This window comes from Pseudomonas sp. NPDC087697 (genome assembly GCF_044743155.1).
Taxonomy (GTDB): Bacteria; Pseudomonadota; Gammaproteobacteria; order Pseudomonadales; family Pseudomonadaceae; genus Aquipseudomonas.
In genome coordinates this window covers 83,343-127,311 of record NZ_JBIUVW010000013.1, presented here as the reverse complement: position 1 = coordinate 127,311, position 43,969 = coordinate 83,343, and the positions used below count along the sequence as shown (strand labels likewise).

The 43,969-nt window shown below is 59.1% G+C and carries 50 protein-coding genes; 47 read left to right on the top strand and 3 right to left on the bottom strand.

Features of this window, described 5'->3' with window-relative positions; all coding sequences use genetic code 11:
- The 5 genes from ACIPIN_RS12550 to ispD all read left to right on the top strand — a co-directional run.
- A partial coding sequence (locus ACIPIN_RS12550; RefSeq protein ID WP_401118943.1) for a CTP synthase occupies positions 1-1,355 on the top strand: 1,355 nt, incomplete at its 5' end.
- Positions 1,356-1,360: 5 nt separating this feature from the next.
- A complete protein-coding gene (gene kdsA / locus ACIPIN_RS12545; protein WP_123428480.1) occupies positions 1,361-2,206 on the top strand; it encodes a 3-deoxy-8-phosphooctulonate synthase in 846 nt (281 codons plus the stop codon).
- A 156-nt stretch (positions 2,207-2,362) separates the two neighbouring features.
- Complete coding sequence (eno, locus tag ACIPIN_RS12540) at positions 2,363-3,652, top strand: phosphopyruvate hydratase (protein ID WP_123428478.1); 1,290 nt, start codon at positions 2,363-2,365, stop codon at positions 3,650-3,652.
- A gap of 171 nt (positions 3,653-3,823) precedes the next feature.
- Positions 3,824-4,102 (top strand): cell division protein FtsB, encoded by a 279-nt coding sequence (gene ftsB / locus ACIPIN_RS12535; protein ID WP_262114376.1) that lies wholly within the window; start codon positions 3,824-3,826, stop codon positions 4,100-4,102.
- Positions 4,099-4,806, top strand: coding sequence for a 2-C-methyl-D-erythritol 4-phosphate cytidylyltransferase (ispD, locus tag ACIPIN_RS12530; RefSeq protein ID WP_401118938.1), 708 nt, complete (start codon positions 4,099-4,101; stop codon positions 4,804-4,806). The genes ftsB and ispD overlap by 4 nt, the downstream gene beginning before the upstream one ends.
- Before the next feature lie 542 nt (positions 4,807-5,348).
- Here ispD and ACIPIN_RS12525 read toward each other — a convergent pair.
- Positions 5,349-6,245, bottom strand: coding sequence for a LysR substrate-binding domain-containing protein (locus ACIPIN_RS12525; RefSeq protein WP_401118935.1), 897 nt, complete (start codon positions 6,243-6,245; stop codon positions 5,349-5,351).
- Positions 6,246-6,351: 106 nt separating this feature from the next.
- On the opposite strand from ACIPIN_RS12525, the gene ACIPIN_RS12520 reads away from it, so the two are divergent.
- The 8 genes from ACIPIN_RS12520 (at position 6,352) to rpoS (ending at position 13,492) form a co-directional block, all read left to right on the top strand.
- Positions 6,352-7,464, top strand: coding sequence for an S-(hydroxymethyl)glutathione dehydrogenase/class III alcohol dehydrogenase (locus ACIPIN_RS12520; protein WP_401118932.1), 1,113 nt, complete (start codon positions 6,352-6,354; stop codon positions 7,462-7,464).
- Positions 7,465-7,472: 8 nt separating this feature from the next.
- Positions 7,473-8,318 (top strand): S-formylglutathione hydrolase, encoded by an 846-nt coding sequence (gene fghA, locus ACIPIN_RS12515; RefSeq protein ID WP_401118929.1) that lies wholly within the window; start codon positions 7,473-7,475, stop codon positions 8,316-8,318.
- Between the two features lie 52 nt (positions 8,319-8,370).
- Positions 8,371-8,844, top strand: a complete 474-nt coding sequence (gene ispF / locus ACIPIN_RS12510) for a 2-C-methyl-D-erythritol 2,4-cyclodiphosphate synthase (RefSeq protein WP_054595926.1) — start codon at positions 8,371-8,373, stop codon at positions 8,842-8,844.
- On the top strand, positions 8,841-9,899 hold the full coding sequence (gene truD / locus ACIPIN_RS12505; protein ID WP_401118926.1) for a tRNA pseudouridine(13) synthase TruD: 1,059 nt from the start codon (positions 8,841-8,843) through the stop codon (positions 9,897-9,899). The genes ispF and truD overlap by 4 nt, the downstream gene beginning before the upstream one ends.
- Entirely contained in the window at positions 9,887-10,636 is a 750-nt protein-coding gene (gene surE / locus ACIPIN_RS12500; protein ID WP_401118923.1) for a 5'/3'-nucleotidase SurE, read from the top strand. The genes truD and surE overlap by 13 nt, the downstream gene beginning before the upstream one ends.
- A gap of 41 nt (positions 10,637-10,677) precedes the next feature.
- Positions 10,678-11,313 carry a protein-L-isoaspartate(D-aspartate) O-methyltransferase gene (locus ACIPIN_RS12495; RefSeq protein WP_401118957.1) on the top strand — a complete coding sequence of 212 codons (636 nt, stop codon included), beginning with the start codon at positions 10,678-10,680 and terminating at the stop codon, positions 11,311-11,313.
- A 211-nt stretch (positions 11,314-11,524) separates the two neighbouring features.
- Positions 11,525-12,382: a peptidoglycan DD-metalloendopeptidase family protein gene (locus ACIPIN_RS12490; RefSeq protein WP_401118955.1), complete on the top strand. Its 858-nt coding sequence runs from the start codon at positions 11,525-11,527 to the stop codon at positions 12,380-12,382.
- A gap of 105 nt (positions 12,383-12,487) precedes the next feature.
- Positions 12,488-13,492 carry an RNA polymerase sigma factor RpoS gene (gene rpoS / locus ACIPIN_RS12485; protein WP_401118921.1) on the top strand — a complete coding sequence of 335 codons (1,005 nt, stop codon included), beginning with the start codon at positions 12,488-12,490 and terminating at the stop codon, positions 13,490-13,492.
- A 596-nt stretch (positions 13,493-14,088) separates the two neighbouring features.
- Here the strand turns inward: rpoS and fdxA are convergent.
- A complete protein-coding gene (fdxA, locus tag ACIPIN_RS12480) occupies positions 14,089-14,412 on the bottom strand; it encodes a ferredoxin FdxA (protein ID WP_123428456.1) in 324 nt (107 codons plus the stop codon).
- A gap of 140 nt (positions 14,413-14,552) precedes the next feature.
- On the bottom strand, positions 14,553-17,132 hold the full coding sequence (gene mutS / locus ACIPIN_RS12475) for a DNA mismatch repair protein MutS (RefSeq protein ID WP_401118917.1): 2,580 nt from the start codon (positions 17,130-17,132) through the stop codon (positions 14,553-14,555).
- A 200-nt stretch (positions 17,133-17,332) separates the two neighbouring features.
- On the opposite strand from mutS, the gene ACIPIN_RS12470 reads away from it, so the two are divergent.
- The 34 genes from ACIPIN_RS12470 to ACIPIN_RS12305 all read left to right on the top strand — a co-directional run bounded on the left by ACIPIN_RS12470 (position 17,333) and on the right by ACIPIN_RS12305 (position 43,844).
- Positions 17,333-18,067 carry an XRE family transcriptional regulator gene (locus tag ACIPIN_RS12470; protein WP_401118952.1) on the top strand — a complete coding sequence of 245 codons (735 nt, stop codon included), beginning with the start codon at positions 17,333-17,335 and terminating at the stop codon, positions 18,065-18,067.
- A 502-nt stretch (positions 18,068-18,569) separates the two neighbouring features.
- Positions 18,570-18,917: a phage holin family protein gene (locus ACIPIN_RS12465; RefSeq protein WP_401118916.1), complete on the top strand. Its 348-nt coding sequence runs from the start codon at positions 18,570-18,572 to the stop codon at positions 18,915-18,917.
- A 158-nt stretch (positions 18,918-19,075) separates the two neighbouring features.
- Positions 19,076-19,618: a hypothetical protein gene (locus ACIPIN_RS12460; RefSeq protein ID WP_401118913.1), complete on the top strand. Its 543-nt coding sequence runs from the start codon at positions 19,076-19,078 to the stop codon at positions 19,616-19,618.
- A gap of 3 nt (positions 19,619-19,621) precedes the next feature.
- Positions 19,622-20,233, top strand: a complete 612-nt coding sequence (locus ACIPIN_RS12455; protein ID WP_401118911.1) for a phage baseplate assembly protein V — start codon at positions 19,622-19,624, stop codon at positions 20,231-20,233.
- A gap of 10 nt (positions 20,234-20,243) precedes the next feature.
- Positions 20,244-20,576: a phage baseplate protein gene (locus ACIPIN_RS12450; protein ID WP_401118909.1), complete on the top strand. Its 333-nt coding sequence runs from the start codon at positions 20,244-20,246 to the stop codon at positions 20,574-20,576.
- Entirely contained in the window at positions 20,573-21,568 is a 996-nt protein-coding gene (locus ACIPIN_RS12445) for a baseplate J/gp47 family protein (RefSeq protein WP_401118907.1), read from the top strand. Before ACIPIN_RS12450 ends, ACIPIN_RS12445 begins: the two co-directional genes overlap by 4 nt.
- Positions 21,565-22,200, top strand: a complete 636-nt coding sequence (locus ACIPIN_RS12440; protein WP_401118904.1) for a phage tail protein I — start codon at positions 21,565-21,567, stop codon at positions 22,198-22,200. Before ACIPIN_RS12445 ends, ACIPIN_RS12440 begins: the two co-directional genes overlap by 4 nt.
- Positions 22,201-23,754 carry a phage tail protein gene (locus ACIPIN_RS12435; RefSeq protein WP_401118901.1) on the top strand — a complete coding sequence of 518 codons (1,554 nt, stop codon included), beginning with the start codon at positions 22,201-22,203 and terminating at the stop codon, positions 23,752-23,754. It begins immediately after the preceding gene.
- An 11-nt stretch (positions 23,755-23,765) separates the two neighbouring features.
- Complete coding sequence (locus ACIPIN_RS12430; RefSeq protein ID WP_401118899.1) at positions 23,766-24,191, top strand: phage tail protein; 426 nt, start codon at positions 23,766-23,768, stop codon at positions 24,189-24,191.
- A 102-nt stretch (positions 24,192-24,293) separates the two neighbouring features.
- Complete coding sequence (locus ACIPIN_RS12425; RefSeq protein WP_401118896.1) at positions 24,294-24,524, top strand: hypothetical protein; 231 nt, start codon at positions 24,294-24,296, stop codon at positions 24,522-24,524.
- A gap of 2 nt (positions 24,525-24,526) precedes the next feature.
- Positions 24,527-25,693: a phage tail protein gene (locus ACIPIN_RS12420; protein ID WP_401118893.1), complete on the top strand. Its 1,167-nt coding sequence runs from the start codon at positions 24,527-24,529 to the stop codon at positions 25,691-25,693.
- Positions 25,693-26,199: a phage major tail tube protein gene (locus tag ACIPIN_RS12415; RefSeq protein WP_401118890.1), complete on the top strand. Its 507-nt coding sequence runs from the start codon at positions 25,693-25,695 to the stop codon at positions 26,197-26,199. The genes ACIPIN_RS12420 and ACIPIN_RS12415 overlap by 1 nt, the downstream gene beginning before the upstream one ends.
- 93 nt (positions 26,200-26,292) lie before the next feature.
- The gene (locus ACIPIN_RS12410; RefSeq protein WP_401118888.1) at positions 26,293-26,877 is read left to right on the top strand and encodes a phage tail assembly protein; all 585 of its coding nucleotides are present in this window, start codon (positions 26,293-26,295) and stop codon (positions 26,875-26,877) included.
- A 128-nt stretch (positions 26,878-27,005) separates the two neighbouring features.
- Positions 27,006-29,180 carry a phage tail tape measure protein gene (locus ACIPIN_RS12405; protein ID WP_401118885.1) on the top strand — a complete coding sequence of 725 codons (2,175 nt, stop codon included), beginning with the start codon at positions 27,006-27,008 and terminating at the stop codon, positions 29,178-29,180.
- Entirely contained in the window at positions 29,180-29,563 is a 384-nt protein-coding gene (locus ACIPIN_RS12400) for a phage tail protein (protein WP_401118882.1), read from the top strand. Before ACIPIN_RS12405 ends, ACIPIN_RS12400 begins: the two co-directional genes overlap by 1 nt.
- Positions 29,556-29,768 (top strand): tail protein X, encoded by a 213-nt coding sequence (locus tag ACIPIN_RS12395; RefSeq protein ID WP_401118880.1) that lies wholly within the window; start codon positions 29,556-29,558, stop codon positions 29,766-29,768. The genes ACIPIN_RS12400 and ACIPIN_RS12395 overlap by 8 nt, the downstream gene beginning before the upstream one ends.
- Positions 29,769-29,777: 9 nt before the next feature.
- Complete coding sequence (locus ACIPIN_RS12390) at positions 29,778-30,794, top strand: phage late control D family protein (protein ID WP_401118878.1); 1,017 nt, start codon at positions 29,778-29,780, stop codon at positions 30,792-30,794.
- A 219-nt stretch (positions 30,795-31,013) separates the two neighbouring features.
- Complete coding sequence (locus ACIPIN_RS12385) at positions 31,014-31,598, top strand: hypothetical protein (RefSeq protein ID WP_401118875.1); 585 nt, start codon at positions 31,014-31,016, stop codon at positions 31,596-31,598.
- Positions 31,595-31,777, top strand: a complete 183-nt coding sequence (locus tag ACIPIN_RS12380) for a DUF2635 domain-containing protein (RefSeq protein WP_054595951.1) — start codon at positions 31,595-31,597, stop codon at positions 31,775-31,777. Before ACIPIN_RS12385 ends, ACIPIN_RS12380 begins: the two co-directional genes overlap by 4 nt.
- A complete protein-coding gene (locus ACIPIN_RS12375; RefSeq protein WP_401118873.1) occupies positions 31,777-33,273 on the top strand; it encodes a phage tail sheath subtilisin-like domain-containing protein in 1,497 nt (498 codons plus the stop codon). The genes ACIPIN_RS12380 and ACIPIN_RS12375 overlap by 1 nt, the downstream gene beginning before the upstream one ends.
- A 66-nt stretch (positions 33,274-33,339) precedes the next feature.
- Positions 33,340-33,687, top strand: coding sequence for a phage tail tube protein (locus ACIPIN_RS12370; protein ID WP_054595953.1), 348 nt, complete (start codon positions 33,340-33,342; stop codon positions 33,685-33,687).
- Positions 33,684-33,980, top strand: a complete 297-nt coding sequence (locus ACIPIN_RS12365) for a phage tail assembly protein (protein ID WP_054595954.1) — start codon at positions 33,684-33,686, stop codon at positions 33,978-33,980. Before ACIPIN_RS12370 ends, ACIPIN_RS12365 begins: the two co-directional genes overlap by 4 nt.
- A 130-nt stretch (positions 33,981-34,110) precedes the next feature.
- A complete protein-coding gene (locus ACIPIN_RS12360; protein WP_401118869.1) occupies positions 34,111-35,628 on the top strand; it encodes a phage tail protein in 1,518 nt (505 codons plus the stop codon).
- A complete protein-coding gene (locus tag ACIPIN_RS12355) occupies positions 35,615-36,853 on the top strand; it encodes a DNA circularization protein (protein ID WP_401118867.1) in 1,239 nt (412 codons plus the stop codon). Before ACIPIN_RS12360 ends, ACIPIN_RS12355 begins: the two co-directional genes overlap by 14 nt.
- Positions 36,854-36,856: 3 nt before the next feature.
- Entirely contained in the window at positions 36,857-37,897 is a 1,041-nt protein-coding gene (locus tag ACIPIN_RS12350) for a phage baseplate assembly protein (RefSeq protein ID WP_401118864.1), read from the top strand.
- Between the two features lie 190 nt (positions 37,898-38,087).
- On the top strand, positions 38,088-38,597 hold the full coding sequence (locus tag ACIPIN_RS12345) for a phage baseplate assembly protein V (protein WP_262114403.1): 510 nt from the start codon (positions 38,088-38,090) through the stop codon (positions 38,595-38,597).
- A complete protein-coding gene (locus ACIPIN_RS12340) occupies positions 38,597-38,995 on the top strand; it encodes a phage GP46 family protein (protein WP_401118861.1) in 399 nt (132 codons plus the stop codon). Before ACIPIN_RS12345 ends, ACIPIN_RS12340 begins: the two co-directional genes overlap by 1 nt.
- Positions 38,985-40,025: a baseplate J/gp47 family protein gene (locus ACIPIN_RS12335; protein WP_401118858.1), complete on the top strand. Its 1,041-nt coding sequence runs from the start codon at positions 38,985-38,987 to the stop codon at positions 40,023-40,025. The genes ACIPIN_RS12340 and ACIPIN_RS12335 overlap by 11 nt, the downstream gene beginning before the upstream one ends.
- Positions 40,013-40,612 (top strand): YmfQ family protein, encoded by a 600-nt coding sequence (locus tag ACIPIN_RS12330; protein WP_401118856.1) that lies wholly within the window; start codon positions 40,013-40,015, stop codon positions 40,610-40,612. Before ACIPIN_RS12335 ends, ACIPIN_RS12330 begins: the two co-directional genes overlap by 13 nt.
- An 11-nt stretch (positions 40,613-40,623) precedes the next feature.
- Complete coding sequence (locus tag ACIPIN_RS12325; protein WP_401118854.1) at positions 40,624-41,700, top strand: phage tail protein; 1,077 nt, start codon at positions 40,624-40,626, stop codon at positions 41,698-41,700.
- Between the two features lie 7 nt (positions 41,701-41,707).
- Complete coding sequence (locus ACIPIN_RS12320) at positions 41,708-42,259, top strand: tail fiber assembly protein (RefSeq protein WP_401118851.1); 552 nt, start codon at positions 41,708-41,710, stop codon at positions 42,257-42,259.
- A gap of 58 nt (positions 42,260-42,317) precedes the next feature.
- Positions 42,318-42,743, top strand: coding sequence for a cell wall hydrolase (locus tag ACIPIN_RS12315; RefSeq protein WP_401118848.1), 426 nt, complete (start codon positions 42,318-42,320; stop codon positions 42,741-42,743).
- Positions 42,740-43,261, top strand: a complete 522-nt coding sequence (locus ACIPIN_RS12310; RefSeq protein ID WP_401118846.1) for a lysis protein — start codon at positions 42,740-42,742, stop codon at positions 43,259-43,261. The genes ACIPIN_RS12315 and ACIPIN_RS12310 overlap by 4 nt, the downstream gene beginning before the upstream one ends.
- An 82-nt stretch (positions 43,262-43,343) precedes the next feature.
- Positions 43,344-43,844: a CinA family protein gene (locus tag ACIPIN_RS12305; RefSeq protein WP_401118844.1), complete on the top strand. Its 501-nt coding sequence runs from the start codon at positions 43,344-43,346 to the stop codon at positions 43,842-43,844.
- The last annotated feature ends 125 nt before the right edge of the window (positions 43,845-43,969 follow it).

The following is a 43,969-nucleotide window of genomic DNA, read 5'->3' as shown; positions in this document are numbered from 1 at the left end:
GTGTCTACGAGCACGTCCTGCGCAAAGAGCGCCGTGGTGATTACCTGGGCGCAACCATCCAGGTGATTCCGCACATCACCGACGAAATCAAGCGCCGCATCATCAAGGGCGCAGGCGATGCCGACGTGGCCATGGTCGAGATCGGTGGCACCGTAGGTGACATCGAGTCCCAACCGTTCCTCGAAGCCATCCGTCAATTGCGTTTCGAAGTCGGCGCCAAGCGCGCGATGCTGATGCACCTGACGCTGGTGCCATACATCGCCACTGCCGGCGAAACCAAAACCAAGCCTACTCAGCACTCGGTCAAGGAACTGCGTTCCATCGGCCTGCAGCCAGACGTGCTGGTGTGCCGTTCCGATCACCCGATCGATATTTCTTCGCGTCGCAAGATCGCGCAGTTCACCAACGTTGAAGAACGTGCGGTGATCGCGCTGGAAGACGCCGACACCATCTACAAGATCCCGGGCATTCTGCACTCCCAGGGCCTGGATGATTTTGTCGTCGAGCGTTTCGGCCTGCAATGTGGCGGTGCCGATCTGTCCGAGTGGGAAGCCGTGGTCGATGCCAAGCTCAACCCTGAGCACGAAGTCACCATCGCCATGGTCGGCAAGTACATGGAACTGCTGGACGCCTACAAGTCGCTGATCGAAGCGATGAGTCACGCCGGCATCAGCAACCGTACCAAGGTCAACCTGCGCTACATCGATTCCGAAGACATCGAGAACCAGGGCACCGCGCTGCTGGAAGGCGTTGATGCGATTCTGGTTCCAGGCGGCTTCGGTCTGCGTGGCGTGGAAGGCAAGATCACCGCCGTTCAATACGCTCGCGAAAACAAGGTTCCATACCTGGGTATCTGCCTGGGCATGCAAGTGGCCGTGATCGAGTTCGCTCGTAACGTGTTGGGCTGGAAAGACGCCAACTCCACCGAGTTCGATCGCGCCAGCGGTCACCCGGTCGTGGGTCTGATCACCGAGTGGGAAGATGCCACCGGCGCCGTTGAAACCCGTACCGAATCGTCCGATCTGGGCGGCACCATGCGTCTGGGTGCTCAGGATTGCCTGCTTGAAACCGGCTCCCTGGTCCACGATTGCTACGCCAAGGACGTGATCGTCGAGCGTCATCGTCATCGCTACGAAGTGAACAACAAGCTGCTGCCGCAACTGATCGAAGCCGGTCTGAGAATCTCCGGTCGTTCCGGTGACGGCGCGCTGGTTGAAGTGGTTGAGGCGCCGAACCACCCATGGTTCGTCGCTTGCCAGTTCCACCCGGAGTTCACCTCGACTCCGCGTGACGGTCATCCGTTGTTCACTGGCTTCGTCAAAGCAGCTTTGGCTCAACACCAGAAGAAGGCTTGAACCTGATGGCTCAAAAGATCATCCGTGTAGGCAACATCGAAATCGCCAACGACAAACCGATGGTGCTGTTCGGTGGCATGAACGTGCTGGAAAGCCGTGACATGGCGATGCAGGTCTGTGAAGAGTACGTAAAGGTCACCGAGAAACTCGGTATCCCTTACGTGTTCAAGGCCAGCTTCGACAAGGCCAACCGCTCGTCGGTAACTTCCTATCGCGGCCCCGGCCTCGAGGAAGGCATGCGGATTTTTCAGGACATCAAGCAAGCCTTTGGCGTGCCGATCATCACCGATGTCCATGAGCCTGAGCAGGCTGCGGTGGTCGCTGAAGTCTGCGACATCATCCAGTTGCCGGCCTTCCTGTCGCGCCAGACCGATCTGGTCGTCGCGATGGCCAAGACCGGCGCGGTGATCAACATCAAGAAAGCCCAGTTTCTCGCTCCTCAGGAAATGAAACACATCCTGAGCAAATGCGAAGAGGCCGGTAACGATCAGTTGATCCTCTGCGAGCGTGGTTCGAGCTTCGGCTACAACAACCTGGTGGTGGACATGCTCGGCTTTGGCATCATGAAACAGTTCGAATACCCGGTGTTCTTCGACGTGACCCACGCGCTGCAAATGCCTGGTGGTCGCTCGGATTCTGCCGGCGGACGCCGCGCCCAGGTCACTGATCTGGCCAAGGCAGGCATGAGCCAGTCGCTGGCCGGTCTGTTCCTGGAAGCCCATCCGGACCCGGACAACGCCAAATGCGATGGCCCTTGCGCCTTGCGTCTGGACAAGCTGGAACCATTCCTGGCTCAGCTCAAGGCTCTGGACGAACTGGTGAAGAGTTTTCCGACGGTAGAAACCGCGTAATCCTCAATTCTCCGGTAAAGTACCGCACGATTTAACGCTCGGGCCCTTGGGCCTGAGCCTTATCGTCCGCAAGTCTGCCCGCTGCTTATCACTTGCCGACGGTAAAAGATTTCCTACAGCTGCGTCGTTTTCGTCAACTTTGGAGTGTTTACAACAATGGCAAAAATCGTCGACATCAAAGGTCGTGAAGTTCTCGACTCCCGTGGCAATCCCACCGTCGAAGCGGACGTGCTTCTCGATAACGGCATCATCGGCAGCGCCTGCGCGCCGTCCGGTGCTTCCACCGGTTCGCGCGAAGCGCTCGAGCTGCGTGATGGCGACAAGAGCCGTTACCTGGGCAAGGGTGTACTGAAAGCTGTGGCCAACATCAATGGCCCGATTCGCACCGCGCTGCTGGGTAAAGACCCGGTTGACCAGAAAGCCCTCGACCGCATCATGATCGAGCTGGACGGTACCGAGAACAAAGGCAGCCTGGGTGCCAACGCAATCCTCGCCGTGTCGCTGGCTGCTGCCAAAGCTGCTGCCCACGACCAGGACCTGCCGCTGTACGCACACATCGCCAACCTGAACGGTACTCCGGGTGTTTACTCGATGCCGGTTCCGATGATGAACATCATCAACGGTGGCGAGCACGCCGATAACAACGTCGACATCCAGGAGTTCATGGTTCAGCCGGTTGGCGCCAAGACTTTCTCGGAAGGTCTGCGCATGGGCACCGAGATTTTCCATCACCTCAAAGCTGTGCTGAAGGCTCGTGGCCTGAGCACTGCGGTGGGTGACGAAGGTGGTTTCGCACCGAACCTGGCATCCAACGAAGATGCACTGAAAGTGATCTCCGAAGCCGTGGCCAATGCTGGCTACAAACTGGGCACCGACGTGACCCTGGCTCTGGACTGCGCGGCCAGCGAATTCTACGAAGATGGCAAGTACAACCTGTCCGGTGAAGGCCAGGTGTTCACCGCCGAAGGTTTTGCCGACTACCTCAAAGGTCTGACCGAACGTTACCCAATCATCTCCATTGAAGATGGCCTGGACGAGTCCGACTGGGCTGGCTGGAAAATCCTCACCGACAAGATCGGCGAAAAAACCCAGCTGGTGGGCGACGACCTGTTCGTGACCAACACCAAGATCCTGAAAGAAGGCATCGACAAGAAGATCGCCAACTCGATCCTGATCAAGTTCAACCAGATCGGCACCCTGACCGAAACCCTGGAAGCTATCCAGATGGCCAAGGCCGCTGGTTACACTGCCGTGATCTCGCACCGCTCCGGCGAAACCGAAGATTCGACCATTGCCGACCTGGCCGTGGGCACTTCGGCTGGCCAGATCAAAACCGGTTCGCTGTGCCGTTCCGACCGCGTTTCCAAGTACAACCAACTGCTGCGTATCGAAGAGCAATTGGGCGGTAAAGCCAAGTACAACGGTCGCAGCGAGTTCCGCGGCTGATCGGTAAATGGTAAAAAAGACACCGGATCGTGTCGGAAAAATCGCTACAGCGACGTTTTTGCCACTAATCTGATGCCTTATAAGTACGAGCCTGGTTCTTCCAGGCTTCGTGCTATTCAGAAGCTTCAAAGTTGGCATGGCTGTCTTTTTTCACTGGATACCTGATATTCGATGCGCAGTCCTTACTGGTTGTTTCTTGTCTTGCTCTTGCTGCTGGCTGGCCTGCAATACCGCCTGTGGGTGGGTAATGGCAGTCTGGCGCAAGTGGCCGAGCTGACTCAGCAGATTGCCGATCAGCACGCTGAGAACGAGGCGTTGCTGGAGCGTAATCGGGTCATGGACGCCGAAGTCAGTGAATTGAAGAAAGGCATGGAGACCGTTGAAGAGCGGGCTCGCCATGAGTTGGGCATGGTCAAGGACGGTGAAACCCTTTACCAGTTGGCTCAATGATGCACACGTTACCGGCCTTCTGGGCCGTGATTCCTGCCGCGGGCGTCGGTGCCCGTATGGCCGCGGACCGTCCCAAGCAATATCTGCAATTGGGCGGGCGCACTATTCTCGAACACAGCCTCGGCTGTTTCCTTGATCATCCTGCCTTGAAAGGTCTGGTGGTCAGTCTTGCGGTTGATGACCCTTATTGGCCGACCCTGGCTTGTGCTACCGATCCGCGTATTCAGCGGGTGGACGGTGGCGAAGAGCGCTCGGGTTCGGTGCTGAACGCGTTGTTGCATTTGCACGCTCAAGGCGCTGCCGATGACGACTGGGTGTTGGTCCATGACGCCGCGCGACCGAACCTGGCTCGCGATGATCTGGACAAGTTGCTGTCGGAGCTGGCTGACGATCCTGTCGGCGGGTTACTCGCGGTGCCTGCGCGTGACACTCTCAAGCGTGTGGACAAGCATGGTCGGGTGCTTGAAACCGTTGACCGCAGTTTGATCTGGCAGGCGTACACGCCACAGATGTTTCGTCTTGGTGCCTTGCATCGGGCGTTGGCGGACAGTCTGGTGGCTGATGTGACTGTTACCGATGAGGCCTCTGCGATGGAGTGGGCGGGTCAGGCGCCACGCTTGATCGAAGGTCGTGCGGATAACCTCAAGGTTACTCGGCCTGAAGATCTTGAGTGGTTACGCCTGCGTTGGGCTAATCGCCGCTGATACCTCTAACTGTGGGAGCGGGCTTGCTCGCGAAGGCGGCCTGACAGCCGACCAATCTCATGCAAATGTATACCAATCCACTGTGGGAGCGAGCCTGCTCGCGATGGCGGCCTGACAGCCGACCAATCTTTTGCAGATGTACATATCCATTTCTGCGGTAACGGCCACTTAGGGTTTCGCCCTTACGGCGCCTCACTTTTTTTACAAGCGCCTAAAAAAAGTAAGCAAAAAAACGCTCGCCCCGAGCGTACGGCACCTCGCTTAGGCTCGGCGTTCCCTCGCTCCGGCATTCATCAGGGGGCATCGCCTACGGTCTGCTGCGCGACGACCTCCTCTCGATGTGTCCGGCTGCGCCGTACGGCGCTGCGCGCCAACCCCCTGATGAACACCTCCACTCGGCCTCCCGAAGGGGCGGGTGGATCAAGATCAACAGCGGCAGGCGAGCTAACGCCCGGCCTGTTGAGTGGTGAAGGCGATTTCGATTTCTGTAGGAGCTGCCGCAGGCTGCGATCTTTTGATCTTTTGATCTTTTGATCTTTTGATCAGAGTTGGTATTCCGGCCTTTTTGCCAACCCTTCCTTCAGATAGTCCACCAATTTGCGCACCTTCGGCGACAGGTGCCGTTGCTGCGGATACAGCGCCCAGACGGCGGTGTTCGGTGGTTGATGAGCATCCAGCAACGACACCAGCGTGCCGTTGTTCAGGTGCTCCAGCACGTAATAGTCTGGCAGCTGACACAAACCTACGCCCTGTAGCGCCGCGTCCAGCACCGCTTGCCCACTGTTACAGCGCCAATTGCCTTGTACTCGCTGGGAAAATTCTCTGCCGTCCTGCTCCAGTTGCCAGATGTCCGAACTGCCGATCAGGCAGTTGTGTCGACTCAGCTCGGACAAGCTGTGCGGTCGGCCATAACGCTCCAGATAGGACGGCGAAGCGCACAAGTACATGCGCCGTGGCGCCAAGCGCGTAGCCACCAGCCGTGAGTCTTGCAAGCGGCCGAGCCGGATCGCCAGGTCCAGGCCTTCGTGCACCAGATCGAGCGGGCGGTTGCTCAACTCGATATCGACGCGCAATTGTGGATAAAGCCCCATGAAGCTCGTCACCAGCGGCACGATGAAGCGTTCGCCGTACGCCACTGCACAGGTCATGCGCAGCATGCCTTTGGGTTCGCTGGTCAGGTCGCCGACTGCGCGCAACGCCTCTTCACGTCCGTCCTGCAGGCGCTGGCAGTGCTGCAGGAAGGTTTGCCCGGCTTCGGTCAGTGTCACCCGACGGGTACTGCGGTAAAGCAGACGGGTTTGCAGGCGCTCTTCAAGACGTACGATTTGTCGACTGATGTGCGAAGACGAAACCCCAAGGCGTTCGGCGGCAGCCGTGAATTGGTTGCATTCGGCGACGGCGACGAACTCATCGATGCCTTCCCAGCGGTTCTCGGACATGAAGATTATCCCTGTGCGGCAATAATGTTTTGCTTTTGGCTGGATTATTAATCGTCTGGCGGTGTTTTACACTCCCGGTCTCGTTTTTATTCGCTGGAGAGTCAGGATGATCAAGTCGCGCGCCGCCGTTGCCTTCGAGGCCAAGAAACCCCTTGAGATCGTTGAAGTCGATGTCGCCATGCCCAAGGCGGGTGAAGTCCTGTTGCGAGTGGTCGCATCCGGCGTTTGCCATACTGACGCCTACACTCTGTCGGGCGCTGACCCGGAAGGCATCTTCCCGTCGATCCTCGGCCACGAAGGCGGCGCGATTGTCGAAGCCATCGGCGAAGGCGTGACCTCGGTAGCGGTCGGCGATCATGTGATTCCGCTGTACACCCCGGAATGCGGGCAGTGCAAATTATGCAAGTCGGGCAAGACCAATCTCTGCCAGGCCATCCGTGCGACCCAGGGCAAAGGCCTGATGCCAGACGGCACCACGCGTTTCTCCTACAAAGGTCAGCCGATTTTCCACTACATGGGCACGTCGACCTTCTCCGAATACACCGTCTTGCCGGAAATCTCCGTCGCGAAGATCCCTAAAGACGCGCCACTGGAAAAAGTCTGCCTGCTGGGCTGTGGTGTCACCACCGGTATCGGCGCGGTCATCAACACCGCCAAGGTCAAGCCGGGCGACACCGTGGCCATCTTCGGTCTGGGTGGCATTGGCCTGTCAGCCATCATCGGCGCGGTCAAAGCCAAAGCCGGGCGAATCATCGCCATCGATATCAATCCGGCCAAGTTCGAAATCGCCAGGCAGTTGGGCGCCACCGATTGTGTGAACCCGAAAGATTTCGACCGTCCGATCCAGGACGTGATCGTCGACATGACCGACGGCGGCGTCGACTTTTCCTTCGAGTGCATCGGCAATGTACAGCTGATGCGTGCGGCGCTGGAGTGCTGCCACAAAGGTTGGGGTGAGTCGGTGATCATCGGTGTTGCCGGTGCTGGCCAAGAGATTTCCACCCGTCCGTTCCAACTGGTGACCGGCCGCGTCTGGCGTGGTTCGGCGTTCGGCGGCGTGCGCGGTCGCACTGAGTTGCCAAGCTACGTGGAAATGGCCCGGACCGGCGAAATCCCGTTGGACACTTTCATCACCCACACCATGGGCCTGGAAGACATCAACAAGGCATTTGACCTGATGCATGAAGGCAAAAGCATTCGCTCCGTCATCCATTTCTGAGGTCGGCCATGAGTCTGGAAAACCTCTCATGCCAGAAGAGCTTCGGTGGCTGGCATAAACGCTACAAACATCATTCCGAAGTGCTGGGCTGCGACATGGTGTTTGCCGTGTACCTGCCGCCGCAGGCGGAGCAGGGCGGCAAGCTGCCAGTGTTGTACTGGTTGTCGGGACTGACCTGCACCGACGAGAACTTCATGCACAAGGCTGGCGCCATGCGCATGGCGGCCGAGCTTGGGTTGATCATTGTCGCGCCGGACACCAGTCCGCGCGGCGCTGATGTGCCGGGTGATCCAGACGGCGCATGGGATTTCGGTCTGGGTGCCGGGTTCTATCTGAATGCCACACAGGAGCCTTGGACCAAGCACTATCGGATGCACGACTACGTGGTGCAGGAATTGCCCGCGCTGGTCGAAGCGCATTTTCCGGCGTCGGACAAACGCGGCGTCAGCGGCCACTCCATGGGTGGTCACGGCGCGCTGGTCTGTGCTTTGCGCAACCCTGGGCGGTATCAGTCGGTTTCGGCTTTCGCTCCCATCAACAATCTAATGGATTGCCCGTGGGGCCAGAAGGCGTTTTCGCGCTACCTGGGCGAAGAACGTTCGAAATGGCGCGAATGGGATGCCAGCGTGCTGATCGCCGAGGCCAGTGAAAAACTTCCGTTGCTGGTGGATCAAGGTGATCGGGATGACTTCCTGGTCACTCAGCTCAAGCCCGAAGCCCTGCAACAAGCTGCAAAACTTTCCGGCCATCCGCTGACCTTGCGTCTGCAACCCGGTTACGACCACAGCTATTTCTTCATCGCCAGCTTCATTGATGATCACTTGCGACATCACGCACACGCTCTAGGCGCCTAATGTCCGCCAAAGCAGGTAGAATCACGCCCTGACTAAATCGGGGCGTTTTTTTATGCGTATTGGCCACGGCTATGATGTGCACCGTTTCGCTGAAGGCGATTTCATCACTCTGGGCGGCGTGCGAATTGCACACGGCTTCGGACTGCTCGCCCATTCCGACGGCGACGTCTTGCTGCATTCGTTGAGCGATGCCTTGCTCGGCGCAGCGGCGCTGGGTGATATCGGTAAACACTTTCCAGACACCGACCCGCAATTCAAAGGTGCTGACAGCCGCGTACTGTTGCGTCACGTTGTCGCACTGATCCACGCCAAGGGCTGGAAGGTCGGCAATGTCGATAACACCATCGTTGCCCAGGCGCCGAAAATGGCCCCGCATATCGAATCGATGCGCGCGCTGATTGCCGCGGATCTTCAAGTTGAGTTGGATCAAGTGAACGTGAAAGCTACCACCACCGAAAAGCTCGGCTTTGTCGGTCGCGAAGAAGGCATTGCCGTGCACTCCGTTGCCTTGTTGCTGCGCGCATGAATGAACTGCAATTGCTCGGCCCGCGTGCCTACGGTGAAGCCCTCGGTACCGCGGTACTGAAAGCCATCGCGGAAGATTTTCAGGTCGATGAAGTCCTCGACATTCCGCTGACCGGCGAAGGCGAACACCTGTGGATCTGGGTGGAAAAACGCGGTCTGAACACTGAAGAGGCGGCCCGGCGGATTGCCAAGGCTGCCGGCGTGCCGTTGCGCACCGTCAGTTATGCCGGTTTGAAAGATCGCCAGGCTCTGACCCGCCAGTGGTTCAGCGTGCAATTGCCCGGCAAGGCCGACCCTGATTTGTCCGCGGCGGAAAACGACACGCTGAGAATCCTCAAGACTGCACGGCATAAACGCAAGCTGCAGCGCGGTGCGCATTCGGCCAACGGCTTTACCTTGCGCTTGACTCAGTTCACCGGCGACAAGGACGCGATTGACGCGCGTCTGCAACTGATCGCCAAGCAAGGCATTCCCAACTATTTCGGCGCCCAGCGTTTCGGCCATAATGGCGGTAACGTGGTGGATGCCCGTGACTGGGCGGCACGCAAAGCTTTGCCGGAACAACGCAACGTGCGTTCACGACTGCTCTCCACCGCGCGCAGCTTTTTGTTCAATCAGGTGTTGGCGGCGCGAGTCGCCGATGGCAGTTGGCAGCGCGCTCAGGTCGGCGACTTGCTGGCTTTCACCGATAGCCGCAGCTTCTTCCCGGCGGGGGAAGCCGAGTGCAGCGACCCGCGTCTGGCCATCCTCGACCTGCACCCGACCGGGCCGCAGTGGGGCGAGGGTGAATCACCCGCTACCGGTGCGACTCATGAACTTGAGCAACAGATCGCGGCACGCGAAGCGGATCTGCGCGATTGGTTGATAAACGCTGGAATGAACCATGAACGTCGCATCCTGCGGCTGCCCATTGGCGGGTTGACGTGGCATTATCCCGAGCCTGACATTCTGCAACTGGAATTCGTCCTTCCGGCCGGATGCTTTGCCACCGTATTGGTGCGTGAGCTCGTCGATCTGGTGCCGGTGGGGCAGACGGACAGCCCATGCGTATTCTGATTTCTAACGACGATGGGGTAACAGCACCCGGTCTTGCCGCGCTTCATGCTGCGCTGGCGGATTACACCGAGTGCGTGGTTATCGCCCCTGACCAGGACAAAAGCGGCGCCAGCAGTTCGCTGACGCTCGACCGTCCGTTGCACCCGCAAACATTGGCCAATGGCTTTATCAGCCTCAATGGCACGCCGACCGATTGCGTGCACCTGGGCCTCAATGGTTTGCTGGAGCGCGAGCCGGATATGGTGGTTTCGGGGATCAACCTGGGGGCCAACCTGGGCGACGATGTGCTGTATTCCGGCACGGTCGCGGCGGCGCTCGAAGGGCGTTTCCTCGCGCTGCCATCCTTTGCCTTTTCGCTGGTATCGCGGCAAGTGGAAAACTTGCCGACGGCGGCCTACTTTGCGCGCAAACTAGTAGAAGCTCATGTCGAGCTTGATTTGCCACCGCGCACGGTGCTGAACGTGAACATTCCCAATCTGCCTCTGGATCACATTCGAGGCATTCAACTGACCCGCCTGGGCCACCGTGCCCGTGCAGCGGCGCCGATGAAAGTGGTTGATCCGCGTGGCAAGTCCGGTTACTGGATTGCCGCGGCCGGCGACGCGGAAGATGGCGGACCGGGTACGGATTTCCATGCGGTGATGCAGGGCTATGTCTCGATCACCCCACTGCAACTCGATCGCACCTTCAATGATGCCTTTGGAAGTCTTGATGACTGGCTGGAGGGGCTGCGCTGATGGCTCGTGAGCAAGACGATATTCTGCGTCGTGGTATCGGGATGACCTCCCAGCGCACGCGCGAACGGCTGATCCAGCGTCTGTACGAGGAAGGTCTGTCCAACGCCCAGGTGCTGGAGGTGATCCGTCGTACGCCGCGTCATCTGTTTGTCGATGAGGCTCTGGCGCACCGTGCCTACGAAGACACGGCATTACCGATCGGCCATAACCAGACCATTTCCCAGCCTTATATGGTGGCTCGCATGAGCGAGCTGCTGCTGGAGGCCGGTCCTCTGGATAAAGTGCTGGAGATCGGCACTGGGTCTGGTTATCAGACGGCGGTGTTGTCGCAATTGGTCGAGCGGGTGTTTTCCGTCGAGCGCATCAAGGTCTTGCAGGATCGGGCCAAAGAACGCCTGGCCGAGTTGAACCTGCGCAATGTGGTGTTTCGCTGGGGCGATGGTTGGGAAGGCTGGCCGGCACTGGCGCCGTACAACGGCATTATCGTCACTGCGGCGGCAACCGATGTGCCTCAGGCGTTACTCGATCAGTTGGCGCCGGGTGGGCGTCTGGTGATTCCGGTTGGTTCAGGGGAGGTTCAGCAATTGATGTTGATCATCCGTGAAGAGCAGGGCTTTTCCAGGCGTGTTTTGGGGGGGGTACGCTTCGTACCATTGCTCCATGGGCCACTGGCTTAAGCATTTATTCAAAGACGCTGAATTCTGTTCGATTGCCTTGGTCTTACAGCGGCATTACTCAGTTAAACGCAATTGAACAGCGGTCAGCAAACGTGTGCGTGTATCGATTTCGCTTTGCCGACGGTAAAGCCCGAACGGCCAGTTATACTTGCGACATTTCATGCCTGAACAAGGCGATTTTTATTTTCAGCCACCACAAAGGGAGCGGCGGGTGAGTCTCACAGTCATTGCGCAGCGTATCGGTACAACAAGCTTTCAGCGCCTGGTGACTGGCCTTGTCTTGAGTTCCTTGTTGGTCGGTTGCTCCAGCACGCGTTCGAGCGATGTGCGAGTGGTCGATCGTAATAACGCGGCGGCCCAGAAGCCCGCAGTAACTACCGGCCAATACGTGGTCCGTCGCGGCGATACTCTGTTTTCGATCGCCTTTCGCTACGGCTGGGATTACAAGGCCCTGGCGGCGCGCAACAATATTCCTACGCCTTACACTATCCATCCTGGTCAGACGATTCGCTTCGATGGGCGTTCCGGTTCAACGCCGACAGAGGTGGTGACCCAGTCCGGAACAACCGCTTCTTCTTCGAGTAAATTTACCGTAACCCGGCGTCCGGCATCGGGTGCGAGCCCCGCCAAGGAGACGGCCGCACCGTCCGTCGCAAACAAGCCAGCCCCTGCGCCACTGCCTCCTGCAGGGCCCGCGCCGACAGGCTGGGGATGGCCATCCAATGGCATTTTGATTGGAAAATTCTCTTCAAACGGTAGTTTGAATAAAGGAATTGATATCGCCGGGGATTTGGGACAGCCTGTTTTAGCTGCGTCTGATGGGACGGTGGTTTACGCCGGGAGTGGCTTGCGGGGCTACGGCGAATTGGTCATCATCAAACACAGCGATACCTACGTCAGTGCCTACGGTCACAACCGAAGGCTGTTGGTTCGGGAGGGGCAGCAGGTCAAAGTCGGACAGACAATTGCCGAAATGGGGTCAACGGGTACAGACCGGGTGAAACTGCATTTTGAGATTCGCCGACAAGGTAAACCTGTAGATCCGCTGCAATTCCTGCCTCGTCGTTGATTTGTTTCCAGCCTGTTCCGTCACGTAGAGGGAACAGGCTCCAGCGTTGCCAAGGATAAAGGCGCCGCTTGAGCTTGAGGTCGAACTCACCAAAGGACTATAACAATGGCTCTCAGTAAAGAAGTGCCGGAGTTTGACATCGACGATGAGGTTCTCCTGATGGAGGCCGGCGTCGCATCGGATGAGATGTCGAATGAGGGGTCAGCTACGCCTTCAGTTCGCGCCAGATCCAAACACTCCGCAACACTTAAGCAGCACAAGTACATCGACTACACCCGAGCACTCGATGCAACTCAGCTGTACCTCAATGAAATCGGCTTTTCCCCCTTGTTGTCACCGGAAGAAGAAGTTCATTTTGCGCGCCTGTCGCAAAGTGGTGATCCGGCTGGGCGCAAGCGCATGATTGAAAGTAACCTGCGACTGGTGGTGAAAATCGCCCGGCGCTATGTCAATCGTGGGCTGTCACTGCTTGACCTGATCGAAGAGGGCAACCTCGGGCTGATCCGGGCAGTGGAAAAGTTTGATCCAGAGCGCGGCTTCCGCTTTTCGACCTACGCTACCTGGTGGATCCGCCAGACCATCGAGCGTGCAATCATGAATCAGACCCGGACCATCCGGTTGCCGATTCATGTGGTCAAAGAGCTCAACGTCTACCTTCGGGCAGCACGGGAGCTGACGCAAAAGCTCGATCATGAACCCTCACCCGAAGAAATCGCCAACCTGCTGGAAAAACCGGTGGGAGAGGTCAAGCGCATGCTGGGCCTGAACGAGCGGGTTTCTTCGGTCGACGTCTCGCTGGGTCCGGATTCGGATAAAACCCTGCTGGACACCCTCACCGATGACCGCCCTACCGATCCTTGTGAGCTGCTTCAGGACGATGACCTGTCGCAGAGCATCGATCAGTGGCTCTCGGAGCTGACGGACAAACAGCGCGAGGTGGTGATCCGCCGCTTCGGCCTGCGCGGCCACGAGAGCAGTACGCTGGAAGACGTGGGCCTGGAGATTGGCCTGACCCGTGAACGGGTCAGACAGATTCAGGTTGAAGGTCTGAAACGCCTGCGTGAAATCCTTGAGAAGAATGGCCTTTCGAGCGAGTCGCTGTTCCAGTAGCAGGAACGCGTTCACCCGATGACAATAAGCCCCGTCTGTTTCGGGGCTTTTTGTTATTTGCCTGTTAATGCGCTGTTTAAGCTTTATAAGCGCTACTTGGACTCTTTCGCAGGTTAGCGTAAGCCATGGCTTACTCTTTCGTAAGTGTTCGGGTTTTTTATCGAGTAGTGGTCGTCTATTTCAGTCGGCTATATTTATTAAGTTATTGATTATCAATGATATTTTTTATAATTAAACACATCGTTTCGTCCAGGTTTACCCGTGGCAGGTGATTGCTCTTGTCGGGGAAGTCTTTAGTATCAGCCCTGTGTCGACGGATAGACACAGCCATCAAGGATGATGGTCAAGGAACATCGCAGGGACGTGATTCATCAGGACGATGAAAAGGAACACAGGGAATAGGGAAAAAATGTGGGCGGGTCATACCGCCCCTTTTTTTGCCCGCAGAAAAGTCAAAGGATCGCAGCCTTCGGCAGCTCCTACATGGTTTTGTATACATCCGTAGGAGCTGCCGAAGGCTGCGATCTTTTGATCTTTTGATCTTTGATAAAAACAAAAAAGGCCCGCAAGGGGCCTTTTCGAGAGCTCAGCGATGATCAGCGAGCGAGGTCTTTGATCTTGCCCTTAACGCCATCAAACTCCGCTGCATCTGGCAGCGGATCTTTCTTCTCAGTGATGTTGGGCCAGATTTCGGCCAGATCAACGTTCAGCTGAATAAATTCTTTCATCTCATCCGGGACTTCGTCCTCGGAGAAGATGGCCACAGCAGGGCATTCCGGCTCGCACAGGGCGCAGTCGATGCACTCATCCGGGTGAATCACCAGGAAGTTCGGGCCTTCGTAAAAGCAGTCCACCGGACACACTTCTACGCAGTCGGTGTACTTGCACTTGATGCAGTTGTCGGTGACGACGAAGGTCATTTCTAATTCTCTCCTCAGGCGGCGGCTTGCTGCGCCCCTTCACGGAGGGGTCGCCAGGTTTGGGAGCGATAGTCTGCAAGCAGGCTAAGCCTGCAGCATCCCAAACCGCGCGAGATTCTAACAGCTTGCAGGCAAGTGCGTTAGATCCGTGTCTTTAATGTATAGAGCATTTCCAGTGCCCTACGCGGGGTCATCTCATCCAGATCGAGCTTGGCCAGTTCATCCAATACGGGATGCGGCAGGCTGGCGAACATATCGCTCTGTTGCGGTGCTGCCGGTTTGCCTTTGGCAGGCGCTGGCACTTCATGCGGCAGGCTGGTGGTTTCCAGGCGGCTCAAGTGCTCGCGAGCCCGCACGATGACCTCGGTTGGTACGCCGGCCAACTGTGCAACCGCCAACCCGTAGCTCTGACTGGCAGGTCCAGGCAGTACGTGATGGAGGAACACGATGCGTTCGTTGTGCTCGGTGGCATTGAGGTGGACGTTGGCCACCAGCGGCTGGTTTTCCGGCAGTACCGTCAGTTCGAAGTAGTGGGTGGCGAACAGTGTGTAGGCGCGCAGCTGAGCCAAACGCTCGGCTGCTGCCCAGGCCAGCGACAGGCCGTCGAAGGTGCTGGTGCCGCGACCGACTTCGTCCATCAGCACCAGGCTGCGTTCGGTGGCGTTGTGCAGAATGTTCGCGGTTTCGCTCATCTCGACCATGAAGGTCGAACGACCACCAGCCAGGTCATCGCTGGAACCGATCCGGGTGAAGATCCGGTCCACCAGTGACAATTCGCAACTGGCTGCCGGCACGAAGCTACCGATATGCGCCAGTAGCACGATCAGCGCAGTTTGCCGCATGTAAGTGGACTTACCGCCCATGTTCGGACCGGTAATCACCAGCATCCGTGTGCTGTCATCCAGGCTCAAGTCATTGGCCACGAACGGCGTGGTCAATACTTGTTCGACCACCGGGTGACGACCCTGGCTGATGCGCATGCATGGCTCGCTGACGAACCGTGGGCAGTTCAGGTCCAGGTTCAGTGCGCGCTCGGCCAGGTTGCTCAAGACGTCCAGCTCGGCCAGTGCCGCAGCAGTGTCCTGCAGCGGTGGCAGTTGGCTGATCAGGTCTTCGAGCAGGGCTTCGTAAAGCATCTTCTCGCGGGCCAGCGCACGGCTTTTGGCTGACAGCGCCTTGTCTTCGAAGGCTTTGAGTTCTGGCGTGATGAAGCGCTCGGCACCTTTGAGGGTCTGGCGGCGGATGTAATCAGCCGGCGCCTGTTCAGCCTGTTTGCTTGGCAGCTCGATGAAGTAACCGTGAATCCGGTTGTAGCCGACTTTCAGGTTGGCCAGGCCGGTACGAGCCTTCTCGCGCGCTTCTAGGTCAATCAGGAATTGTCCGGCGTTTTCGCTCAGTGATTGCAGCTCGTCGAGCTCGGCGTCGTAACCGGTTTTCAGCACGCCGCCGTCACGGATCACCGCAGGCGGGTTGTCGATGATGGCTTTTTCCAGCAGTGCCGCAAGTTCCGGATAGGTGCTGGTGGTCGTTGCTAGTTGATTGAGGTGCGGAGCTTCAAGTTCGGTCATCGCCACTTGCAGCGCGGGCAGGGCACCGAGCGCATCGCGCAGGCGAGCCAGGTCACGAGGACGGGCGTTACGCAGGCCGATACGCGCCAGAATCCGCTCGATGTCACCGATTTCTTTCAGCTGCGGTTGCAGTTTCTCGAAGCGGTAACCGTCGAGCAGGCAGGTGATCGAGGTCTGGCGTGCCAGCAGCACGCTCAAGTCGCGCAGCGGGCGATTCAGCCAACGGGTCAGCAAACGGCTGCCCATGGCGGTCTGGCAACGGTCGACCACCGATTGCAGAGTGTTTTCGCGGCCACCGGCGAGGTTGGTGTCCAGCTCCAGGTTGCGACGGCTCGCGCCGTCCAGCACCACGGTGTCGTCCAGACGCTCATGACGCAGGCTGCGCAAATGCGGCAGGGCGGTGCGCTGGGTTTCCTTGGCGTAGCTCAACAGGCAGCCGGCAGCACCGATGGCCAGGGTCAGGTTCTCGCACCCAAAACCTTTGAGGTCTTGGGTGGAAAATTGCTGGCAAAGACTTTTCAGCGCCGAATCACGCTCGAAATCCCACGGTGCGCGACGACGAACGCCACGGCGCTTCTCTGCCGGCAGGTCCTTTGGCCAGTCATCCGGAATCATCAGCTCGACCGGATTGACCCGTTCCAGCTCGGCCAGCAGGTTTTCCCAGCCTTTGATCTCCAGCACGCTGAAGTTGCCGCTGGTGATATCCAGCACGGCCAGACCGAACAGGCGCTCGTCACCCAGCACGGCGGCGATCAGGTTGTCGCGGCGCTCATCCAGCAGCGCTTCATCGCTGACAGTGCCAGGGGTGATGATCCGTACAACCTGACGATCCACCGGGCCTTTGCTGGTCGCCGGGTCGCCGACCTGCTCACAGATCACCACCGACTCACCAAGCTTGACCAGTTTCGCCAGGTAACCTTCCGCAGCGTGGTAAGGAATCCCACACATCGGAATCGCCTGCCCGGCCGACTGCCCACGGGCGGTCAGGGTGATGTCCAGCAACTTGGCGGCCTTCTTCGCGTCTTCATAGAAGATCTCGTAGAAGTCACCCATGCGGTAGAACATCAACTGGTCAGGGTGCTGGTTCTTCAGGCGCCAGTACTGCTGCATCATCGGGGTGTGGGAAGACAGATCGGAGAGTGCTTTATTCATCAGGTAATCAGGCGAATTCGTTGAAAGGGGTGGGGCAAAAATGGGGCATTGGCCCGGTTTTTCCGCGATGGGCGCAAGGTTACCATGGGCAGTCCGACCTACGCAGGGATGAAAGGTTCGCGGCACATCTCTACGAAATATGCACTGTTTATGCAAATCAGCATTTGTCATCTTCGAAAAGAACAAGCACTATGCGCGTTATGCAAAAACGCAATGTTTCTACCGTCTTAAGAGCGCTGCTCGATCAGCACGGGATCTCCCCTACGGAGCTTCACCGTCGGACCGGCGTGCCTCAATCCACCCTCTCGCGGATTCTCAGCGGGAAGATCGTCGATCCTTCGGATAAACACATCTCGAAGATCGCCGAGTACTTCCGTGTGAGCACTGACCAGTTGCGTGGCCGCGCCGACGTTGCGCCGGCCACCGCGTTTGCACGCGAAGAGTCGCATTCGGAACTCAAGGACATAAGCCTGTGGGATGACGATACCCCCGTCGATGACGACGAGGTCTCGGTCCCCTTTCTTCGCGAGGTTGAATTGGCTGCTGGATCAGGAAGATTCGTCATCGAAGAAAGCGAGCGTTCCAGCTTGCGCTTCGGCAAGCGCAGCTTGCGGCATAACGGTGTGCAGTTCGACCAGGCCAAATGCGTGACAGTGCGCGGCAACAGCATGTTGCCGGTGCTGCGTGATGGCGCCACGGTTGGGGTCAACGCCGGCAAGTCCGGAATTGGCGACATCGTTGATGGTGATCTGTATGCCATCAACCATAACGGCCAACTGCGGGTGAAGCAGCTCTATCGTCTGCCTACCGGTATTCGTCTGCGTAGCTTCAATCGCGATGAACATCCGGATGAGGACTACAGCTTCCAGGAGATCCAGGAAGAGCAGATCGTCATCCTCGGTCACGTCTTCTGGTGGGGCATGTACGCCCGCTAATCCTTAGCTGTCAGACAAAACCCGCCATCGAGCGGGTTTTTTTTCGCCTGACGAAAACCATCCCACCCTTTGTTTGCGGGGCTTTCATGCGTTTATGCATTTTAAACGCATAAATATTTGCACCAATGCATTGACTGTATATGCATCCATGCATATTCTTTGTCTCAAGCCGCTCAACAACGGCTCGTAACGAAGCTCTTTAGTTCCACAGCAAAGGCAGCGATGAACCGGCCTCAACGGTTCAGAGGGTTGGCAACTGACCCGGGTGTGCAGCGTAAAGCACCGTAAGCAGTTATCCGGCGGACAGGGTCGCGGTCGGAGGAACAATTTGAATGGATCCGTACCGCGCCAGTAGCGCCGAAAGATCGGAAGGACTGCATTACTGAAAAGCCTGGCAAGCGTCGGGCTTTTTGGAATGCCTACCTACCGTCAGGCACATCAAGAGACAACGTTTGAACAACACACAAACCCATCACCTATTTATCAACGCAGGAGGCGTGACATGACAAACGAGCAGCAAGCGTTGCTGGACATGCCTATCTGGCTAGTCATTGCCCTGGCGGTGGTCGGCGGGGTGTCCGGCGAAATGTGGCGCGCCGACAAGGAAGGCACTCGCGGCTGGCCACTATTGCGGCGCCTGGCGCTGCGCTCCGGAGCCTGCATGGTCTGCGGGGTCTCGACCATCATGCTGTTGTATGCCGCCGGCGTATCGATCTGGACCGCCGGTGCTTTCGGCTGCCTCACCGCAATGGCTGGCGCCGACGTCGCCATCGGCTTGTATGAGCGCTGGGCGGCCAAGCGGATTGGCATCAGTGAAGTGTCGCCGCGTGATTCCAGCCAGGACCACTAATGGTATTGGCAGCAAAGAGGATCACATCCGAACAAGTCCAATGGACTGGCTGACGGGGGGCGTAGACAACGACCCCGACCTGCAAGGATGCGGGTCATCGGCAGCAACTTCCCTTAACTCAAAATTTGACACAGTGATACTTGAACAGGATTCCGCTTATGTCTCCAAGAGTTATCGATAAGCCCTCGGAGCTGATTCTCGCTATCGGTGAGGCACTTAGGCCGATTTATCCAGGCCTGAAGGTTGGGGGATATCAGGACTTCGATGGCGTTGTCGATGATGCCTGGGTCCTGATCGCGATTGAACGCGATGCCCCGGGCACCCGCGCCAACGATGGACGTAAAGCTCATGTCCTGACGATCTCGCTGCAAGGCGTGGTGGCCGGGAAGAGTGGGCATTCAGGGCTTGAGGCCTGCAACCTTGCCAGCGCGCTGAAGGATATCGTCACGGATAACCGTTGGGGGGTATCGGGAGGGCAATGCGACCTGCCGATGAGCATCGAGGCGCTACCGTCGACGTTCACCAGCGGTGAGCAGGTGTACGACGCCTGGACGGTTTCGTTTACCCAGACGCTGTATTTCGGTCAGCCGTTGCTCGATGACCCAACGGGCACGCCGAAGTTTGCCTTTGGCTGGGAGGTCTCGAACATCGACGATCCGGATCAATACACAGAGCTTCAGTCACAAGCACTCAAGGGGTAGCCAATGTTTGACGCTCTTCTACGTATGCAGCTCGGCCCGATCATTGAGCGTTTGGCCGAGATGGAGACCGAGTTCGAAGACCTGCACCGGCGTGCCGACAGCTTCTGCCGGATCGGCGTGTGTGTTGAGGTCGACGCCGCCAGCAACACTTGCAAGGTCAGTCATGGGGATCTGCTGACGCCAGCGATCAGGTTCTTCAACCCGAGTGCTGGCGAACAGAGCGAGTCGCGAATCCCTTCCGAGGGCGAGCAGTGTTTGCTGCTGAACTATGGCGGTGGAGATGGCGGTGGGCAATCGGTCGCCTTGTTCGGCCTTAACTGCAACCGGTTCCCCCCGGTTTCGACAGTCGCCACGCTGACGCGCCGCCGACACAAGGACGGCACCGAAAGCAGCTACGACGATGCCAGCCATGTTCTGAGCTGGACCAACGGACAGACGGCGTTCAAGGGCTCGCGTGAGTCGGTCGAGTTGACTGTCGGCCCAGCCCGCCTGGCGCTGACCCCTGAGGCAATCGAGCTGAAGTTTGGTGCGGTCGGCGTGTTGCTCGATGCCTCTGGTGTTCACTTCCTCGGCCCTTTGGTGGATCACCAGGGGCGAGTCATCAGTACTGCATAAGGGACTTCCCATGATTGGAGTCGATAGAAACACCGGGGCCGCGGTCGACGACTGGCTTCAGTTTGTGCAGCGCGCAACCCGCGTATTGACCACGCCGCTGGGCACTCGTCAAAAGCGCCCGCTGTATGGATCGCTGATTGCTGAGCTGCTGGGGCAGAACGTCGGCGACGACTTGTTGATCCTTGCGCAGAGCCATGCGGCACAGGCGTTTTACAACAAGGAGAACGGCATTGGTGATTTTGAGCCTGAGGTCATTGTCGCCAGTCGTCGAGGTGCGGGGCTGCTGTTGCGCTTCGCTGGCACCTGGAAAAACCGTAAACAGACATTCGAGGTCGTGACATGAGCATGCTGATACCCGGTCAAAATCAGTTGGCCGAGCCTGCGATCGTCACGGTCGAGGCGTTCGAGGCGCTGCTCGCTGAGTTCAAAGCGTTTGTCGTCGACTACGTTGCTGCCCGCTCACCGGAAAATGCAGTCAAGCTGAAAGTCAGCCTCGACAACGAAAGCGAACTGCTGACCCTGGCTCTTGAGGCTTTTTGTGTGCGCCTGCAAACCCACGAGCGCAAATACAACGCCCGCATCAAGCAGATGCTTGCGTGGTGGGCGACCGGCAGTAACCTCGACGCCCGCCTCGCGGACATGGGGCTCGAGCGTCAGTTGCTGGACCCGGGAGACCCGGCGGCATTCCCGCCGATCCAGCCCACCTATGAAAACGACGACGATGCCCGGCTGCGCTACTACCTGGCGCCTCATGCGCCAGCAGCGGGTTCGCGGATGCAGTATCGCCGCGAGGTGTTCACCCTGGGCGAACGGCCAGCGGTGAAGGTGGAAACCACGGCTCCGGGCGTGGTGACGGTTACCTACAGCTTTGATCCGGATGGCTACGCGGCACAGGTCAAGGATGGCAACGGTCGCCGTACGGCGCCTGGCGAGGTGATGGTCACCGTGCTTTCGCGAGAGGCTGACGGCACGCCGTCTGCGGACCTGCTGGACGGGGTTCGCCGGCACTTTGCGCGTCCTGACGTGAGGCCCGAAACGGATCTCGTCACGGTGCAGGGCGCCGACATCCAGCGCTACAAGATCCGGGTGGTCGCGAAGATCAACGCCGGGCCTGACTCGGGGCTGACCAAGGTTGCCACTGAGCAGCAGTTGCAGGCGTATGCCGATGCGTGCCACCGGCTGGAGGGGCGGGTCGATCCGAGCTGGATCGATTACACCTTGCACGCTGCCGGTGCGGTGCAGCTTGAGATTCTGGAGCCCTTGGCGCCGATCGTGACAACGTTCTCTCAGGCACCTTATTGCACGGCTGTCGAAGTTGAGGTGATCACGCTATGAGTGATGAAACGCCTCGCCCGAGTCTGTTGCCGGCGAACAGCTCACCACTGGAAAAGGCGCTCGATCTTGGGTTCGGTAAATTGCTCGATCGCATCGCTCTGCCGTTCCCCGAGCTTATGGACCCGGTCAACACGCCGTTGGCGTTCCTGCCGTATCTCGCAGCGGATCGCGGCGTCGCTGAGTGGAGCTCTGAGGCTCCCGAGGCTGAAAAGCGTTTAACGGTAGAGCTCGCATGGTCAACCGCTCGGCAGGCTGGTACGCGAAAGGCGCTGGAGAACGCCGCCAAGGGCTTGCAATTAGTGCCTGAGATTCGCGCATGGTACGAGCAGACGCCGCTTGGCAAACCCTACAGTTTTTCAGTCAGGGCCTTTTCCGAGCGGCCCTACAGCGAAGAAATCGACGCTCGTCTCGATCGACGTCTCGCGGACGCAAAGAGCGAACGCGACACCTTGTCGGTGTCCGTGGGCTTGAGCGCATTTGGCAACCACGTCATCGGCGCAACCACCGTTTGCGGTGAGCTGACCACGGTTTATCCGATTGTGATCGAAGGGCTTGAAGCCTCGGGTCAGGTCTTTATGGCCGCCGGGCTCTACAGCGTCGAAACATCCACTATTTATCCTCAGGGGTCCTAAATGGCCGACTATTACACCCTGCTCACGAATGCGGGGATCGCCTACGAAACTGCCTGCAAGGCTGCGGGCCTGCCGATCAAGCTGTCGCAGATTTCGGTCGGTGACGGCGGCGGCGCGGTTTACAACCCGGCCGCGACCGCCACAACACTCAAACGCGAAGTGTGGCGCGGGCCACTGAACGCGCTGTTCCAAGATGAGAAAAACCCGAGCTGGTTGCTGGCCGAAGTCACGATCCCCCCCGAAGTCGGCGGCTGGTATGTGCGTGAAGCCGGACTCTGGACCGATACCGGGATTCTGTACGCCATCGTCAAATATCCGGAGTCGTTCAAGCCGGTATTGGCGACGTCGGGCTCGGGGAAAGAGTTCTACATACGGTCGATTTTCGAGACCAGCAATGCTGCGCTGGTAACGCTGCTTATTGACGACACTGTCGTCAAAGCAACTCGCGCCTGGGTGGCGAGCTATGTTGCTGACGAGCTTGCGAAGCTCGACGCAAAGCAGTCTGTGAGAGTGGCGACGACGGCGAATATTGTTTTAAGTGGTGCGCAAGCAATCGACGGTATCGCCGTGGTCGCCGGGGATCGGGTCCTTGTCAAATCACAGGTTTCGGCGAAAGACAACGGCATTTATGTCGCCGCAAATGATGCATGGGTTCGTGCTAAAGATGCCGATGCGAGCGTCAAGGTAACCTCGGGATTGACTGTCCCGGTAGAGGAGGGGGCGACGCTCGCCGATACGATCTGGCAACTGATCACGGACGGAGCGATTGTGCTGGGCACTACATCGCTGACGTTTCAGAACGTGACTCAAGGGTTTGCGCCGATCAATTCGCCAGTGCTGATCAATCCAACTGCAAATACCCCACCTCGGTTTGATAACACCAAGAAGCTTGTAACGACTGAGTGGGCTAGATCCAGAGGGTTTGAACTTAATGGTTTCTATGTGTTCACCGCCGCATTAACCGGTATTGCGGCGCACATTGGCGGTCTGGTTCACGCTTACGGTAGTGGTCCCGCTTCCTACAGCATTCCCGACTCGGTAGCCAACAGTGTTCTGCCAGGCGGCACTATTCGTTTGCAGAACTGGTCAATCGCGAATCTGACCCTGGTGACCCAGGGCGCAGACAAGATGCAAGAAAGTCTCGCCATAGGGAATTCTTCTGCCAGCCGTTCCATCCCCCCAGACACCTACGTAGACATCACCTTCATTGGCAACGGGAACTGGTTGTTACTGGGTACGGGCGTCGTTGGCAAGACTGTACCGTTTGGTGCGCTGATGGGGCCAAACGGATATCAGAAACTACCGTCCGGTTTCATTATGCAATGGATGACTTGCCAGTTTCCTGCGGCCGCCCTGAACCAGGTCTTCAACTTGCCTATAGCGTTTCCTACCCTTCAGTTTGGATGCTCCGCGACCTTGACTGGGAGTGGTATCTACGCCAGTGCGGGGCAGCCTTTTGTGTCTGGAACATCAATCGGCCTCGGTCAGATAGTCGTACAGTCCAACTACACGGCCAGTCAGTCGGAAGTGCGTATTATAAGCATTGGTAACTAAGGAATAAGATGATGATTTACGCGAGTAAAGAGACTGGTCTGTTTTATGATTCGGATATAAACCAAAATATTCCAGAGGACGCGGTTGAACTATCGGTTGAACTTCACACCGAACTTATGGCCGGGCAAGGGAACGGTAAAAAGATCAACTTCGATACTGTGCCGCCAACCCTGATAGATCGTCCAGCGCCCTCCCGTGAGCAACTGGCTGAAACCGAGCGTCATTGGCGTGGGACGCAGTTGGCGACAACCGACGGTGTTGTGGCGCGTCACCGTGACGAGCTGGAGGAAGGCTCAGGCACCACATTGACTCCCGCGCAGTACGCCGAACTTCAGGCGTACCGCAGAGCACTGCGCAACTGGCCGGAGGCGGGAGAATTCCCGTTGATTGATCACCGTCCGCCGTCGCCTCTTTGGCTGACTGCTCAGTTCCAATAAACGCCCCGCACTGACGGGGCGTTTTCTTTTCCGCTGCACATAACGCGGCACATCCCTAACAGCCCCGCTTATGCGGGGCTTTTCGCTTCTGGAGATCCTGAAATGGCAGAACGCCAAACGTACACCGTGCTCCTCCCATTCCCCACCGGTGGTGGCCATTGGTCGAGTGTCGGCCAACAGCTCGAGCTGCTCGATGTGGAGGCCAACGCGTTGCGCAGCGCTGGCCGTCTGGAATTGACCAGCGTCCTTGAGGCGCGCCAACAGGCTGAGGCTGCCGAGTCGGCCTCAACTTCCACCCCGGCCCAAATGGCCGCCATCAAGAAGGCTGAATAACCATGGCTGAGGTTTTGAACTTCGAGCACAACGGCATCACCGTCAATGCCACCGAATCCCCCGAGGCCATGGGTGGACTCGGTGACAACGTCATCGGTCTGGTCGGCACGGCACCGAACGCCAACAAGCTGATCCCGAAAAATACCCCGTTCCGTATCAACAGCTTTACCACCCACGCGCAGCTCGATCCGACCGGCGCTGAGGCGGGCACGCTGTATCACGCGGTTTACCAGATCCTGAAAGTGGTCAAGGTGCCGGTCTATGTGGTCATCGTCGAGGAGGGCGCGACCCCGGCCGACACCCTGAACAACGTGATCGGCGGCAACGAAGCGCTGACCGGTCGCAAATTGGGCCTGGCCGCGCTGAGCGGTGTCCCTGAAGACCTGACCATCATCGGTGCCCCGGGCTTTACCGGTACCAAAGCGGTGGCCAGCGAGTTCGCCTCGTTCGGCAAGCGCATCAAGGCCCGTGTGGTGCTTGATGGCAAGGACGCCTCTGTCGCCGATCAAGTGACCTATAGCGGCGAACTGGGCGGCGCTGACCTCGGTTTCGACCGCTGCCTCGTCGTGCACAACATGCCTGCGGTTTACTCCAAAGCGGCGAAGAAAAACGTGTTTCTGGCGCCGTCGAGCCTGGCCATCGCGGCATTGGCCAAGGTCAAGCAATGGGAGAGTCCGGGCAACCAGGTGACCTACGCCGAAGACGTTTCGCGGGTTGTGGAATACAACATCCTCGACACCTCGACCGAGGGCGATCTGCTTAACCGCTACGGCATCAGCTACTACGCACGGACCGTCCTTGGCGGGTTCTCTCTGCTGGGTAACCGCTCCATCACCGGTAAGTTCATCAGCTACGTCGGCCTGGAAGATGCCATCAGCCGCAAGCTGGTCAAGGCCGGTCAGAAGGCCATGGCCAAGAACCTGACCAAGTCGTTCATGGATCAGGAGGTCAAGCGTATCAACGACTGGCTGCAAACCCTGGTCGCCGACGAAACCATCCCCGGCGGCAGCGTGTACCTGCACCCGGAATTGAACAGCGTCGAGAAGTACAAAAACGGCACTTGGTTCATCGTCATCGACTACGGCCGCTACGCGCCGAACGAACACATGGTTTATCAACTCAACGCCCGCGATGAAATCATCGAGCAGTTCCTGGAGGACGTTCTCTAATGTTTACCAACCGCGTAAGACAGGCCATCGCGGCCACCCTGCAAGGCCTGCCGTTGTCGGCGACCGTGGAGGATTTCACCCCGCCGAAGATCGATTTCGAAATGGAACCGATGACTGGCGGGCGCTTTATCGCCGAGGAAATGGCCAAGAGCGGCAAAGTGCTCAACGCCACGTTGAACCTGCAAGGCACTGGCCCGGAAATCATGCTGGCGCTCGGTGTGAAACTGGGTGAAGACATCCTGTTGAATGTCCGCGAAGCCGGTCAGGACCAGGACGGCAATACCTGGTTCACTTACCACACCGTCGGCGGCAAGCTGAAATCCCTGGGCGAGACCAAGCTGAAGATGGGCGACAAACCCATCACTACGCTGGAGCTGTCCTGCCGCACCTACAACCGCTTGGAAAACGGCATCCCGGTGATCGACATCGACGTGCGCACCCAGAAGTTCATGCTCAACGGCGTCGACATTCTTGGCGCCGCTCGCCGCGCCGTATTGCTGCCTTAAACACCGGCAACACCTTCCTGTATCGCCGCCTTCACCCGCTGGTTTTCTGGCTTGCTGTGGGCGGCTTTTTTGTATGACCAAGGAATTTCTTTCATGTCCTGGATGCCTCCTAAACATGTCCTGTTGTCGCCGATTTCCGGTGACGATGAGTCGCAGATCGAGCAGATCCAACTCAAGCCGCTGTTCTATGCCGCACAGAAAGAGGCGCTGGCCCGTGCCGGTGATGACGAGGACGATCAGTTTTTCGAGCTGGCCAAATTGGCCACCGGCCTGTCGATCAAAGAACTGGATCAGCTCAAACGCCCGGACTACGTGAGTATCGCGCAGTACGTGCACGAAATGTCGACCCGCCCGGCGTCGTACTTTCTGCGGCAGGGTACCGAAGCTGACGAAGCATCGGACGATCCCGATCAGGTGCAACTGCTGCAACCGCTCAATGTGGCAGGCCGCAGCATGACTTCGCTGACCCTGGAAATGCCAGTGTTGCGAGCCACCAAGGCGATGAAAAAGCTGAAGACGGCCAAGGAACGCGCCGAGTTCATTACCGCCCACTGCACCGGTCTGATGCTTCCCGATCTGGCTTCGCTGAGCGTGCCCGACTGGACTCAGTTGCAGGTGCGCATCGACGATTTTTTAAACAAACCGGCGGACTTCTTTCGGAACGCGACATCGAAGTAATCCTCGATGTGGTGCCGCTCATTTACCCGGTAAGTGAGGCGGAAATTCTGGAGTGGGACGCTGGCAAGGCATTGCGCCGCTACGACATCGCGATTACTCGCCTTGGCGTGAAACAGGAGTAGAGCGGGATGGCAGAGAGTAAGTATTCGCCGCCCGGTGCGGAGATTAATCGCATTGAGCGACCGCAACTCGGCAGTGCATCTGAAACGCCGGGGCTTGTCGGTTTCACTGATCCCTTGTCGGGGCTGGACCTGGCACTGACCACCGCCAGCCTCGACATCCGTCTGTTGGTGGCGGAGCAGGTCAAGCTTCGTGAAACCCTGGCGTCGTTGAACGTTGCCCTTTCGTCGCAGCAGTCGCTGCTCAAGGCGAATGCTTCGGCGCCAGCGGCAAGCGGTGAGTCAAAGTCAAAGCTCAAGGCTGAGGTTGACCAGCGTGCACCGCCTGACGATTTGAAGCCTGCGATGGCGATGCAGACGGCCATGGTCGACCTTAATCAAAAGTTGCGGCTGAAGCCGGATCAACTTCAGGCGATGTCCGAAGACAACCAGAAGATCGCCGGTGAGAAGCGAGCTTCCCCGAGCATGGCGACAGGTGTGCAACTGGCGCAGGTTCAACTGGCGGCGGTCAACGCAGGCCTGGTCAAAGACGTCAAACCGGAAGACCGACAGCACGTGCTGACGGATTTCGCTCGCGACAGTGCCGTCATGGCCTCGGCGTACAAGATCGACCCCAAGGAGGCTGGCGCAATCATGACCGGCTGGCGTACCTCGTTGGGCCTTGATCGAGAGAAAAGTCTCGAACTGGGCGACGCGGCCAGCCGTCTTGGCGCCAGTGCTGATTTGAATGCCACTGCGGCGGACATCGGTTCGGTAGTGCAGAGCGGCGGCAAGACGAGCCTGGCGGCGGGCATGACGCCCGAGCAAGTGGCTGCAATCGCCGCAGCCTTGCTGAACGCCTCTGTGGGCAAGGACGAAGCCGGGGCCTCGTTGAAAACCTTTGGCACAACGCTGAGCAAGGGCGACAACGCCACGGCAGAGCAGCGAACAGCCTGGGCTCAGCTTGATATCGAACCGGGGGCATTGGCCAGCAGGATGCGCACGGACGCATCGGGGGCGATCAAGGATGTGCTGGCGGCGCTGAAGAGCAAACCTGCCGAGCAACAGACCTCATTGGTCAATACGCTGTTTGAGGGCAATAAGGGCATCGGCAAGTTGTTGGAGACGCCCCAAGACCTGAAAACGGCGTTTACGGTGGCGTCTGACAAGAGCGACGGTGACAAGGGCTCGATGGCGCAAACTGCCGAAGCTCGAGGCAACACCTCGCAAGCGCGTTGGAATGCGCTGGATGCGAGTTTGACCCGTTTTAAAACGGCAGTTACCAGCTCTGTGGCTCCATTTACTGACCTCGCGATGCTCAGCGTCGATTTGCTCGCTACTGGTTTGAGTTCCGCAGCTGAATCACTGCCGAAAGTCACCGCCGCGTTGACCTTGTTCGGTGTGGCGCTCGCGACCCCGTTTCGTGGGGCCATCCTGACCAAAATGGCGTCGGTTGTTTCCTCCACCACCAAAGAGCTTCTGAAACCTGACGCGGCCATCCAGCCACCGGGAAGCGATGAGGTCGGTGCTCAAGACAAGAAAAAAACCAACGACGGCACGCAAGACAAGGGCGACAAACAAGACAAGCAAGACAAACAGAAACCGCAGGGCTCAGGAAAAACCAAAGCCCCGCGTCCCACGATGCGCAGCCGACTGGTCACCTCTTCGACCCGAGCCAAGTCCTTCACCGGCAGGCTGGGCGCACCTCTGGCATTGGCCAGCGCGGGTTACGACGGTATCAAAGCGCTGATGGCCGGCGATTACAAAGCCGCTGCGGGTGCTGCTGGATCGGGCGTCGGCGGACTGGCTGGCGGTTATGCCGGTGCTGCCACCGGCGCGATGATTGGCAGTTTCGTTCCGGTCGTGGGCACTGCGATTGGCGCTTTGGTCGGCGGCCTGGTCGGTTCCTATTTCGGCAGTAAGGGCGGGGAGTCGCTGGGTGAGTCTCTTTACACCGAGGCTGACCGACTCCGCTCGCCGGACCAGATCAGCAAAGACCTGACCAGCGCGCAGGCCGACAACCGACAGATCAACTATTCGCCGGTGATCCAGATCACCGGCGCCGATCCGACGGACTCCGATCGATTGACTGAAAAAATCATGGCGAATCTACACATGCAATTCAACGGCGAGTTTGTGCCGTTGATGATGAACAACCCACTCGCTGTGCGCCGTGACACGGCCCTGACCGACGGAGGTACGTAATGCGCCAGCAAATGGTCCTGGGCAGTTTCATTTTCGGCCTGTCCAGAAACTTCGCTTACAGCACCCTGCAGCGCAAGTCGGACGGTGGCTGGACGAACATCGACATCCTTACCAGTAAACCCAAATCCAGCCAGACCGGCCAAGGCCTGCAAACGCTGACCATCGGCGGCAAGTCGATGTATGCGGTGGCGATGGATCGCCTCGATGAATTGCGTGCTTTGCAGGCGCTGCGCATTCCGTTGCCGCTGGTTGACGGCATTGGCCGCAACTGGGGCCTGTGGCGAATCAACAGTGTGTCGGAGAGCCAGACCTACGTCATTGATGACGGCACGGCGATGGTGATCGATTGGACGATCGAGTTGGCGGAGTACACCAATGCGTAGAGTCAGAAGTATTGCCGGTGATTCGGTGAATCTGTTGCTGTACCGCGAGCTTGAGCGTTGTGACGATGCCGTCGAGGAAGCGCTTTGGCGCCTCAATCCGGGGCTCGCCGAATATGGTCCGGTATTGCCGGCAGGCGTATGGATTGTCCTGCCTGAAGTGGATTCAAAACCTGTTGCACCCACACCGGTTTCGGCCTGGGATTAAGGAGGCAGCATGTCACTGGGATTTACACCGGCGGTGGAGATTTACGGCGCCAACGCGGCGCTGCTTAACGAACGCTTACTCACCTGGCAGCACGTCGACGCGTCAGGGATTGAGTCCGATCAACTGACGCTGACCCTCGATCTGGAAGGGCTCGAAGGGCTGCCGAGTCTAGGTGGGAAAATCGGTTTGCGGGTTGGTTATCTGGAGTCGGGGCTGGTGGATAAAGGCGAGTTCGTCATTACCCGGCGCACGCCGACCTTGTTCCCCCTGCGTCTGGCCCTGGTGGCCACCGCGGCGCCGTTCAGTGCGGCGGATCAGACCGGGTTCAAGCAGCGCCGCTCGGCCAGCCACGGCCCGACGACTCTGGGCGCACTGTTTCGCCAGTTGACCTCCCGGCACGGGTTTTCCCCGCGTGTGGCGCCGGAGCTGGCGCTGATCAAAATCGAACACGTCGACCAGTCCAACGAAACCGATATGGGTTTTCTGACGCGTCTGGCCTACCTGCACGATGCAGTCGCCAAACCGGTCAACGAGTTGTATGTGCTGGCGCGACGGGGTCAGGCGAAATCGCTGTCGGGCAAAGTGTTGCCGCCGGTCAAGCTGTCGGTGACCACCAACAATCGCCCCGGCGACAACGCCTTTATCTCCGCCACGCTGGATGAGACAGCCCGGGCCAAATACCAGGGTTGCAAGACCCGTTGGTGGGACGCGGCGGCCGGCAAAGTGCGTGACGAGGAGAGCGGCATCGCGCCGTTCAAGACCCTTCGCCAGCGCTACCAGAGCGCTGACGATGCCCGGGCCGCCGCTGAAGGCGAGGTGCGCCGGATGATGCGCGAAGCGCTCAAAGTGAAAATCGGTTGCCCCGGAAATCCGGGCCTGGCCGCCGAAGGGATCGTGCTGTTGGACCCCACCTGGCCGGACTTCATGCGCGGTCGCTGGTCAATTGACAAGGTCACCGCCAGCGGCGATCGCAAGACCAGCTATCGCTGCACGATCGAGGCGACCTGCCTGGACGCCAAGGCATAACACCCATCACTTGTGGGAGCGGGCTTGCTCCGGGCGGCGATCCGACGAAGACGGCAGTACATTCAACATCAATGTTGGCTGACCCACCGCTTTCGCGAGCAAGCCCGCTCCCACAGGTTCCATACCTTAACTGACTGCCATTGACGCTTACCCGAACCCGATCGGGCGCTCGATGCCTGGGCCTTAATCGCACCATTCACAAAACTCTGGAGCGCCTTCATGAAGATCACTCCGATCCTCACGCAGCTGCGTGAGCAATGCCCAACCCTGGCCAATCGCGTGGCCGCCGGCATCGACCTCGCCACCCTGCAAGCCAACAACCCGCTACCCACGCCTTGCGCCTACGTCGTTCCCATCGCTGATCTGGCAAGCAAAAGCGTGGCGCAAAACCTGATGCTGCAACCGATCCGCGACCGCTTCGAAGTCACCCTGGTGCTCGACACCACGGACGCTACAAAAGCGCTGGATCTGTTGCACGACCTGCGCGCTGAACTCTGGCGGGCACTGGTGGGTTTCAAGCCCGGTAGCGACTACGGCGCCATCGCCTACGACGGCGGCGAACTGGTTTCCATCAACAGCAGCCGTGTGCTGTACCGCCTGCGCTTTTTCGCCGAATTCCAACTCGGCCGCAATCTGCCCAGTCAGCCTGCGCAGAGCTGGCACGAACGTGAACTGGACGGCTTGTCGTCCTTTACCGGGGTCACCGTGCGGGTCGATGCGATCGACCCGGCGGACCCCAACCTGAAACGTCCGGGGCCTGACGGGCGCCTGGAACTGACTTTCTCTGGAGACGTAAAGCAATGAGCAAACGCATCACTGTGCTGCCGGCCGAAGGCCGTGCCGTGCCCGACCCGGAAGCGGGCGATCTGTTGCCACTAGAGGGCCGTGAAGTACCGGACAACGCCTGGTGGCGTCGACGTTTGGCTGATGGCGATATCACTACCAAAGCCGTGGAAGCGGCAACACCACAGGGAGCCAAATAATGGCGATCGGATTCAGCAACATCCCCGCGGACATTCGTGTTCCGCTGTTCTACGCCGAGATGGACAATTCGGCAGCCAATAGCGCGTCGTCGGCCATGCGCCGGTTGATCGTCGCTCAGGTCAACGACAACGTCACCAGTGCCGATGTCGGCAAACTGGTGCTGGTGTCCAGCGTGTCGCTGGCCAAAAGCATCGGCGGTCAAGGCTCGATGCTGGCCTCGATGTACGAAACCTGGCGCAAGACTGACCCCGTCGGCGAAATCTGGTGCCTGCCGGTGTACAACACCGTTGGTAGCATTGCCAAAGGCGTGCTGACCCTGACCGGCACCGCAACAGAAAGCGGTGTGCTGAACCTGTACGTCGGCGGCGTGCGTGTTCAAGCGGCCGTCGTCAACGCCGCAACAGCGGCTCAGGCGGCGACGGCACTGGCCTTGAAAATCAACGCCAGCGCCGACCTGCCGGTAACCGCCGCTGCGGTTGAGGGCGTGATCACCCTGACCGCCAAATGGACCGGTGACAGCGCCAACGACATCAGCCTGCAATTCAATCGCCTGGGCAAGAGCAACGGCGAAGCCACCCCGGCAGGTCTGACCACCGCCATCACCCCAATGACCGGTGGTGCTGGTGTGCCGGATCAGGTTGCGGCAGTCGCTGCGCTCGGCGATGAACCGTTCGAGTTCATCTGCATGCCGTGGACCGATGCTGCGACCCTCAATACCTGGCAAGCCGTCATGGATGACAGCGTCGGTCGTTGGTCGTGGGCCAAGCAATTGTTCGGTCACGTCTACACCGCCAAACGCGGCACCGTTGGCACCTTGGTAGCCGCCGGTCAAACCCGTAACGACCAGCACATGACCATTCAGGCGCTGGAGTTGGGCGTACCGCAACCGTTCTGGGTTCAGGCTGCCGCACTGGCTGCACGCACCTCGGTGTTCATCTCCGCCGACGCCAGCCGCCCGACCCAAAGCGGCAGCTTGCCGGGTGTCGAACCGGCTCCGGCCAGTGAGCGTTTCACCCTGACCGAGCGCCAGTCGCTGCTCAGCTACGGCATCGCGACGGCGTACTACGAAGGCGGCTACGTGCGCATTCAGCGGGCGATCACCACCTATCAGAAAAACGCTTACGGCCAGGCGGACAACTCCTACCTGGACAGCGAAACCATGCACCAGTCAGCGTTCATCGTGCGTCGCCTGCAAAGCGTGATTACCAGCAAGTACGGTCGCCACAAACTGGCCGCCGATGGCACCCGTTTCGGTGCCGGCCAGCCGATCGTTACCCCGAGCACCATTCGCGGTGAACTGATCGCCCAGTACGCCAAGCTCGAACTGGAAGGCCACGTGGAGAACGCCGAGCTGTTTGCCGAGCACCTGATCGTTGAACGCGACAGCCAGGACCCGAGCCGCGTCAATGTGCTGTTCCCGCCGGATTACATCAACGGTCTGCGGGTGTTCGCACTACTGAACCAATTCCGTTTGCAGTACGAAAACGCGGCCTGAGTGCCGCGTTTCACTGTGTGACTTGTGCCCACTTCGCGTGGGCTTTTTATTGAAGGGAGAAACACCATGGGTCAACTGATTGCGGGCACCTGCTACGTCAAAGTGGACGGCGCTCAACTGACGATCAACGGTGGCTGCGAAGCGCCGCTGATGTCCACCAAACGCGAAACACTGGTGCCGGGTTTCTACAAGGAAACCGACATCACCCCATCGTTCAAAGTCACGGCGCTGCATACCCCGGACTTCCCGCTGAAGCAGCTGATCGCCGGCACCGACATGACCGTCACCTGCGAATTCAGCAACGGCAAAGTCTTCGTGCTGGCCGGTGCCTACCTGGTCGATGCGCCGATCTCCAAGGGCGATGACGCGTCCATCGCGTTGGTCTTCGAAGGTGTGAAGGGGACCTGGCAATGACTCAAGCCGTGAAGCTGCAAGTGGCCATCGAGGCCCACGGCGAGCCACTGACCGAACTGACCCTGCGCCGTCCGACGGTGCAGGAGGTGCGGGCGATCAAGGCGCTGCCGTACAAGATCGACAAGAGCGAAGAAGTCAGCCTGGACATGGATGTCGCGGCCAAATACATCGCGGTCTGCGCCGGCATCCCGCCGTCGTCGGTCAACCAGTTGGACCTGGCTGATCTCAACGCGCTGAGCTGGGCCGTCGCGAGTTTTTTCATGAGTGCGGCATCGGCGCCATCTCCGACCTGATCGCTGTCGCCTATGACCTGGCCTGGTTCTGGAAGGTTGACCCCGAACAGATGATGGCCAGGCCACTGGACGTGCTCCGCGAGTCACTGGAGCACGCGCAACGGATCAATGCGATGCAGCAGGTGCAGTGATGGCAGAGACAGAAAAGATTGAGAAAAAAGCGGTCTTGCTGACAGGCATCGATGAACTGTCACCCAAGCTCGCGGGCCTTCGGGCGAAAGTCGACGGCTTTAAAAACAACCTTGAGCAAGCCGGCCTGGGCAAGCTGGATATCAGCGGCTTGTTCAAGGGCGGCAACGTGGTCACACCCTTTGTCGAAGGCATCAAGTCGGCCGCAGCGTTTCAGGGCAAATTGGCCGAGGTCGGTGAGACGGCAAAAAACCTCGATGTGCCGAGCGTGCCCAAAAGTGCTGCGCAAAACCTGAACGTTTTCAGCGCGTCGATGGACAAGGTATCGGTCGCGGTTGACGCGGCATTGCTGCCGGCAGTCAGCGCGGTGGTGGTCGGTCTTGAACCGTTGCTCAATGGCGTCGGGACGTTGCTCAACGACAACCCGGAGCTGGTCCAGGGAATTGCCGCGGGCGTTATCGCGTTTTCAGCGATTCAAACAGCGGTCACCGCCACCACGCAAGCGCTTGACCTGATGAGCACGGTACTCAAGACCAGCCCGCTGATGCTGATTGCCATGGGCATTGCGTTGGTGGCTGGGGTGATCGTTGCGAACTGGAAGCCGATCTCGGCGTTTTTCGCCGGGCTCTGGCAAGAGATTGCACCGGTGGTCATGCCAATGGTCGAGTTCTTCAAGACGATGTTCGCCTTCACGCCGCTGGGGATGATCATCAATAACTGGGGGCCGATCAGTCAGGTGTTTGCGGCGATCTGGGACGTTATCAAAGCCGTCGCGACGCCGATTGTCGGCTTCTTTCAGGAGCTGTTTTCCTGGACGCCCCAGGGTTTGATCATGGACAGCTGGGGGCCAGTGACTGGATTGTTTTCGGTGATCTGGGACCTGCTCAAGGCGCTGACCGTTCCAGTCATGGACGTGCTGCGCAACCTGTTCAACTGGACGCCTCTTGGGCTGATTATCGCCAACTGGGGAGCGATCACTGAGGTGTTCGCCTCGATCTGGGAAGGCATCAAGAATCAGGCACTGATCGGTTTTGCTGCCTTCAGTGAGTTGTTCTCCTGGTCGCCGCTGGAAGAGATCACCAAGCAGTGGGAGCCGGTGACCGAATGGTTCTCCAAGTGGTGGGAAAAGCTGCAGGGGATCATGGCGCCGATCAAGGAAATGTTCGGCGGCAGTTTCGGTGGCTTCATTGCGAAGATCACCGGCAAGGTCGAAGGCTTGGCCGAGGCGCAACAGAAAACCAACGCCGAGGGCAAAGGTGAACTGGCACCAGCGTTTTTCGGTGCCAGTAGCGATCAATCGTCGCTGTCGAGCGATTTGCCTAAAGGCTCCAACGCCCTGGTGCAACAAAGCGCCGCCAACAACCGCGCGCAACTGGAGGGCGGCCTGACTGTGCGTTTTGAAAACGCCCCGGCCGGTATGCGCACCAATCCGCCGCAAACCAACCAACCGGGTCTGGCCCTGACGTCACAGATCGGCTATCGCTCACTTTCTCTAGGAGGTTCCAATGAGTTGGCGTGATCGTTTGTTGCCGGCGTCGTTTCGCGGCGTCGGATTCTGGGTCGACCAGGCGAAAACCCCGGTCGGCCAGAAAGGTCAGTTGCATGTGTATCCCCAGCGTGACCAGCCGTTCTTCGAGGGCCTTGGCCAGCAGGCGAAGATCCACGACCTGACGGCCTTTATCGTCGGGCCCGATTGCCTGGAGCAGCGTGACAAACTGCTCAAGGCGCTGGAGGAGGGCGCGGGTGAACTGGTTCATCCGTGGCTGGGGCGGATGCAGGTCAAGGTCGGTGAGTGCGAAATGACCCAGACCCGCCAGGACGGCGGGTTGGTGACGTTTGCCCTGAAGTTTTACCCCGACCAGCCACTGCAGTTCCCTACTGCTCAGGTCAACACTCGCATGCAATTGCTGGTGTCGGCTGACAGCCTGTTGGGATCGATGGTGCGCCGCTTCGAAGAGGCCATGAGCCTCATCAAGGCGGCACGGATCGGCATCAAAGAACTGCGCGATAGCCTTAAAGAGGTCTACGAGGTTATCGAGCACGAGTTCAAGCCGCTGATCGAGACTTACAAGGAGCTCAGTCTGCTGGTCAAGGCCATCAAGGAACTGCCCCGTGAAGTGAGCGCGGAGTTCAAGGGTTTACTTGGCGACATCAAGGAGCTCGGGGACTTTGCCCGCGAGGGTTACCGTGGTGTTCTCGCCAACGCTTCACAGCAGGTCGAAGCAGTGAAAAAGATCGACGCTCCCAAGCTCACTACCGGCAAGGACACGGTGGCGGCGGCTCAGGCCATGGCCAATCTGGTGCAGGACGCGTTGTTGGTGAAACTTGGTTATCAGGTGGCGTTGATGCCGGTGGCCACCCCGGTGGTCAAATTGAACTCCACGCCGTCCCTGGCGCAGCAAGCGGTGCAACCGGTGCAACGAGTGGACGTGCCGGTGGCGGACGATGTGCTGACCTTGCGCGACGCCCTCAATGAAGCGATCTGGCAAGCAGCCCTCAAGGCGGACGCTGTGCATTATCAAGCGCTCAATGCGTTGCGCCAGCAACTGTTCGGGCATCTGACGGCGGTGGCATCGTCCGGTGTGCGGCTGATCACCCAGTCTCCCAATCAGAGCATGCCGGCATTGGTGCTCGCCTATCAGTACCTGGGGGATGCCACGCGAGTGGGTGAAGTGACGCAGCGCAACGGTGTAATTCACGTTGGATTCCTGCCTCCGGGCGAGCTGAAAATCGCCCAGGAGTAAGTCATGACCGAACTTGCAAATGCCGTCAGCCTGACCGTTGACGGTCTGGATTATGGCGGCTGGAAAAGCGTTGAAATCAGTGCGGACCTGGAGCGTCAGTTCCGCACCTTCAAACTCAACATCACCTGGCAATGGCCGGGGCAAACCCTGGCGGTGCCGATCAAACCCGGTTCGCGTTGCCAAGTGCGGATCGGTTGCGATCTGGTACTCACCGGTCACGTCTACAAGGCACCGATCAGTTACGACGGCAAGCAGATCAGCCTGAGTATCGAGGGTAGTTCGCTGACCCAGGACCTGGTGGATTGCGCGGCGATCAATCGCCCGAGCCAGTGGCAGGAACAAAGCGTGCTGAGCATCGTCCAGGCCTTGGCATCACCTCATGGCGTGGGCGTGGTCAGTGAAATTCCACAAACCGCCAAGCTGAACAAGCACAGCATCGTCCCGGGAGAAACGGTGTTTCAGTCCATCGACCGCTTGCTGACCCTGTACCGGGTGTTCTCCACCGACGATGCCGAAGGCCGGGTGCTGTTGGCGAAACCGGGCAGTGGCGGGCGGGCCAGTGATGTGCTAGAGCTGGGCAAGAACATTCTCTCGGCCACTGCGCCGATGGATTTCAGCCAGGTGTTTTCCGAATACCGGGTGATCGGCCAACACAAGGGCAGCGACACCAAAAGCGGCAGCGCTGTGAGCGAGGTGTCGGGTGTGGCGACCGATGCCACGACCCAACGCAAACGGGTCACGGTGATCAGCGAAAGCGCGCAACTGACGCCAGAACTGGCGCAGCAACGAGCCGACTGGGAAAGCGCCACCCGCACCGGCAAAGCCCTGACGACGACCTACCGCGTGCAAGGCTGGCGGCAATCCAACGGTGATTTGTGGCGGCACAACACCTTGGTGCGAGTGATCGACAAGGTGTTGGGTTTTGACCAGGACCTATTGATCTCGAAGGTGACTTACTCGCTCTCCGAGCAGGGTTCCATTACCACCCTGCAAGTGGCGCCGCCGCATACCTTCGACGCCAACCCGGTGCCCCCAAAATCCTGAGTTCACATTAATTCGTAGCAGCTGGCGAAGCCTGCGTTCGGCTGCGCAGCAGTCGTGAAATCAGGCGCTGTGGTACTTCAGGTTAATCGTCGATACAGGTTTCACGGCCGCTACGCGCCCGAACGCAGCCTTCGGCAGCTGCTACAGGGTATCGCCATGCCGGGCCTCACCGATATTCAAGGAAAACCCAATGAGCCTACTGACACGCCTCTTGGCGCGCGGCACTGTCGTGCTCGCCAATTCGGCTACCAAGCTGCAATCGCTGCAAATGCGCCTGACCGCTGGCGAAGTGAACGACGACATGGAGCACTTCGAACCCTACGGTTTCACCAGCAACCCGCTGGCCGGTGCCGAGGGTATCGCGACCTTTCTCGGCGGGGATCGCTCTCATGCCGTGGTGCTGGTGGTTGCCGATCGCCGCTATCGCCTCAAGGCGCTGGCACCCGGTGAAGTGGCGATCTACACCGACGAAGGTGACAAGGTCCACTTCAAGCGCGGACGGATCATCGACATCGAAACCACCACGCTGAACATCCGCGCCAGCACCGCCGTGAACATCGACACGCCGACGCTGACCCAGACCGGCAAGATCGTCTCTCAGGGCGACCAGATCGCGGGCGGTATCAGCCAGATCAAACACGTGCACCCGGGCGTCCAGCCGGGTAACGGGCAGACCGCCGCGCCAGCAGGAGGTCAGTGATGTTTATCAGTCGTGACCTCAAGACCGCACTCACTCGCTCGGTGTTGATCAGCCTCTTCACCTGGCGTCGCGCCGCCGACGATGACTTCCTTGATGACGAGGAGCGCTTCGGCTGGTGGGGCGACAGTTTTCCCACGGTGGCCGACGACCGTATCGGCTCGCGGCTGTGGTTGCTGCGCCGGGTCAAGCTGACCCGGCAGACCCAGCTCGACGCCGAATTTTATGCCCGCGAAGCCCTGCAATGGCTGATCGACGATGGCCATTGCAGCGCTATCGAGATCCTCAGCGAACGCCTCGACGACCAGCGCTTGAACCTGCGCACGGTATTGACCCTGGCCGACGGTGAGCGTCTGGACATCAACCCTGAACACAGTTGGCAGGTGACCTATGCCGTTTGAAACGCCTTCGCTGCCGGTGCTGATCAAGCGCACCCAAAGCGACCTGGCCAGCGATTCGCTGCGCCAGTCCGATGCGCAAGTTCTGGCCCGAACCCTCGGTGGTGCAGCCTTTGGCCTGTATGGCTATCTGGACTGGATCGCCGAGCAGATTCTGCCGGACAAAACCGATGAATCCACTCTGGAACGCATCGCCGCGCTACGCCTCAACCAGCCGCGTAAAGCGGCGCAATCTGCCCGCGGCAGCGTTAGCTTCAGCGCCACGGCGGGCGCGGTGCTGGATGTCGACACCCTGCTGCAATCGAGTGACGGTCGCACCTACAAGGTGACCACCGCGCTCACCACTAGCAATGGCCTCAACAGCACCACCATTGCCGCACTGGACGCCGGGTCTCTCGGCAATGCCGATGCGGGCATGACACTGATCCCGGTGCAACCGATCCAGGGCATCGGCGGAGTCTTCAGCGTGCTGGCGCCGGGACTGACCGGTGGCATTGCCCGAGAAAGCGTCGAATCGCTGCGCTCGCGGGTGATTCGCTCGTACCGCATCATCCCTCATGGCGGCTCGGCACAAGACTATGAAACCTGGGCGCTGGAGTGCCCGGGAATCACCCGCGCCTGGTGTCGTGGCAGCTATCTGGGGCCGGGCACGGTCGGTTTGTTCGTCATGCGTGACGACGACCCGCAGCCAGTGCCGGACGCAACGCAATTGGCCTTGGTTCAGGCGTACGTCGAACCTTTGCGGCCGGTTACCGCTGAGTTGCATGTGCTGGCGCCGGTGCGGTTGCCGGTGACCTACAGTCTGCGCCTGACTCCCGACACCAGCGCCGTGCGCGCCGCCGTTGAAGCGCAGTTGCGCGACCTGCACAACCGCGAGGCCGGACTCGGTGAAACCTTGCTGCTGACCCACATCGCCGAAGCCATCAGCAGCGCCACTGGTGAGAGCGATCACAAACTGGTCGCGCCAGCCGCCGACGTTACGGCCGCGAGCAATCAGCTGCTGACGTTCGGAGGTTGCGTATGGCTGCAATAAGAACCGCCGCGCAATACCAGGCCCAACTGCGCAGCCTGCTGCCCAGTGGTCCGGCCTGGGACCCGGAGCAGGCGCCGGAGCTGGAACACGTCCTGGAAGGTGTCTCTCAGGAACTGGCTCGCCTCGACGCCCGCGCCGCCGACCTGCTCAACGAAATGGACCCGGCCGGCGTCAGCGAACTGGTGCCGGACTGGGAGCGGGTCATGAACCTGCCAGACCCGTGTCTGGGCTTGAAGCCACTGTTCGACGACCGCCGTCTTGCTGTACGCCGACGACTGCTTGCAGTTGGCAGTCAAGCCGTTAGCTATTACATCGAAATCGCCCGCACCCAGGGCTACCCGAACGCCACCATCACCGAACTCGAAGCGCCGCGTATGGGGCGCTCGCGTTTCGGTGCGGCGCACTTCGGTACCTGGCAGGCGCAGTTCATGTGGACCCTCAACACCGGCGGCCGCTTGCTGCTGGGCCGGCGATTCGGCGCCAGCTACTGGGGCGAACGCTTTGGCATGAACCCGGGCAATGCCCTGGAATGCCTGATACATCGCAGCGCACCGGCTCATACGCTTGTGCACATCAATTATGACTAGAGGATAGAAAAGTGGATTTTCCTAAAAGGGTGCCCGGAGTTGGGCTGGTGAATGGCAAGTTTGTTGACGAAGACCCGTTGGTAGGTTCACCAGGGTCGTTGATTCCGGCGCAATGGGGTAATGCCGTAACACTTGAGATCCTTGGTGTAATTGAGTCGGTGGGCTGGACTCCTGACGAAGACAACAACGCCCAGTTGCTGGCCGCCACCAATATCATCATCGATCGCGCGATCACCCAGCGGACCGCTTCAACGGTTGTGACAATAGCGGCCTCGCGACAGCTTCTTCCTGCTGAGATGGGATTGGTGCTGATCAACGCTGCGGCGGCAGCAACAACCATTACGCTCCCGGCCGCTAATGCTGATCTGGGAATCAAAGACGTTATTGTTCGCCGCACCGATAACGGCGGTAATCGCTTGGTCATCCAGGCGGCTGGCGCGGACAAGATCAAATTCCACACCCACCTAAATGCCGCCGGTTATTCGTTCCTGGTGCTTATGGGGGCGGGGGATTGGTGGCGTTTACGCAGCGATGGCACCGGAAGCTGGTGGCCGGTGGGTCGCTACGACAGTGCCCCGCTGGGGCGTCCGGTCTTTGAGGGCACCACGCTATTCAACCCAGGTGGATATGGTGCTTTGAATGGTGCCGTGCTCAAACGCGCCGAATGGCCCTGGTTATGGGATCACGCGCAACAGTCGGGGATGCTGACTACCGAAGCTGCGCGGGGCGGGATGGAGGGTGGCTGGACCTCGGGCGATGGCGTCTTGACCTTCCGCGCCCCTGACGGGCGCGGCGAGTTTTTCCGTGCTCTCGATGAGTCGCGCGGGGTGGATGCTGGCCGTGTAGCAGGTAGTCGCCAGAAAGGCACGTTGGTTTCCTATGACGATGCATCCACGGGCTGGTCTATCGATGTGGTCCGCTCGTTTTCGGCGGCGGAAACCGGCGGCGACCTTATAAACGTTGGGGCCGAATATCCAAGTGTAGTGAACTCCTACACCGTTTCCGGCGTGACTAACGGCGGCGTACCGTCGGGGTCAGCCGCTCGCCCGCGCAACATCGCCTATCCGGGCCGAATCAAACTGATCTGAGGCAATTATGTATATTTATTTTGTTGACGCTAGCGGCATATTGAGTAGATCTATCGAGCTACCTATTGTTCCAGGGATGGGGATTCAAATGCCCAGTGACTGTGTTGGTCTCGATGTTGAGCTTTCAATCGCCGAGCCTTGTTATGTGTGGTGTTGGGTCGATGGAAAACCCGTCCAGATCGAGGACCACCGGGGCAGTTACTACAGCATTCAAGACGGTAGTCAGGTTGACTATCTTGAGCTAGGCCCTTTACCTGATTCGTTGACCGCCTTGGCAAGACCCTCACAGTTTTATGTGTGGGTTAACAGTGAGTGGCAGCTTGACGCTGCGGCGCAAACCGAAGCATTGCGAGTACAGGTGCTACAAGCTCGCGACCAAAAGTTGCGTGATGCTGCAACCCGCATTGAGCCATTGCAGGATGCAGTCGATCTTGATGATGCTTCGGCGGGCGAAGTCGCACTATTGAAAAAATGGAAACAGTACCGGGTCGCTTTGAATCGAATTCAAGAGCAGACAAGTTTCCCTGAAAACACAGAATGGCCGGCGACACCGGTTTGATTCATCCGCCTTATTCAATACCCGCCTTGAGCGGGTATTTTTTCGCCTGGAGAAAAGTATGACTGTGACCGAAAGAGACCGCGATGTTCTCGCTCGTACGCTGTGGGGTGAGGCTCGTGGTGAAGGTTTGGCCGGCCAGATCGCGGTGGCCTGGACGATCCGCAACCGTGTGAACGATGGTAAGGCCAACTCGTGGTGGGGCGAGGGCTTCGCCGGCGTGTGCCTGAAGGCCTGGCAGTTCAGTTGCTGGAGCCAGAACGATCCTAACTACGCCTATCTGAGCGGTGCCAAGCCGATTCCGGCCGGGCAGTTCGCCCAGGCACAGAAGGCTGCCGACCAAGTGATCGCCGGTACGGTGCCAGATCCCACCGGCGGCGCCACGCACTACTACGCGACCACCATGCCGAAGGCTCCTGTGTGGGTTCCCGGCGCCAAGCAGACGCTGAAGCTTGGGCACCACGTCTTCTTTAAGAATGTGCCGTGATTACCGTTCCGGGGCGCCTGATCGTCGTCGCTGTACTGCTGGCCATTGTGGCTGGCGGTGCCGCGACACTGGCCTGGCACATTCAGGATTGGCGTTACGGCCGGCAACTGGCGGATCTCGCCAAAACCCAGGCTGAGACGCTGAACCAACTGACCCTGGCGGCCGCAAATCAACAGCGCGCCGAACAGGACAAACGCCTGGCCCTGGAGCAACGGCTCCAGGCCAGCGATCAAACTTACTCGAAGGCCTTGAGCGATGCACAACGTGATCAAGGTCGCCTGCGCGACCGTCTTGCCACTGCTGATCTGCGCCTGTCAGTCCTTGTCGACCCCAGTGATGCCGACACCGGTTCTGGTGTGTCAGCCGCCTCCGGCACCGGCGGCATGGTTCATGGAGCCATACGAGCCCGACTTGACCCGGCGCATGCTCAACGAATTATCGGCATCACCGACGCAGGCGACCGCGGACTGATTGCCTTGCAGGCCTGTCAGGCCTATGTCAGAGCGCTTGCTCACTAACATTTTGATCTATTCCGTGTCTTGCAAGCGTGATTTGCTCGTGTACGGTAGAGCGCATGCCTGCCTGATTTAGGAGAGAGTCGTGAACGAAATCACCCAGCTTGCCGCGCAACTAGGCCGGCGTTTACAGGTTCTCAATGCCCATGTCAGCACAGCCGAGTCCTGCACGGGCGGCGGGATCGCCGAAGCGATCACCCGGATTGCCGGCAGCTCGGCGTGGTTCGAGGCCGGCTATGTCACCTATTCCAATCGCCAGAAGACCCAGCAACTGAATGTACCCGCCGAGTTGTTCGCCCAGGTGGGTGCGGTCAGCCGTGAAGTGGTCGAAGCCATGGTGCGTGGCGCCCAGCACAAGAGCCGCGCGCGTTTTGCCGTGGCGGTCAGCGGCATTGCGGGGCCGGACGGCGGTACGCCGAACAAACCGGTGGGCACGGTCTGGCTGGCCTGGGCTGTCGGGGATGAGTTGTATACCGAGTGCCGACGCTTCCCCGGTAATCGCGACGAGGTCCGCCGACAAACGGTAAAGGCCGCGCTAGAGGGGCTGCTGCAACATGCCGCCGGAGAAATCTCAAATCAGGGGTAGGCGATCCCGAAACGCTGTGGAATAATACTGGCTACTTATACAGGTGTTGGCCGTCAGGCCTTATTGATTACGTGAGGACTTTAATGGACGACAACAAGAAGAAAGCCTTGGCTGCGGCCCTGGGT

Excerpts from the sequence above, each read along its gene's own strand:
- kdsA (WP_123428480.1), top strand. The coding sequence starts at position 1,361 with ATGGCTCAAAAGATCATCCGTGTAGGCAACATCGAAATCGCCAACGAC.
- eno (WP_123428478.1), top strand. The coding sequence starts at position 2,363 with ATGGCAAAAATCGTCGACATCAAAGGTCGTGAAGTTCTCGACTCCCGT.
- ftsB (WP_262114376.1), top strand. The coding sequence starts at position 3,824 with ATGCGCAGTCCTTACTGGTTGTTTCTTGTCTTGCTCTTGCTGCTGGCT.
- ispD (WP_401118938.1), top strand. The coding sequence starts at position 4,099 with ATGATGCACACGTTACCGGCCTTCTGGGCCGTGATTCCTGCCGCGGGC.
- ACIPIN_RS12525 (WP_401118935.1), bottom strand. The coding sequence starts at position 6,245 with ATGTCCGAGAACCGCTGGGAAGGCATCGATGAGTTCGTCGCCGTCGCC.
- ACIPIN_RS12520 (WP_401118932.1), top strand. The coding sequence starts at position 6,352 with ATGATCAAGTCGCGCGCCGCCGTTGCCTTCGAGGCCAAGAAACCCCTT.
- fghA (WP_401118929.1), top strand. The coding sequence starts at position 7,473 with ATGAGTCTGGAAAACCTCTCATGCCAGAAGAGCTTCGGTGGCTGGCAT.
- ispF (WP_054595926.1), top strand. The coding sequence starts at position 8,371 with ATGCGTATTGGCCACGGCTATGATGTGCACCGTTTCGCTGAAGGCGAT.
- truD (WP_401118926.1), top strand. The coding sequence starts at position 8,841 with ATGAATGAACTGCAATTGCTCGGCCCGCGTGCCTACGGTGAAGCCCTC.
- surE (WP_401118923.1), top strand. The coding sequence starts at position 9,887 with ATGCGTATTCTGATTTCTAACGACGATGGGGTAACAGCACCCGGTCTT.
- ACIPIN_RS12495 (WP_401118957.1), top strand. The coding sequence starts at position 10,678 with ATGACCTCCCAGCGCACGCGCGAACGGCTGATCCAGCGTCTGTACGAG.
- rpoS (WP_401118921.1), top strand. The coding sequence starts at position 12,488 with ATGGCTCTCAGTAAAGAAGTGCCGGAGTTTGACATCGACGATGAGGTT.
- fdxA (WP_123428456.1), bottom strand. The coding sequence starts at position 14,412 with ATGACCTTCGTCGTCACCGACAACTGCATCAAGTGCAAGTACACCGAC.
- mutS (WP_401118917.1), bottom strand. The coding sequence starts at position 17,132 with ATGAATAAAGCACTCTCCGATCTGTCTTCCCACACCCCGATGATGCAG.
- ACIPIN_RS12470 (WP_401118952.1), top strand. The coding sequence starts at position 17,333 with ATGCAAAAACGCAATGTTTCTACCGTCTTAAGAGCGCTGCTCGATCAG.
- ACIPIN_RS12465 (WP_401118916.1), top strand. The coding sequence starts at position 18,570 with ATGACAAACGAGCAGCAAGCGTTGCTGGACATGCCTATCTGGCTAGTC.
- ACIPIN_RS12460 (WP_401118913.1), top strand. The coding sequence starts at position 19,076 with ATGTCTCCAAGAGTTATCGATAAGCCCTCGGAGCTGATTCTCGCTATC.
- ACIPIN_RS12455 (WP_401118911.1), top strand. The coding sequence starts at position 19,622 with ATGTTTGACGCTCTTCTACGTATGCAGCTCGGCCCGATCATTGAGCGT.
- ACIPIN_RS12450 (WP_401118909.1), top strand. The coding sequence starts at position 20,244 with ATGATTGGAGTCGATAGAAACACCGGGGCCGCGGTCGACGACTGGCTT.
- ACIPIN_RS12445 (WP_401118907.1), top strand. The coding sequence starts at position 20,573 with ATGAGCATGCTGATACCCGGTCAAAATCAGTTGGCCGAGCCTGCGATC.
- ACIPIN_RS12440 (WP_401118904.1), top strand. The coding sequence starts at position 21,565 with ATGAGTGATGAAACGCCTCGCCCGAGTCTGTTGCCGGCGAACAGCTCA.
- ACIPIN_RS12435 (WP_401118901.1), top strand. The coding sequence starts at position 22,201 with ATGGCCGACTATTACACCCTGCTCACGAATGCGGGGATCGCCTACGAA.
- ACIPIN_RS12430 (WP_401118899.1), top strand. The coding sequence starts at position 23,766 with ATGATTTACGCGAGTAAAGAGACTGGTCTGTTTTATGATTCGGATATA.
- ACIPIN_RS12425 (WP_401118896.1), top strand. The coding sequence starts at position 24,294 with ATGGCAGAACGCCAAACGTACACCGTGCTCCTCCCATTCCCCACCGGT.
- ACIPIN_RS12420 (WP_401118893.1), top strand. The coding sequence starts at position 24,527 with ATGGCTGAGGTTTTGAACTTCGAGCACAACGGCATCACCGTCAATGCC.
- ACIPIN_RS12415 (WP_401118890.1), top strand. The coding sequence starts at position 25,693 with ATGTTTACCAACCGCGTAAGACAGGCCATCGCGGCCACCCTGCAAGGC.
- ACIPIN_RS12410 (WP_401118888.1), top strand. The coding sequence starts at position 26,293 with ATGTCCTGGATGCCTCCTAAACATGTCCTGTTGTCGCCGATTTCCGGT.
- ACIPIN_RS12405 (WP_401118885.1), top strand. The coding sequence starts at position 27,006 with ATGGCAGAGAGTAAGTATTCGCCGCCCGGTGCGGAGATTAATCGCATT.
- ACIPIN_RS12400 (WP_401118882.1), top strand. The coding sequence starts at position 29,180 with ATGCGCCAGCAAATGGTCCTGGGCAGTTTCATTTTCGGCCTGTCCAGA.
- ACIPIN_RS12395 (WP_401118880.1), top strand. The coding sequence starts at position 29,556 with ATGCGTAGAGTCAGAAGTATTGCCGGTGATTCGGTGAATCTGTTGCTG.
- ACIPIN_RS12390 (WP_401118878.1), top strand. The coding sequence starts at position 29,778 with ATGTCACTGGGATTTACACCGGCGGTGGAGATTTACGGCGCCAACGCG.
- ACIPIN_RS12385 (WP_401118875.1), top strand. The coding sequence starts at position 31,014 with ATGAAGATCACTCCGATCCTCACGCAGCTGCGTGAGCAATGCCCAACC.
- ACIPIN_RS12380 (WP_054595951.1), top strand. The coding sequence starts at position 31,595 with ATGAGCAAACGCATCACTGTGCTGCCGGCCGAAGGCCGTGCCGTGCCC.
- ACIPIN_RS12375 (WP_401118873.1), top strand. The coding sequence starts at position 31,777 with ATGGCGATCGGATTCAGCAACATCCCCGCGGACATTCGTGTTCCGCTG.
- ACIPIN_RS12370 (WP_054595953.1), top strand. The coding sequence starts at position 33,340 with ATGGGTCAACTGATTGCGGGCACCTGCTACGTCAAAGTGGACGGCGCT.
- ACIPIN_RS12365 (WP_054595954.1), top strand. The coding sequence starts at position 33,684 with ATGACTCAAGCCGTGAAGCTGCAAGTGGCCATCGAGGCCCACGGCGAG.
- ACIPIN_RS12360 (WP_401118869.1), top strand. The coding sequence starts at position 34,111 with ATGGCAGAGACAGAAAAGATTGAGAAAAAAGCGGTCTTGCTGACAGGC.
- ACIPIN_RS12355 (WP_401118867.1), top strand. The coding sequence starts at position 35,615 with ATGAGTTGGCGTGATCGTTTGTTGCCGGCGTCGTTTCGCGGCGTCGGA.
- ACIPIN_RS12350 (WP_401118864.1), top strand. The coding sequence starts at position 36,857 with ATGACCGAACTTGCAAATGCCGTCAGCCTGACCGTTGACGGTCTGGAT.
- ACIPIN_RS12345 (WP_262114403.1), top strand. The coding sequence starts at position 38,088 with ATGAGCCTACTGACACGCCTCTTGGCGCGCGGCACTGTCGTGCTCGCC.
- ACIPIN_RS12340 (WP_401118861.1), top strand. The coding sequence starts at position 38,597 with ATGTTTATCAGTCGTGACCTCAAGACCGCACTCACTCGCTCGGTGTTG.
- ACIPIN_RS12335 (WP_401118858.1), top strand. The coding sequence starts at position 38,985 with ATGCCGTTTGAAACGCCTTCGCTGCCGGTGCTGATCAAGCGCACCCAA.
- ACIPIN_RS12330 (WP_401118856.1), top strand. The coding sequence starts at position 40,013 with ATGGCTGCAATAAGAACCGCCGCGCAATACCAGGCCCAACTGCGCAGC.
- ACIPIN_RS12320 (WP_401118851.1), top strand. The coding sequence starts at position 41,708 with ATGTATATTTATTTTGTTGACGCTAGCGGCATATTGAGTAGATCTATC.
- ACIPIN_RS12315 (WP_401118848.1), top strand. The coding sequence starts at position 42,318 with ATGACTGTGACCGAAAGAGACCGCGATGTTCTCGCTCGTACGCTGTGG.